Here is a 57671-nt window from a genome sequence, read left to right as displayed (position 1 = left end):
ACACGCTTTAACGCTTTGGGTGGTGTGCCTGATCAAAAGGGCACGATCACCTATCACTTTGATGTCAAGGGCTAGCTTGCTGAGCAACCTTGACAAGAGACTCTTAATTACCTACTAACTTCACAACAAATAGCATGAGTAATATGAACAATATACTAGTCTTCCTCGCAGAGGGCTTCGAAGAGGTCGAGGCACTCGCCATCATTGACGTACTCAGACGTGGTAATCAACCCGTCACCACAGTATCTATCACAGGCTCTCTCGCTGTAAGAGGCTCACATGATGTGACTATCCAAGCAGATATGCTCCTCGAGGAGCTACATAGTGGAGTACTCCCCAAGGCTATCGCACTACCTGGCGGTATGACCAAGCTCAACGAGTGTGAGCCACTCCTCGAGCTGATACGTCGTCAGCACGAGGCGGGCGGTACGATCGCTGCTATCTGTGCCTCTCCACGAGTACTGGGCGCTACTGGTATCGGCGATGGTAAGATGCGTGCGACCTGCTATCCAGGCATTGAGGAGCAGGTACCAGGCTTCGTCTTGACAGGTGCCGATGTAGAGGTGTGCGGACATATTGTCACAGGACGCGGTCCAGCACTGGCACTACCCTTTGCCTTCAGACTGCTAGAGGAGGTAGCGGGTCGTAAGACCGCCGAGCAAGTCGCCGAGGGCTTCCTCTATAGCCTTTAGAGATTAGAAATTAGAAGTTAGGACAATGACTAAGAGACTCTTCTCCATTCTAATCTCTAACCTCTAATTTCTAATCTCTAACCTCTAAGTCATCATGCGCGTCTTCTTCAAGTTCGTCCGCAAGGAGTTCATCCACATCTTCAGGGATCCGCTTACGCTGATGCTTCTGATAGGTATGCCCATCGTCTTGGTGCTAGCCTTCGGCTTTGCGCTCACCTCTGAGGTAAAGCAGATCGATGTGGTCGTGGCGACACCGACGCGTACGCCCTTTGTCGAGAGACTCTTCACACACCTTGACGAGAGCGATGCGGTAGGCTCCGTCAGCTTGATCACTCCATACAAAGATATGGACGAAGCGCTACGCACAGGAGCAGCGCACGTCATCATCGTCTTACCAAGCAACATAGACAAAGAGCTGCTCGCAGGCACTGAGCCTACCGTGCAGCTCCGTCTTGATGCGAGCGATCCCAATACCTCGGCACTCATCAGTGCGCAGGTACAGGGGATCATCTACACGACCGTGCAGCAGTATCTAGAGCAGTTTGGTGCGCTCATGGCAATGCGTATGGCGACCGTGAGACCCTACCAGATAGAGACCTTCACGACGCTACTCTATAACCCTGAGATGCGGGCACCCTACTACTTCGTGCCAGGCGTTATGGGGCTTGTGCTGATGATCATCTGCGCCTTGATGACCTCCGTCTCGATCGTTCGGGAGAAGGAGTTTGGCTCTATGGAGGTCCTACTCACCTCGCCCGTCAATCCGATCACCATACTGCTCTCTAAGACCGTCCCCTACTTCACTTTGAGCATCTTCAACGTGATCACCATCTTACTCTTGTCACGCTTCGTGCTGGGAGTGCCGCTGCTTGGGTCGGTGAGTGCTATCTTCTTCGTGTCGCTCCTCTTCATCCTCGTGTCGCTCCTCCTCGGTATGCTCATCAGCACCATAACGGACAATCAGACCGCTGCCATGCTCATCAGCGGCGCCGGACTCCTGCTCCCTGTAGCGATGCTCTCAGGCATGTTCTTCCCGATCGAGAGTATGCCGATACTGCTACAATACATCGCACGAGCCATCCCTGCCACATGGTACTCTATAGCACTCAAGAAACTGATGATACAGGGTCTCGGCTGGTCCTCGATCCTCTGGGAGTCGCTCATCATGACGGGCATGAGCATCGTACTGGTCATATTAGCGCTGCTCAACTTCAAGAAGAAGCTCGAGTGAAAACATCAAACCACGCCTACGAACTATGCTACTAGCTCTCATACGAAAAGAGATATACAACCTCTTCCGCAATAGGTTGCTGCTCGGCATGGTCGTCATGTACCCTATCGTCGTCTTGATGCTTCTCCCCTTTGCTACGACTACGGATATCAAGAATCTGCAGACCGTCGTCATCGACCACGACCATACGTCGCTATCACAGAGACTACAACAGCAGTTCTTTAGCTCGGGCTACTTTGTCAACGCTTGGCAGGGCAAGCTACCCCCCACCCTTCGGGAAGGTATGGAGCTCATAGAGGATGGTAAGGCCGATCTCATCATAACGATCCCGCCACGCTTTGAGGAGCAACTCATGCGTGATCAAAAGGCTCAGATAGAGGCGCGAATCAACGCCTTCAACGCTACAAAAGGTGCCGTCGCCGGAGGCTACACACAGCAGATCGTACAGCGGTTTGCCGCTCAGCTCAACGAGTCGACGGGACTGAAGGAGCTAGCTACCATACCGCTCCGCATCGTCGAGGTCAATCGCTACAACCCTCAGGCGAATTATAAGAACTATATCATCCCCGGCCTTGTCGCCATGCTCATTACGATGACCGCATTCATCCTCCCAGCACTTAACATGGTGCAGGAGAAGGAGGTTGGCACCATCGAGCAGATGAATGTCACGCCGATCCACCCGCTCATCTTCATGCTCTCCAAGGCGCTCCCCTATATCGTCATATCGATACTCATGGTTTTCTTGGCACACCCTATCGTCGGACTGATGTACGGCTTATGGCCCCAAGGCAATGTCGGGATGATGATCGTCGGCACCATGCTCTACGTCCTTGCCATGAGCGGACTAGGACTGCTCATTACCAACTTTGCGCATACGCAGCAGCAGGCGATGTTCTCCTTCTTCTTCGTCATGATGTTTTTCATACTCCTCGGGGGGCTCTTCACACCTATCGAGGGTATGCCGTCGTGGGCACGTGCCCTAGCCGTGTCACACCCCTTCACGCACTACAGCATCTTGATGCGCACCTACTACCTCAAGTCGGTAGCCTTCACCGAGCTATGGCGCGAGTTGACAGCGCTCTCTGTTTTTGCCGTGGTCAACGGTGCTGCTGCCATCCTAACCTATCGTAAGCGCGCTTAGCGACAAGAGTTGAGACTCGCCTCTCCCCTTTTTTTCGTACCTTTGAAGATGATCTGTCTGATCCATGGACTAGCGCTCATTCTGTAGATCAGCACTATTCACTATACACACACTTTATCTTATGAAAAGACAATACACCTTACTCCTACTCCTGGCTATGACTCTGCTAGGAGTAGCTACACAGACGAAGGCTCAGACACCGCTCATGGAGCCCAGCATCGATCTAACCTTCATCACCGATGACGAAAACGCCTCGCTCCTCATAGGTGTCGTCGCTCCCGTAGACGGCTGCTGGATAGACCTCAATGGTGACGGTCAGTGCCAGGACAATGAGAAGATCCAAAAGGGAACCGAAAAGAGACCTATCGACCTGCCCAAAGATCTGACCAAGACGACTATCTATGGTCCCATCACCTACCTCAATCTCAATAAGACAGCACTCACCGCTATCGATCTCTCCAAGATCAATACCCTTAAGGAGCTATGGTGCTACCAGACAGGGATCATGGAGCTCGACGTCACTGGGCAGACTGATCTTGAGAAGCTCTTTTGCCACTCAAATATGATTAAGAAGCTAGACCTCTCGCAGAATCCTAAGCTCAGAGAGCTCGGTGTGCAGAATTCTATGCTCACGGCGATAGACCTCTCTAAGCTGCCAGAGCTTGAGGTGGCTGTGCTCAGTGGTAACAAACTCGGCACACTCGATCTAACACACAATCCTAAGCTAAGGATACTCTACTGCGAAAAGACCGAGCTCACCTCACTAGACCTCTCTAAGTGTCCCGACCTCACCTTCGTACAGTGCAGTATGAATTATGATCTCAAGACCGTAGATCTCTCTATGCTACCCAAGCTAGAGGTCTTCAAGGCTGACCTAATAGGTATGAAGTCACTAGACGTCTCTCACAACCCCAAGCTCAAGCAGCTACACCTCGGGGGTAATAATCTGACCACGCTAGATCTATCAAACAATCCTCTACTAGAGGAGCTGAACCTCAATCTCAACAAGAAGCTCACCTCACTCGACTTCCTCTCTGGTCTTCCCGAGCTCAAGATGCTTGCGATCAAGAAAATCAACTTTACCTTCGATCCAGACTTCTCTAAGAACACCAAGCTCGAGTACATCAATATGGCTAATTGTGGATTTAAGAAGCTCGATCTCTCGCACAATCCTATGATAAATAAGCTCTTCTGCGAGAGGAATGAGCTTACCGAGCTAGATCTGACGAAGACACCTAAACTACTAGACTTCATCGCCTTTGAGAACAACCTCACCTCGCTAGACTTCTCAGCCTGTAAGCAGCTTCAGTACGCCGACATCTCCGTCAACGCCATCGATGAGCATGCCATGCAGGTCATTGTGGAGTCGATCCCTAAGTTCAAGCTACTAGATCCGACATTCCTCGCTGCAGGCCGATTTATCGCCATCGACATAGCAGAGGGAGAGGAGAAAAACGACATCACCGATAGACAAGTCAAGGTAGCTACCGGCAAGGGCTGGGAGCTCATGAATGGTAATGCTGGTGACCCACAGCCATATCCTGGTAGAAGTACCGTCTCCGTGACACAACTCGCTACGACAGAGACAGCTATCTACTACAACTCCGCAGACGAGCGCCTCTATGTACGTCTCGCTGAGACCATGCCTGCTACCCTACTGAAGGTCTATGCAGCCTCTGGCGAGGAGCTCCTGAGCGAAGTGTACGACCAAGACGATAGCTCTATCTACGTAGGCTATCTACCACAAGGAGCCTACATCGTACAGGTAGGAGACACCACCTACAAATTTGTCAAGAGGTAGCAAACCCTCACCGCCTATAGTCCAAAATCATGCGATAGGCGTCAGGAGAGCGTCACAAGAAGTGACAGCTTCCACAGATAGCCACGTGAGAAATCTCAAATTCTCACGTGGCTATTTTTTATTTTCCACGTGGGCGCGAAACGATTCCTCCGACATATCATTTGATTCCTCCGAAGTTTCATTTCTTCCCCACGTGGATATTTTTTCTTCCCCACGTGGGGATTTGGAAATATCCACGTGGAGGAGCTTAGATATTAGAAATTAGAGGTTAGAGGGGAGCTAGTTTTTCTAGAGGTACTAGTATTTCTAGTGGCACCAGTGCCTCTAGCTAACTACGAACCGCGTCCCTACAGATCGAGGTTACAGCGTTTGATGAATGGAATTGTCGTGCTGACGTAGCTTGTGTAGGGGCGGACCTACGTGTCCGCCCGCAGAATAGACTGCGCTCAGGTGAGGACGGGCGGACACACAGGTCCGCCCCTACGGTGGAAGCTTCCACCCCGCCGAGCGGTTCACCCGAAGAGAAGTCGACTGAGTTTCCGAAACGAGAAAAAACTTCGCATTTTACTTGCATATAAACTTAGAAAGCTGGTCGACAGCTTTCTTGGATCTAAAAAAACGCTTCATGAAGTTTTTTATATATTTGCAGGTGTGTTATACTTGGCTCTGGGATGTACTCAACGCTGAGGCGAGTAGCTCCGTAGTCTACACACTGTATTATCTTGTTGCAACGAGAGGAGATACCGTTTTTGTAGCAATGTGACAGGGCTAAAAGAACAACCACCATGCATACTAATCAATCTAAATACAACTAGTTATGGTAAGACATTTACTCATTCTGGCCACCACGCTACTCTTGTCTGTGACAAGTGCATGGGCACAGACCAGTGGCAAGACAGGATCCCTCTCGTGGGATTACAACGAAGAGACAGCTACTCTGACTCTTTCTGGAACTGGAGATATGCCCAACTATGGGCTAGGCGAAGCTCCATGGGGGGAGTTTCTAGAGCAAATCGAGACCATTACGATCTCGTCAGGGATTACAACGATCGGAGACAACGCATTCAGTAATTGCGTCCGACTGACCAATCTCAACCTTCCAGATGACCTTAGGCGCATTGGCAAGAGTTCGTTCCTCGAATGTATCAGTCTACAGAGTATTATACTCCCGCCTAGTCTCAAGGAGATTGGTGATGGGGCTTTTGAGAGTTGCGAAAAGCTTGAGACAGTCTCTCTCCCCGCACAAGGACTAGAGATCATTGAGCCATTTGCATTCACCGAGTGTGTTGCCCTATCAAGTCTAGAAATCCCCAAGACTGTCACAACTATCGGTCGCTGGGCTTTCAGCGGATGCATCGCTATCCCCAAGATTGTTATCCCGTCAAGTGTACGATCGATAGGCGACAACGCCTTTAGTAGCAATACGGCACTCCAAGAGCTAACGCTATCGGAGGGGCTGGAGACCATCGAGGAGGCTGCTTTTAGTGCTTGCGAAAACCTGCCAGAGGTACTCATCCCAGCATCTGTAAAAGAGATCGGTGGAGGCGTTTTTGCCGATTGCTTCAAGCTCAAGAAGATCGATATAAATCCTCAAAACAGAGCCTACACGACAATCGATGGCGTCCTGTATACGGCAGATAAGCAGACTATTGTGCAGTACCCTGCCGGCAAGGAGGGGAGCAGCTTCGCAATACCTACCTCCATTAACAAAGTAGGTACACTAGCCTTCGCAGGCACTGTAGCACTGACCAGCGTGACACTACATGATGGTCTCAAAGTCATCGAAGACTATGGCTTCGCACGATGTGATGAGCTAAAGGCAATAGCTATTCCTTCTGGGGTAGCGGAGATTGGTAACGCACCATTTCACGACTGTCATAGTCTGGCAGCGATAGAGGTCTCTCCAGAAAACATTAACTACACCTCTCACGATGGAGTCCTCTACGACAAGTCACAAGTGTCACTAATCCAATACCCTGCAGGCAAGCAGGATACCATTTATAGCCTCCCCAAGAGCGTACAGATCATCAAGGAGTTTGGACTCTTCGACAATCAGTTTATTAAGAGTGTAGAGCTACCCAGTGGCTTGAGTTACATCGGAGATTTAACTTTTGGCTTTGACAAGAGTCTCAGTGAGATCACTGTACAGATGACTGACCCCAGTAAGATAACGCTAGGACTTATGGTCTTCTTTAGAGGATTTGGTGCCGTCCCATGCAAGCTCCGCGTACCTAAAGGGACCAAAGAGCTATATCAGCAAAGTGAACAGTGGCAAGACTTTTCGGATATTGAAGAGTTTGAGCCTCAGGGCGTTGAGATTGTAACGCCAGATCAACCCCAGACGACGGTCATATATGACCTTAGCGGACAGCAACTGCCCACAGATCTTCAGCAGCTCCCAGATGGGATCTACATCGTCAATGGAGAGAAGGTAATCAAGCAGACGGATCATAACTTATAAGGGTCTTCAGTCCGCAGCTTTCAAACAGTATCTCAAGACCAACGGCGTCGACCAAGACTACACCTATGACAGCGAGACTGGTATGGTCACGGTCTACAACGCACAGGGTGATATGCGTCAAGTACTCCTGCGTGAGTTTGACGGGCTCACTCGTTGCCTCGTACAGATCGTAGGATCACGATACTAACTCGATCTAGCACTACACTTATCTAGTAATAGATAGGGCTTGCTGAGTCTACTGGCTCAGCAAGCCCATACTTCAAAAACAATAAATCCTATGTCTAAACACAGATTACTTTCTTGTATGCTTGCTATCTTGCTGGGCTCTCTAGGGCTTGCAGCACAAGAGGCTCTGCCCCTGCATCCAGGCGTAGGGTCGGAGTGGTATTACGACATTGCCTCCTTGAGAGTCCCCTACGGATATGAGTATGGGTACATCAAGGTGGCTATCGTCCAGGATACAGTCGTAGATGAGATCCCCTGTCTTAAGACTGTTACGGAGTTTTATAACGAGCGGGGACATTTGTTCGATCGCAAGACAGGGTTGGTGCTTTATGAAGGTGCTAAGGCGTACGATCTATGCGATGGTAAGAAGTATCTCAAGTATGACCTTGATGCTCAGGAGGGAGAGGAGGTCCCCATCGGGTTTAACTATCAGCAGATGGATCCCCAAAGACACGGCATCTTAGGCGCTAAGGCTATCGTAGAGAAGCGTGAGCTAGTCGATATAGATGGTCATCAGCTGATACGACAGCACTACAAGATAGATGTTCGCTATGAGACAGCAGAAGGGTCGGTCGTAGACACCTTGCGCAGGAGCTTCACGCAGCTTATAGGCTGTGAGGAGCGAGATAACCTGCAGGGGATCTTCCCTCTTTGGTATGATCCTACGGGAGATACGCAACTCTTCGATAGTACTAATGAGAAGTTTAGATGCTTCCATAGCCCATCATTTGAGTACAAGGCAAAGTATGGAAATGATTGCGACTATGTATCTTATCCAGTGGCTATAGAGCTAGTGCAAAGGGCTACGCCAAGGCTTTGGATCGAAGGCGACAAGCTCCTATGGAGCGAAGTGACACCTCAAGTGATCTCCGTCTACGATATGTCTGCCACACTCATTCGCAGAGTGACGGTAGCAGACGGAGTCTCGTCAGCTGGACTAGACTTCCTCACAAAGGGAGAGAGCTACCTCTTTGTCGTAGAGGACTCTCTGGACCAGAGATATGCGCAGACGCTGCTCTTTTGATAATACTTTCTATTTGCCTGTAGGTAGCCGCTTCACCTGTAGGTAGCCACAATAGACACTAGGCGTAAGACAAGTAGTGCTGTACTCTGTCACTTGCAGTGAAGCTTAGCAAGCAATAGCAATGTGCGGGAATGTGCGTCTCGCAAAAAACTAGGCTATAAAACTCCCCATGAAGTTTTTTTCCTACATTTGTAACTGTGTTGCACTTGACACTGGAATGTGCGTAATTATCAGATAGTTATGGTTAATTATCAGACCTCTAATTACCATACCATAATTACAATACTACTTTTTTAGCAATGCTTTAACAGTGCTTGGTCACAAATGTTACCAGGCTTTAGTTCTTATATCGGTACCTTTGCGTCAGAAGCCATCAGAAATTTAAACGAAATCATTATGACAGAAAATAAGATGTTTTGTTTCCAGTGTCAGGAAACTGCAAAGGGAACAGGTTGCACCATTAAGGGTGTATGCGGTAAAGAGGCTGAAACTTCAAAGTGGCAAGATTTGTTGCTCAGCGTTGTACGTGGTGTGGGAACTATCCAACATACGCTGGGGGAAAATGCATCAAAAGAAGTTGCTGACTTCCTCGTAGATGCATTGTTTTCAACGATTACTAATGCGAACTTTGATGACCAGAGTATATTAAATAAGGTGGACACGGGCATTGCTCTGAAAAAACAATTGCTCGAAACAGCTTTAAGCAAGAACATTACTCTCCCTAATTATCAAGAAGTTCACTGGGGTGGCGAGAAGTCTGACTACTCTGAGGAAGGCGAACGCGAAGGAGTGCTTCGCAACGAGAACGCTGACCTCCGTTCACTGAAGGAACTTACCGTTCTTGGTCTTAAAGGTATAGCCGCTTATTATGACCATGCGACTCGTTTAGGCGAAACGAATGAAGAGATTATTGCTTTCATGTGCAAGGCTCTTGCCACGATTACTGCTCCAGATGCAGATAAGGAAACACTTCTTGGCATCGTACTCGAAACAGGTAAATATGGTGTAGACGTAATGGCATTGCTCGATAAAGCCAACACAGAAGCATACGGTACCCCTGAACTCACAAAGGTTAATATCGGTGTTGGCAAGAAGCCTGGTATTCTCATTTCAGGACACGACCTTAAGGATATTGAAGACCTTCTTATTCAGACAGAAGGCACAGGCATCGACGTTTATACCCACGGCGAGATGTTGCCAGCGCATTACTATCCACAACTAAAGAAATACAAGCACCTTGTGGGCAACTACGGCAATGCGTGGTGGAAGCAGAAGGAAGAGTTTGCAAGCTTCAATGGTCCTATCGTATTTACTACAAACTGTATCGTACCGCCTGCAAAGAATGCAAACTATGCTGAGAGAGTATTCACAACCAACTCTACTGGTTTCCCAGGTTGGAAGCACATCGCAACAGGCGAAGATGGTAAGAAAGATTTCTCTGAAGTTATCGCATTGGCTAAGACCTGCAAGGCTCCACAGGAAATAGAAACTGGAGAAATTGTAGGCGGATTTGCACACGCTCAAGTATTTGCGCTTGCCGACCAAGTAGTAGAAGCTGTGAAGAGTGGTGCTATCCGCAAGTTTGTCGTGATGAGCGGTTGCGACGGCCGTATGAAGAGCCGCAACTATTACGAAGAGTTTGCCAAGGCTCTGCCAAAAGATGTTGTAATCCTCACCAGCGGCTGTGCAAAGTATAGATACAACAAGTTAAACCTCGGAGATATTAATGGTATTCCGCGTGTTCTTGATGCTGGACAGTGCAACGACTCTTATTCTTGGGCAGTGGTGGCATTCAAACTGAAAGAGATTTTTGGTGCAAACGACATCAACGACCTGCCAATCTTCTTCAACATCGCATGGTACGAGCAGAAGGCAGTCATCGTTCTGCTTGCCCTTCTGCACCTTGGCGTGAAGAATATACATATCGGTCCTACCCTTCCAGCTTTCGTTTCTGAAGGCGTACTACAAGTGTTGGTTGACAATTTCGGACTTGCAGGCAATTCTACAGTGGAAGAAGACATTCAGAAATATATTCTCTGACATACATGTCCCTCGATAAACAACTATCGAGGGATTTTCTTTTAACATACAACAAGAAAGAGTAAAGTGCATTATTCTTAAAAGCAAACAAATATGGAAGTATCAATGCACGAAATACTAACAAATAGTCCCTTTTTCAATGGATTAACTGCTAAGGAAATCAAAGAGCTATTACAAACGGTAACCTATAAAATAGTGGAATATCCTGCCAAGGAGATTTACACACTTGCTGGTATGCCTTGCAAGTATGCCGACTTTATCCTCAAAGGCGAACTGATTTCGCATATGACTGGTTTGTCAGGCAAGCAAGTGCAGATAAACCGTCTGAAAGCTTGTGTCTTGATAGCTCCAGCGTTTATTTTTGCCAAGAACAACGCTATGCCCGTAAGTGTAGAAGCCGCACAGCACACTACCATTATGCGCATGATGCCATCGGAACTTAAACATCTGATAGATACCAACGAGCGCATACGAATGAACTTCATTCAGCTTCTTTCGTCTATTGATGTCTTCCTCACCCAGAAACTTCGTATGCTATCCCTCTTCACTGTCCGCGAAAAGGTGGCTTACTTCTTGATGAAAGCAGCCAAAGAACAACAAAGCCGCACAATAAAACTCAGTAATAGCCGTCAGGAGATAGCCGACACATTCGGTATTCAGAAGTTCTCGCTATTGCGATGCCTTTCCGAATTTGAAGATAACGGTGCCATTAAAATAGATGGAAAACAGATAACTATTCTCGATTCAGATAAAATGAAATAGGAGAAACAAAAGTTATAATTGCAACGACTAAGTCCGTTTATAGTACTTGTGGCAATTACTGTCTATGATAGCTATGCTATATGCCAACGATAAATCAGTCGACTGTTTTTGAAAATTAGTCGACTGTTTTCTCGTATTTTCCACTCCAAAATGCAATTTGGAGTGGAGGCGAGGCAGGTCGCTTGTTTTTACTTAGGGAAATTAGTACCTTTGCCCCAAACGTACAGCTACCCATAGCTACAACGACATACTGGATGAGTTATAAACCTAGATCTATCAGACTGCTCCTAAGCACCTTCCTGCTCACATTGCTCCTGAGTCAATGTGCAGCCAAGAGTCCCAGCGGTATGACCTTCAAGCATCCCGTACTGAAGCGTCCCCCCATACATCGTGTAGGAGGAGATAAAAAAGCCCAGACGGCACACGACGAATTGGTCGCTGACTTGATCGATACGGGCAAGGAACTACTAGGCAAGCCTTACGGTTATAGAGGTAATCTGCCCTGGCGCATGGACTGCTCGGGCTTCGTATCATACGTTTACTCACGATATGGCATCACCGTGCCACGTGGATCCGCTACACAAGCAAACTATGTCAAGAGGATCAAAAGAGAGGAGGTGCTACCTGGGGATCTGCTCTTCTTCAAGGGTCGTAATCGCAATAGCGGTCGTGTGGGGCATGTGGCGATGGTCATTGATGTCGTCGACGGCGATCTTGTCATGATGCATAGTACCAATAGTCGTGGTATCATCATCGAGCGACTCAGTCGCAGCGCTTACTTCTCGAGTCGCTATCTAAGCGCTGGGCGTGTGCCTGAGATGAATAAGCTGATCGAGGAGGGGACGGTTATGGTTCCCGTACCAACGCTCTCGCCTATTGCACCTAATCACCAGATTAATCCGATAGATATAGATCGTGAGAACCTCCTACCAGAGATCCCTATTGCTGCGCCTAAGCAGTGGCGTAGATAGGCTCTCTGTGAGACTGAGCGATGCGGTCTCGCTACCATTGACATCTATCGCAATATGAATCAATACCTAATCGTCGGGCTCGGTAATCCTACAGAGGAGTATCGTGGCACGAGACACAACATCGGCTTCCGTATGGTGAGCCACCTTGCTGATAAGCAGGGATGGACTTGGTCTACGGCTCGCCATGGGGAGATCACTTCAGGACGCATTAAGAATGTTCAGCTGACGCTCCTCAAGCCTTCTACCTATATGAATCTGAGCGGTACGGCCGTGCGCTATTGGATGCAGGAGTTGAAGATCCCAGTAGACCATATATTAATTTGTCTCGATGATTTGGCACTTCCCTTCGGCACGCTCCGTATGAAGCCTGGCGGTAGTGCTGGCGGGCACAATGGACTCAAGCATATCACGGAGCTTCTCGGTACGGATCGCTATCCACGACTACGCTTTGGCATAGGACATGACTACCCGAGGGGTAAGCAGATAGAGTATGTGCTGGCGCAGTTTCCCGAGGGGGAGCTGGCCGACATGCCTCGTCTCCTGGAGCGTGTCGATGAGATGATCGAGAGCTTCTGCCTGATGGGCGTGGAGCGGACGATGAATAGCTTTAACTAGTCAAGCCATGAGCAGACCAGTACGGATCGATAGCTTCCTCTGGGCGGTGCGTATCTTCAAGACACGCTCCATAGCGCAGGATGCCTGTCGGAAGGGTAGGGTAGCGATCAATGATGTGACTGCTAAGCCAGCCAAGATGGTCATGGCGGGCGACATCATATCGGTGCGCAAGCCGCCTGTGACACTATCCTTTAAGGTACTGCAGACCACGACCAATCGTATGGGGGCTAAGCTGGTCCCTGAGTATATCCTCAATGTGACACCTCCTGAGCAGTATGAGCTGCTAGAGATGAAGCGTATGTCGGGCTATGTAGATCGTGCGCAAGGCCTTGGTAGACCGACCAAGCGTGAGCGACGGGACCTAGAGCAGTTCCTCCAGGCACCGGTCATTGATGAGCCACTTCTAGAGGAGTGGAACGAAGAGACGCTCGACGATGATGAGGAGCAAGACAATCCGTCGTCTGATCTCCTCGACTGGGACAACTGGTAAGTAGCTGCTAACGAGATGCAGTACACGCCTCGCATACTAATCATTCATAGAGCACTGGCTCCCTACCGGATAGACCTCTTCAACCATCTGACGAAGCGGTACGATGTGGAGCTATACTTAGAGTATGGTCAGCCTCTGGAGCAAGACTTTAACTTAGCACAGCAAGGGGAGCGCATACAGTTTGACTATAAGCTGTTAGCCCCTGGGGGTCGTTTCTTCCCTAATCTGCGTCCCGAGCTACTGCGTATCTTGCGCAAGCCGTATGACTTGATCCTCTGTAGTGAGTTTAACCTCCTGACAGGGATGCTCTACCTACTGCGTGGACGCTCGGCACGTCCCTTACCACGTCTTGTCTCTATGTGCGATGACAACTTGGTGACGGCCGAGGCAACTATCGCTGACTCTTCCTACTGGTCTAAGCGCTGGCTCCTAGATCGCCTCGATGGGGTGATACTCTGCAGCGATCAGGTGAGGGATCGCTATCGAGACTTATGCCATGGAGAGCTATCGAAGTGGCACTACTTGCCGATCGTCCAAGATGAGCAATACCTGCAGCGACAGGTCGCACTAGCAGAGGAGCAGACCGCAGCGCTACGATCCCGCTATGCTATCCCTGACGGGCGGGCGGTGATCCTCTACGTGGGGCGACTCGATAAGGTAAAGAACTTGCCTCGTCTCCTAGAGGCTTTCAGATTACTCCTCGACGAAGGGCTAGACCTACAGCTGCTGATGGTGGGCGATGGACCGATGGACGCGGAGCTGCGTCAGCAAGCTACGATGCTCAAGCTAGAGGAGCGTGTCACATTTGCCGGCAAGCAGCAGGGGAGTGATCTCTATGCGCATTACGGACTCGGAGATGCGCTGATACTGCCGAGTACAAACGAACTCTTTGGAGCTACGGTTGCCGAGGCGCTCGCACTGGGCATGCCTGTAACGGTGAGCGAGGTGGCGAGCTCCTGCACACTCATTCGCTCTGAGCAGGAGGGTTACCGACTGAACCCGCTAGATACGGAGGATATAGCACGAGCCTTGAGACATCTCTATGAGTTGATAGGAGAGCACCGAGATGAGGTCACGAGGCATTCGCTACTGCCCTACACTTTCGACCAATATATGTCGCAGCTAGACGGCTATCTAGATAGTTTGATCGCTAAGCGCTATAAGTCATGATACAACGATATAAAACTTCGCTCCCAGCTCCACTGGCACTCCTTGTCTCGATAGTCGTGTGTCAACTATGTACCGCTATACAGTGGTATCTAGGTGATTCTATAAGCTTCCAAGTAAACAAGACGATGGCTCTAGTCCCTCTAGTGGCAAACGATCTAGCACTCGTAGCTACCCTAGTACTATCAGACCGCATAGCCATACAGCTCCTACTCATCACACCCCGTCAGCGATCGCTCTTACTGCTCCTGCAGGCGTTACTCTTGGTACCGCTCACGGAGTTCTTTACGCTCAGCTGGTCTGTCTGGGCGCTCCCCGTGCTGCTCATATCGCTATACCTGCAGATGCTTTGCTACAATCGTCCTGATAGGCGCCAGACGCTTACCCTCGCCGGACTCATGATGGGCATTGCCGTGCTACTCTACCCCCCGTTGCTTCTGATCGTACCGCTGAGCTTGTCGCTGCTTGCCTTGATGAAGGTGCGTCAGCTACGCGCTTACCTAGCTTATCTCTGTGGCTTCATAGCGATCCTTTGGCTCGTACTGCCTACGCTCTACCTCTGGCAAGGTGCTACACCATTGATAAACCTCTATACGCAGCTGTGGTTCAGTGTAGATATGCTTCTAAGCCCCGCTACGCCCTTCGACTGGATAGGGTGGGGCGTTATAGCCCTGTTGCTCATCATGGCGCGTATCGGGCTAGAAAGCATTCGTGGAGGCTCTCACGTCGTCACCTGGTACCGACAGAGAGCGCTACTACTGATGAGTACCTTCGTCCTCTTGCTGGCACTCGTTCAGGCAGAGACGATGCGCTCTACGCTCCTTCTTGCTGTACCGCTGGTCATCATACCGATCACCCCCTGGGCGAGTCAGCTCTCACGCCATACGTGGCGCTACTTGCTCCCGCTGCTCGTCATCCTCGTCCTTACGATGCAGCTCCTTCTCGCAGGCCTCGTCGTCCTCTAGGATAATAAGCGCACACAAAAGGAGGCTGTCAACTAATATGACAGCCTCCTCTCGTTTTTGTTGTCTAACTTCTATCTAACCATCAAAGCGTTGCGCTCATTGCGCCTTGCTCGTGCGTAGCTCTTTCCAAAGATCTATGACGAGTAGGACGGCGACGACGCAGACGAATGGTAGTATAGCTGCCTGTGCCCAGGAGAAGTGGGGTAGGAGGTCTGTGCAGAGGTGACAGATATTGAGCAGTAAGGTGATACAAGCGAGTACAAAACTGACGATAGTACTCCAACGCTGCTTGCCGTAGCAGCTACAGAGCAGCCCGATGAGTGGTACTAGGTAGAGCATCCACCCCGTAAAGGTGGTCATGGCAGGGAGCATCTCTGTGGTCATCTCTTCCGTTGCTACGCTGAGACCAGCAAAGAGTGGCATCAGCTCACAGAGCGTGTGGAAGATGTATCCCATCGGTATGAAAGCCCATAGAAGGGCAGTGCGAGTTTGTCTATTCATGATTATTTAGAGTTTGATGATTGTATAGATACCTGCGGGCGTAGTTACTACTGGCTTACTGCTACCCTGTCCTGTAGCTGGGTCGTAGCTGTAGAAGCCCAGACCGTCTTTAGCGTGTATGCCGAAGTAGATCTTGCCGTTGTAGGCGATGGTGGCATTAGCACTCCAGCCACTAGATCCGGGCAGAGGGAGTATCTTGCCCTTGCCACTCTTGAGGTCTAGCTCATAGGGGACGAAGTCTTTGTTTTTGGTAAATGTCTTGTCGTTGGGATCGACAACGAGCGAAGGCTTCTCCAGGAAGAAGTAGACCTTGCCCTGATAGTAGGTCATCGTCATACCAAAAGAGGTGGGCTCTGCGCCATCAGCTTTGGTCACGGAGACGTAGTACTCCTTGTCAAAGTCGGTCTCGCCCTTTTTGATCCTCAAGATACCCTCAGGCTTGCCAAACATAGCACTGCGAGGTCCTGAATAGAAGTATATGTTACCTGCCTCGTCGAGGATGGCACTGGTGTGTCCGACCATACCAAGGCTCTGTACGCGAGAGTCCTTGATGACCTTCTCGACCTTGTCCGTGGCGACATCAATGACCGCCACAGAGGCTGGCTCATCGTATAGCTCCATCATGGACTTTGTCTGATTGAGACAGAGGAAGAGCTTGCCATCTCGCACGATACCAGTCCCAGCATCGGGATCTTTGTCAGGAGCCTCAGCCTTGGGATCTGTAGCAGCATAGGGAGAGAGGTCTATCTCGCCCATCTCCTGCATGGTGGAGGGGTTAAAGATGACGAGCTGACCACGGCTAGCGCAGGTCACGCCGTAAGCCTTCGTATCGCTGGCAAAGATGACCTCAAGGACGTTGGGAGAGCCTTTGAAGGAGAGTGTCGCAACCTCCTGTAACTTACCATCCTTCATCTGATACTTGCGTAGCGTCTGCTCGCCACCATAGCCATACATACTGCCCGACATGGCGTAGATGTAGTCGCCGTACTTCTCTAAGAAGAGGTGCCCCACGGGGAGGGTCTGTGAATTGTCAAATGAGGTCTGCACGCCCTCTGCGAGGTCGGCTAGGGGCGTGAGCTGGAAGGCATTCTCCACCTGTGAGGCGTAGATAAACTTGACTCCCTGCGTCTGCTGCGGAGTGTTTTCCTCCTTTTGACATGAGCTGAGTGTGACTAGCCCTAAGAGGGCGGTCATGATTAGTAAGCTAAGATGCTTCATCGTTCTATTATTTATTAGGGTTATAATCATCTTGAGTAGTTAGAATGTGACCTTGAGCTTGGCACGTAGCGAGCGTGTCGGGAGTGGGTACTGATACTCCGCCCACTGCTTGGTGTCAAAGAGATTGTTGACCTCTAGAGCTAGGTGGTAATGCTGAAAGAGCGTGTACTGAACTCCCACGTTGAAGTTCCATCGGCGAGGTACCTGTAGTCGGCTCACCTTGCTCGCCTCCCACCCATAGCTAAAAGGTGCTGTGTACTCGCACGCTATAAAGCCCTCGGCATGATCATCGGAGAGGAGTAGCTGGTCGCCCTGTAGACGGATCTCCGCATTGCCAAAGAGGTAAGGCATGTTGGGTACACGATAGTTGTAGTGGAAGTTCTGACCGCCCCCGATCGCTGTCCTCATCTTGTCACGTGCATCTTGATAGGTGATGTTGGAGCGAATGGTCAGCCAAGGGAAGAGGTTGGCACATAGCTCTGCCTCTACGCCTGCTATGCGCACCTGACCGAAGTTTGTGTACTTCATGATAAGGCTCTCCATGACTAGCTTGATCATATCCCTCACATTCATATAGTATCCGTTGAGGTCGATGCGACAGTTGGGGTAGTCGTCAGGGTTGCAGAGCCAGTTGATGCCTAGGTTGAAGTTAAGGCTCCGCTCAGGGGCTAGCTTAGGCGAGGGGTAGATGAGTACGCCGTCACCGATGATCTCCTCGGCACGAGGGGTGCGCATGGTGTATTGCGTAGAGCCTTTGAGCGTGAGATTGGGGAGAGCCTTGATGGAGATAGCTTCGCTACCGCCCCATACGGAGCGTGAGCTGGTGAGTGGAGCGTGATCCTGCTCGTAGATGGTGAAGCCTAGGGGAGATACTGAGGAGTGAAAGTATACATGCTTCACACCCAGTTCATTGGTAATGCGCTCGTCCCACAGCTTCCACTCGTGTGTCAAACCTGATATGAGAGAGTGTATATACCCAGGGTAGCCACTCACAGCGAGCTTGGTATACTTGCTGGCTAGCTCATCGTGGGGATCACGTCGGGCGAAGCGGTAGGAGATATTGCCTAGGAGACGATGAGCAGGCGACAGCTGGTAGCGCAGGTTTAGCTGCTCCTGTATGTTGATGAGCTGGTCATGTGAGTCATTGGGCATGCTACCTATCTCGCCTTGACCGGAGCCACTGGGGAAGGTGCGCCCAGCGAAGTCGTAGCAATAGTGCGAGGTGTCCACGTGGTTCAGCAACTGGTACGCGACGATACTTGTCGAGCTTAGATAGAGCTTGCCGTCTAGTATGCTCTTTGCGACTGATAGAGCACCCTGTAGGCTCGTCGTGTGGGTGTGGGCATGCTGGATGTTGTTTTGCAGATTGAGGACACCTCCTTGTATCTCCTGATAGATGCGATCAGCACTGAGTGAGAGCGACAGATGGTCTATCCACGGCTTGTGCAGGGACAGAGACAGAGAGCCTCCATAGCTCGCATAGGTGTCATGATCTCGCCGTACCACCAGTCCATGCTCAAAGGGGGAGTCAAAGGTATAGTCATTGTCTGTGTAAAGCCCTTGGAGAGCTAGGGAGAGGTTCAGTCCGAGAGCGGGCAAGTACTTATTGGCGCGCAAGCTCCCCTTGTGCGTATGGAAGGAGCCCACCTCATAGGATGCGGTCAGATGGTCTTGCTGCTCTTCGTGACGCAGTATGATATTGACTGCTCCACCTAGTCCCTCGCCACCGAGCCACGAGGGGATGATCCCTTTGTACACCTCCACATGATCTATTTGGTCTACAGCAAAGGCATCGAGACAAGTTTGATCCGAGCTACCCATCGGGATGCCATTGACAAAGAGCGCAATGCGCTTGCCGTCTAGCCCCTGTATGATCATACGGGAAGTACTCCCGATGCCACCAGTGCTGGTCACCTTGACACCCATAGAGCGGTTGAGGACCTCATTGAGTGAGGAGACCGTGCCGTGCAGCTCTCGTGTGTCGATGACGGTGATGGACGAGGGGATCTCACGCAGTCGCTGTGCCTGCCCCTTACCGTGAACGAAGACTGTGTTTAGCTCTGCTGTAGCGTTTAAGAGGAGGATACGCTGAGGAGCTTGGCTCGCCCGCTTGCTACTATAGCGGAAGGTGTAGTCTTTGTAACCTACATAGCTTACCTTGATATGATACTCCCCATTGGTTGGTAGAGACAAGGTGAAGGCACCATCAGCATCTGTAGCTACGCCTTGATGTAGCTCCTCAACCCACAGTGAGGCACCGATGAGTGGCTCCTGCGACATAGCGTCTAGCACCACACCGCTGTAGGTGCGTCGCCCAGGATTGCTCTGAGCGACGAGCGTGCAGAAGATTGATGATAGTGCGACTAGGATATATATAGTGCGACCTAGCCAAACGCGATGATGCGAATAGGTACTCATGCGTGTCGCAAAAAAAACTTTATGTACACACAAAGGTACTAGCTATTCTCCTCGTTCCCAATACCTAAAGGTGGGTAACTGCTGCGGTCTGTCCGTTCTTACAAAGGGTCGCTCGTGAGATTTGCGGAGTCTAGGATCCGCTGAAATGTTTGCAGGCTACAGACCAATGTTAGTCTGTAGCCTGCGATAGTATCTTTGCCTGGTCTATGAACGAGACCTTTTTTCGACAATGATTGGGTAGTGGGTTGCGAGCGGAGATGCCTCAGAACTCACTGGTGAAGTGGAAGCGGATGTGCGGGAAGTCTTGCTGCGCCATCTGCAGGATGTAGCTGCTCTCTGCTAGGTAGACGTCTCGGCCTGCGTTGTCTAGAGCCATATACTGAGCTTTGCGACGCTTGAAGTTGGCTAGCTCCTCGGCATCGTCGCTCTCGATCCAGCACGCTTTATAAAGGTGCAGAGGCTCCCAGCGACACTCGGCGCCATACTCGTGGAGTAGTCGATACTGGATCACTTCGAACTGAAGTTGACCGACAGTACCGATGATGCGTCTGCCGTTGAACTGATTGACAAAGAGCTGTGCCACACCTTCGCCCATGAGTTGGTCGGTACCCTTGATGAGCTGCTTCTGCTTCATTGGATCCGCATTCTCGATATACTTAAAGAACTCAGGACTAAAGCTGGGCAGCCCCTTGAAGTGGAGCATTTCGCCTGACGTGAGGGTGTCTCCGATACGAAATAGGCCGGTGTCGGGGAGTCCTACGATGTCGCCGGCGTAGGCGTCATCGATGACCTCTTTCTTATTGGCCATGAAGGCGGTAGGCGAGGAGAAGCGCACCTGCTTGTCGAGCCGTGTGTGGTGGTAGTAAGCATTGCGCTCGAAGCGCCCTGAGCAGACCTTGACAAAGGCGATACAGCTACGGTGGTTGGGATCCATATTGGCGTGGATCTTGAAGACGAAGCCGGTGAAGCTCTCTTCGTAAGGACTTACCTCTCTCTCTTCGGCCTTTACGGGCTGGGGCGATGGTGCGATACGCACGAAGGTGTCTAGTAGCTCACGCACACCAAAGGTATTGAGCGCTGAGCCGAAGAAGACGGGTGCCTGCTCGCCTGCTAGATAAGCGTCGTGGTCGAATGTGGGGTAGACTCCCTCGACCATCTCGACCTCCTCGGCGAGTCGCTCGGCAGCGGCGGCTCCGATATGCTTGACGAGGTCGGGTGAGTCTAGGCTCTCGATGTGGTGGAGGTCCTCGACGACATGCTGCTTATTGGGCGTGAAGAGGTTGAGCTCGTGGTCGAAGATGTTGTACACGCCCTTGAAGCGATCTCCCATGCCTATGGGCCAAACCATCGGTGTGGTCACAACGCCTAGCTCTCGCTCTACCTCATCGAGCAGGTCGAAGGGGTCTAGTCCCTCGCGGTCTAGCTTGTTGATGAAGACGATGACGGGCGTGTGGCGCATACGGCATACCTCCATGAGACGACGCGTCTGCTGCTCGACACCCTTGGCGTGGTCTATGACGATGATGACGCTATCCACAGCGGTGAGCGTGCGGTAGGTGTCTTCGGCGAAGTCTTGGTGACCTGGGGTATCGAGGATGTTGACTTTATAGTCCTTATAGTTGAAGCCCATGACACTGGTTGCCACGGAGATACCACGCTGACGCTCTATCTCCATGAAGTCACTGGTGGCGCTCTTCTTGATCTTGTTGCTCTTGACGGCTCCAGCTACGTGGATGGCGCCTCCGTAGAGGAGGAGCTTCTCGGTGAGGGTCGTTTTACCCGCATCAGGGTGCGCTATGACGGCAAAGGTGCGACGACTACTTATTTCTTTTTCTAAAGGGGTGGACATCGTAAGATGATTAGCTATTGTACTTGTAAACGAGCTGACGAATGACCTCGACAACTTCTAAGGTGCGGGCACCTGTCAGCGTGCTATCGTTGGGCAGGTAGAGCAGATCGGGCGCCATACTTTGTGCTACGCCACTAACCACACTGCTGTAGGCGTGAAGTGCAGGGAGCTCGCTGAGACTCTCTAGGGGCGGTAGGAGCGGGACAAATTGCTCCTCCTGCAGTGTCCGTCCGAGCTCATGACGAGAGAAGTGCAGCATCGTGGGCTCGATATGTATCGGCTGACTACTATAATTAGGTCGATAGCTATGCGGTGTGTCTTCCGGCCAGCTTAGATAGCGGAGACCGAAGGCTTGCGTGAGGTATTTGCGGTAGAGCTTAGCCATGAGACGCTTTTTATCGACAGCCTCTTTGAGTTGCGCTAGCTGAGGAAGTAAGATAGCTGCCTGCAGAGGGGCTAGCGGATAGGGACGCAGCCAAGCTTCGATGGCAAGCTTCTCCTGAGCACTCCAGCTGTGATAAGGTGCATCGATCGAGAGACTACGATTTTCGGCCCAACTAAGCGCACCGGCTGTGCCAGCCTGTATGATCTCGCCTGTGGAGAAGGAAAAGAAGGAGAGCTGCCCCCATGTGCCACATGCTCGCTCATCGATATAACTCCCGAGTGCCTGCGAGCAGTCCTCGATGATGGTCATATTATACCGTTGCGCCACGGAGCAGAGCAGCTCCATATTGGCGGGGATACCGTGAGCGTGCGCCACAATGATAGCGCGGGGTAGGGGAGTGCCGGCATCGGTCATGCGCTCGAGGTGCTTGCCGAGAAGGAGCGGGTCCATAGCCATATTGAAGGAGGTGACCTCAACAAAGATCGGACGCAACCGCATCGCGAGCAGACTATGGATATACTCCTTACGCCAGTAAGCTGGTACGAAGACAGACTCGCCCTCTCGTAGCTGCAACATGCGTAGTGCGGCGGTAAGTGCTACTTGTGGCGAAGAGGTCAGATGGATCGTACGCTCTACCCCCAACAAACGGCGCAATGCTTGCTCAAATCCCGTACAAAGTCCCGAGTCGGTCAAAAAATCGTCAGGAATTTGCGCTTTAATGGCCTCTTGTGAGGGGTAAACGCCTTGATAGTTAAGCTGTTCGGTCGATATTGGAGGCATCTTCTGTAGTTTCTCGTTTTGGCTAGTTTCGGGCTGTTTGGCTCTTTTGGCGCTCTCTTTAGCTTTGCAGTGAGCAGATTTGGCAAAAAGCTATGCCCCTCTCCACTTTCATCGGTGTGGCGGGGCATAGCTTTTTAATTTGTCTCTTATCCCTCGATCGCCTTGAGGAGATTCTTGCCAAGACTGCTAGCACCTAGACGGAAGAGCTCAGGGGTGAGCCACTCCTCGCCAAGGATCTCCTTGACGATGCAGTAGTACTTGACCACGTCCTCTGGCGTGCGGACACCACCGCTCGCCTTGAAGCCTCGACGCTCACCGTGTAGCTCGTAATACTTGCGTAGCGTCTGACACATAACGTAAGCGGCCTCCAGTGAAGCGCCTGGATACTCCTTGCCTGTGGAGGTCTTGATGAAGTCAGCGCCTGAGTAGAGCGACAGAATCGATGCGATCTGTATCTGACGTGGGTCAGCGAGCAGACCGGACTCGATGATCACCTTGAGGTGCGCTCCACGAGCTGCGTCCTTGAGTTCCTCGATCTCGGTGCAGACGCCATCGTAGTCCTCTGATAGAAAGCGATTTAGGTTGAGGACAACGTCTACTTCGTTGGCTCCCTCGGCGACAGCCATAGAGACCTCAGCGACCTTGATCTCTGGGAAGGTCTGACTAGCGGGAAAGCCTGCAGCTACCGAAGCAATGCGTACATCGGGACAGGTGAGCGTAGCCTTGACCGTAGGCACCAGAGCGGGATAAACGCAGATGGCGGCTACGTTGGGTATGTCGGGGTGATTGGTCTCGAAGTCATTGACGCCAGCGACCATCTTGGTGACGCTCTCGTCGGTATCACCTCCCATCAGCGTGGTTAGGTCTATACAGCTGTAGAGTAGCTTGAGGACCTCTGGTGTGTAGCACTCTTTATAGTGTTTGTCGATGATCGCTTGGACCTTGGCGCTAACATCTCCTTCGATAGGTTCGTAGAGTGAGATCGCTTTATGGTATTTGTCTATCTGATGCATTGGTTTCTATTGTTTGAAGGTTTGTTATTCTGTTGTATCTAAGGGGCGAGCGGTTAGCTTGCTATTGTTTAAGTGTCTGGTTGCGTCGCGTTTCGTCTTCTTCTGGAGGTTCTTCTCAAGTGACTCCTGTAGGTTGACTCCGCACTGGTTGGCAATGCAGGTGAGCACCCAGAGCAAGTCTGCTAGCTCGTCCGCAAGATCGAGATGATCGGACGCCTTGGCACTCTGCTCTCCATAGAGTCGTGCCATAACACGTGCTACCTCGCCCGTCTCCTCCGTTAGGATCGCCATATTGGTCAGCGGATCGAAGTAGCGCACGCCGTAGGTGTGTATCCACTCATCGACTAGCTGCTGAAGCTCGTCTAGCGTTGTCTCTTTTGCTTTGTCTGTAGCGTCCATTAGAGCGTGTCGGTGTCTAAGATAATGGTCACAGGACCGTCATTATGTATCTCTACCTGCATATCGGCTCCAAATTTACCGGTTTTAATTGAATCTGAGCCCATGATGAGACGCATCTTAGCGACAAACTGCTCGTAGAGCGGCTCCGAAACTTCCCCTTTAGCGGCCTCGATATAGCTTGGACGGTTGCCTTTGCGACAGTTTGCCATGAGTGTAAACTGACTGACGACAAGAGCTTCGCCACCAATGTCTAGCAGCGAACGATTCATCACGCCTTCCTCATCGTCAAAGATGCGTAGCTTGCACACCTTCTGGCAGAGCTTCTCGATCTGTTCGGGACCATCTTCGTAGCCGATGCCGAGGAGTAGGACGATGCCTTGTCGAATGCTTCCGACGCAGTTGCCGTCGATCGACACAGAGGCGTGGATGACTCGCTGTAAAAGTGCTTTCATACTGTTTCTTCTCTAGGTTGTTTCTGTAGTTTCGTCGGAATGTAGCGTAGCTTCATCAGGATGTAGGTGGTTGTACAGCTTGTTTCCCTTGCTCGTGCCGAGGGTTGCGATCAGTTCGGCACGACTAGCCTTGACGACTCGCTGGGGTGTTTTGAAGGCTTGCAGCAAAGTCTCCTTGCTGCGTGCTCCAATGCCAGGGATCTCGTCGAGGATGCTCTTTGTCTGCTGCTTCGAGCGACTATCTCTGTGGAAAGTGATGCCAAAGCGGTGCGCCTCGTCACGTATATGACAGACCACCTTGAGCGTTTCTGACCGGCGATCCAAGACCAAAGGCTCCGACTCGCCTGGACGGTATAGCTCTTCGAAGCGCTCCGCAAGACCGAAGACGCACACTTTGTCGTAGATGCCCAGCTCTTTGAGTGTCTCGCAGGCGACATGCAGTTGCCCCTTACCACCATCTATGATGATCAGGTCGGGGAGTGGCTGCCCCTCGTCCAGCACACGGCGATAGCGTCGGTAGATGATCTCACGCATCGTCCGATAGTCGTCAGCCCCGACGACTGTTTTCACATGAAACTTTCGGTACTCGCTCTTCGCCGGCTTACCATTCTTAAAGACCACGCACGCCGCCACGGGATTGGTGCCTTGTATGTTTGAATTGTCAAAGCACTCCATATGGCGGGGTAGGCGATCGATGCCGAGATCCTTCTTCATCGTTGTGAGGAGACGTGTGGCACGCTGCTCGGGGTTGAGTTTCTCCTGACGCTTGTAGCAGTCCCAGCGGTAGCGTGAGACGTTGAGCTGAGCCAGTTCGAGGAGTTGCTTCTTCTCGCCACGCTGTGGCACCGTGATCCGATAGCTGTCGCTCGCCCATTCGCCAGGATCCGCCAGGATCACCTCACGAGCTGTGCTGCCGAAGCGCTGTCTTAGCTCCTCTATCAAGTAAGAGAGCAGGTCGCTCCGTGAGGAGTCGACCGTCTTCTTAAAGGTTAAGTTGTGCGCTAAGACGACCGCGCCGTGGCGAACCTGCATCATACAGACGAAACCATTGACGTCGTCTTCGTCATAGGCAAAAACATCAGCCTCGTGAATGTTTGGCGCAACAACATGCTTGCCCGAGTAGCGACGTAGCGTCTCAATATTCTGACGATGCTGCTCGGCTCGTTCGAACTCCAGACGCTCGCTCATACGATTCATCTCCTCCACCTCCTCCTCGATAAGAATGTTTATCTCTCCTTTGAGGATACGTCGGGCTAGTTGCACTGCGTGGGCGTACTCCTCGGCCGAGACCAAACCTTGACAGGGACCTCCGCACTTCTTAATGTGGTATTGCAGGCAAAGGTCCACCCGCCGCTCCCGCACCACTTCGGGGGTCAAAGCGTAGCGACACGAACGCAACTGAAGGACCCGATGAATTAAGTCGATCACCGTATGAGCCATCGCCACGTTGGGGTAGGGCCCGTAGTAATCTCCCTTGCCCTCCTCCTTTCTTGTGGCGAAGATGCGTGGAAACGGTTCGCTCGTGATGACAATGCGAGGGTAGGACTTATCATCCTTGAGTAGTATGTTGTATTTCGGCAGGTGGGTCTTGATCAGGTTGTTCTCTAAGACCAAAGCCTCAGCCTCGCTGTTGACTACAAAGTACTCTAGTTGGCGGATCTCGCTGACTAGCCTCGTCGTCTTCGGATCTTTCGGTGAATTGTTGAAGTAAGAGGAGACGCGATTGCGCAGATTTTTCGCTTTACCCACATAGATGATCGTCCCGTTCTTATTACGGTACTGATAGCATCCTGGGTCTTGTGGGATGGTTGGGAGGATAGCTTTGATTTCGTCTCGGTTCATTTCGATTGTTTCACGTGAAACGGTAAACTATCGTCCCAGTAGAACTAGGAGTATGTTGATGTCGCTCGGAGAGATGCCTGGGATGCGGGCGGCCTGAGCGATAGTGGCGGGGCGGATACGAGAGAGCTTCTCGCGAGCCTCTATGGGGAGTGCAGAGATCTGCTGATAGTCGAGCTTGTCGCCTAGCATTAGCGACTCCAAGCGGTGAAGCTTCTGCGCCGCTTGCTCCTCGCGCTCGATGTAGCCCCGATACTTGATGGCGGTCTCGGTGCGTGTGAGGATCTCCTCGTCATCACCTATCAAACCTGCCACCTGTGTGGCGAAACCGTCTAGCTGGGCGATCAAACCGCTGAGCGAAACGTGCGGACGAAGGAGTAGGGTCGTGAGCTTAGTGCCAAAGTCTAGAGGCTTCTCACCTAGACTGGCCAGGTAGCCGTTGACCTCCTCTGGCTTGACCGAGTAGTTAGCGCATAGATTGTCTAGTGTTGCTATGCCCTCTTTGATCTGCTCGAGGCGGCTCAGTCGCTCTGCGGTGGCTAGTCCTAGCTGCTCCGCATAGGGCGTCAGTCGCAGGTCGGCATTGTCTTGACGTAGGAGTATACGGTACTCAGCTCGTGAGGTAAACATACGGTATGGCTCGTCGACCCCCTTGGTTACGAGATCGTCAATGAGGACGCCTATGTAGGCTTCGTCTCGTCTTAGGACGAGCGGAGCCTTTTTTTGTAGGGCTAGGGCAGCATTGATACCTGCGAGGAGACCTTGTCCGGCTGCCTCCTCGTAGCCGGTGGTGCCGTTGACCTGACCCGCTAGGTAAAGGCCAGGTACTAGCTTACTCTCCAGCGTATGGTGCAGATCTCGCGGGTCAAAGAAGTCGTACTCGATCGCATAGCCTGGGCGGTAGAGCTGTACGTCTCGCAATGCGGGGATCGTCTGTAAAGCTCTGATCTGTATGTCGATAGGGAGCGACGAACTAAAGCCGTTGAGGTAGTATTCGTTCGTCTCCTCACCCTCAGGCTCGAGGAAGAGCTGATGGCGTGTGCGGTCGGCGAAGTTGACAATCTTCGTCTCTATGCTGGGACAGTAGCGCGGTCCGATGCTCTGTATCTGCCCATTGTAGAGTGGTGAGTCGCTGAGCGAAGCTCTAAGAATGTCGTGGCAAGCTTCGTTGGTATAGAGGATGTAGCAGGAGCGCTGTCGTAGCTGGCTTCGTTGCATTGGGAGGAAGCTAAAGCGACCCGCCTCCTCGTCACCTGGCTGCTCCTCTACAAGCGACCAATCTACGGAGCGTCCGTCGATGCGGGCTGGGGTGCCCGTCTTCATACGGTCTGCATGATGTCCCGCTGCTACGAGACACTCTGTGATGCCGTGGCTAGCTGGCTCTGAGATGCGTCCGCCTGGGATCATCGTCTTACCAAAGTGCATCAGTCCCCCGAGGAAAGTTCCAGCCGTGAGGACCACCTTTGCAGCCGTAAAGGTCATGCCTAATTGCGTCACTACCAGATGCTTGTTGTCCTCTGCGCCAAACTTTATATCTACGACGAAGTCTTGCCAAAGATCCAACCCGTCCGTCCTATCTAGCTGACCTCTCCATAGCTCCATAAAGCGCATGCGGTCTAGCTGTGCTCGCGGGCTCCACATAGCAGGGCCCTTGCTTCGGTTGAGCATACGCCACTGTATCGTAGCAGCGTCAGACATTTGTCCCGTGTAGCCGCTGAGTGCATCTATCTCTCTCACTATCTGTCCCTTGGCGATGCCACCCATGGCGGGGTTGCAGCTTAGCTGCGCCACCTTGTTCATGTCTCCCGTGATGAGGAGCGTCGAGGCACCCATGCGTGCAGTAGCGCACGCCGCCTCGCAGCCAGCGTGCCCTGCACCAATTACGATAATGTCAAAGTGAGTCTTCATTGTAGATACGTAGCCTCGGCTGACCTGTATCAGCCTCATGCAAAGGTACGAATTTAGACCTTAGAGATTAGAGATGCTAGCTTGGGGTGAGGGTGTGTCACGAATCATTTTCGTAAGTTTGCGCTATCAATCGATATAGGCAACGAATAATAACTATGAGACGACGCTTACTATGGATAGTTATGCTGCTGGTAGGGTGCGGAGCCCTCTTTGCACAGCGTAGCTACACACCGTCGCCATGCAATCTGCAGGCGCGAGAGGCATTTGAGGAGAGCCGACTAGGGATCTTCATTCACTGGGGACTGTATAGTATGTATGCTCAGGGGGAGTGGTATCTCAACTCTGGCAAGCTCAATAAAGATGAGTATGCTAAGGCTGCTTCATGCTTCTATCCGATACGCTTTGATGCTACGGCGTGGGCTCAGGCCATCAAGCGTTCAGGCGCACGCTATGTGACCTTTACGACGCGGCATCATGATGGTTTCTCGATGTATGACACGCAGACGAGTGACTACAACATTGTCGATGCTACCCCCTTCGGGCGAGATGTGCTAAGTGAGCTTGCCGAGGCGTGTAGAGCCGAGGGTCTCAAGCTACACCTCTACTATTCGATCCTCGACTGGATCCGCCCAGACTATCCTCTAGGTAGGACCGGACTGCACACGGGGCGCGTTATGGCACCTGACTATGATTCCTACTTTGCCTTTATGAAGGCGCAGCTCCACGAACTGTTGACCCGATACGGCGAGGTAGGGGCTATCTGGCTAGATGGTTATTGGGATCACGACAGTGACTCGGTCCCGTTTGACTGGAGGATGGAGGAGCTATACGCATACATTCATGAGCTTCAACCCTGCTGTCTGATAGGCAATAATCATCATATCTCGCCGCTTGAGGGCGAAGACTTTCAGATGTTCGAGCGCGACCTGCCAGGCGAAAACAAAGCGGGTCTCTCGGGACAGCAGATCAGCCACTTACCTCTGGAAATGTGCCAAACGATGAATGGCATGTGGGGCTATAAGGTCGCTGATACAAACTACAAGAGTACTGCCGAACTGGTCGAGCTGCTAGTTCGCGCCGCTGCCAAGGGAAGCAATCTGCTACTCAATGTAGGACCACAGCCCAATGGCGAGCTACCCGAGCAGGCCATTGAGCGGCTCAACGGGATCGGGGACTGGATGGAGCGCTATGGAGAGACGATCTACGGCAGCCAGGCGGGGCTCATTGCGGAGCAGCCTTGGGGTGTCTCCACGACAAAGGGAGCCAAGCTCTACCTCCATATCTTTGAAGATGTGGAGCAGATCGAGATCTCTCTGCCACAGGCTCCAAGGGCAGTAGTAGACTATATCACACGTGCACCGATAGCCTATACGCGTACTGATAGTGGCGCATTGCAGCTGACCATTCGTCGCCCCGCAGGTCTCATCGACTACGTGGTCGAGATCGAGCTGTGATCAAGTCCATGTGCGCTGTGAGCGAGTCTGTAGGCTCTGTGACCGCTAGACGATCAGACAGCTAGCGTAGCGACATATGACGCAGTAGTGACCCCTGTAGGAATGCTTTAGTATGCACTCCTACAGGGGTCGCTTTATGTAGAGACTGTTGCATAAAGGCGAATCGCTGTGTTGCTTTCGGGATTCGGCTTCGGTCACATACATAGGTATGCTCCCTTCAGACCTCACCCTCAGCGCCTTGCGCTTCATCCTTTCTGCAAAGTCTGAACAATCTTGCTAGCAAGATTGTGAGACTGTTGACTTTTGCAACAGTCTCATGTATGGTGACTGCGTATGCTAGTCCGCAGTCTGGTAGACAGCGAAGCTCATCGGACGATCACAGGCGTTAGTACCGTCTTGCCGTCACGCTCGGTGATCCGTGCTACGTAACGTCCTGCTGGGAGCTCTGCTACGGAGAGTGTCGTCTCTGGCATAGTGGTCTGCGTAGTGGCTACCAGCGTGCCATCGCTAGCAAAGAGCTCGATAGAGCTACCGATAGCCGTGCGGACGGTAATGTAATCTGTTGCGGGGTTAGGATAGAGCGCGATAGAAGCGTCTGTTGGGACTTGTAGAGCAGTCTCTTTTTCGAAGCGGACCTCTACATTCGTCTCCTGGAGCACTTCGAACTCCATACCCTCTAGAGGCTTCCCATTGACAAGTATCGACTGAATCTTATAGCCAGCTTCAGGTGTCACAGATAGCTGTAGCCGAACTCCCATGGGGACCTCACTGGCGGGTTGATAGTTCACAATAGAGGCAGCGCCATGCTCCCCTACGGTGAGGTGTACGGGATAGATCGTATAGCCCTCAAACTCAAGATACTGTGGCTCGGTCTTGGTGCTTTGGAATACTTTCCAAGACTTTTGCATGACCATCTCCACTTGATCTCTAGAGATGGCATTGCCGTAGAGACTGTCCTGAGCTACTACATAAAACTCGCCTATACCATACTCTAGGTTAGGCAGCTGGTCGATGAGCGCTTGCATCTTGTCACCTCTGATCTGATTGCCCTCTATATCTAGAGCTACAAGCTCCTCACACTCAGTAGGCAGGGTTAGCTCGGTCAGCTTATTGTAGGGGAGATATAGCATAGAGAGGTAAGATAGCGAGGAGACATCTACGCTGCTCAGTCCGCATGCAGATAGATTGAGCCAGAAGATGCTACTGCAGGGGCTTAGGTCTAGGTTGGTCAGAGGGTTCTCTGCAAGGTTGAGCTGCGCTAGGTCAGGACAGCCTCTGAGGTTGATAGTGGATATATTATTACCAGCTAGGAGTAGCTTGGTCAACCACTCGAGACCTGCTAGATCGATGGAGGAGAGATGATTTCCGTTTAGATTTAATTCTATAAGCTCCGGTAGGGTAGTGGGGTCGAAATCCTTAAACTGGTTGTTTGCTAGATATAGGAAGCTCAAGTTCTCGACATACCTACCATCGAACTCGGAGAGTTGGTTGTCATTGCAGTTGAGCAAGGCTAGGTGAGGTGTATTGGATAGGTCTAAAGTCGTTAGCTTGTTATTAGACAGATCGATACGATTCGTTGCTGACTCAGGCGCGAAGGTTATCTCTGTGAGCTTATTGCTCGAAGCGTTGAGATTATCAAGTGCAGGCTGGTGTGATAGATCGATCGTTGTGAACTGATTGTTTTGCATCCACAGCTCCTCGAGGAGTGGATTGTGAGAGAGGTCTATCTGAGTCAAGCTATTGTCACTAATGTTCAGGCGCTTCAAGCTCTGAAGAGCGGATACGTCGATATCTGTCAGGGCGTTTTCGTAGCAGAAGAGACCCTCTAGATCGCCATATATCGTGATGGTGTTAGCCTCTACGGCATGCTTACCCTCGGGGAGGCCTCGCTCATTGTCTTGACAGATGCCATCGTTGTTCCAGTCGATCCACGCCTTGTCTTGTTGCGCCTCATCGGCTAGCTGTGCGGAGATCGTCCACTGAGATACACCACTCGTCGTCAGGGTCGCACGGGGCATAGGTACTGGTATCTCCTCATATCCCTTGTAGATGCGCCAGTTCTTGAGTTGAGCCTCTCGGAGGGCTTGTGCAGAAACTTGATTTCCTTCGGGGCTGTCACTGCTTGTTTTGACCGCCTTGAGGGTGCCAGACTCTTGTCCAGACAGATCAGGTAGGCTCTTGATAAAGCTGTTAAAAGCCTCCTCTGAGAGCTGGTTGTCATAGAGTTCGACCTTCTTAATAGGAGCCGATGGATTGACTAGGAGCTTGGTTAGGCTGTTTTCGCTACAGTCCAGAGCAGTGAGTGCAGCTGCTGAGGAGAGATCGAGCTCAGCTATTTGATTCTGCCAGCAAGAGACCTCCTCTAGCTTAGTCAGTCCAGATACGTTGAGTGTCGTGAGTTGGTTCTTGTGAGCAGACACCTTGACAAGATCTGGACAAGAGGTAAGATCCAGCTGTGATAGCTTATTCTTGTAGCACTCCAAGAGTCTGAGGTGCGTCATGTCGCTCAGATCTAGCTGTGTCAACTTATTGCCATCACATACGAGCGTATCGATGAGGGTCAGACCGCTCATCTGAAGGGTCGTCAACCCTGCCTCCGTAGCATCTAGTATGCGCAGCTTAGGGCTCCCTGTCAGGTCTAGAGAGGGTATGCTGTTTGTGTGACAGATGAGTATCTCTAGCTCTGGCGCGTGCAGCGTGAGAGACGTAAGCTTGTTCCAGAAGCATCGCAGAGTCGTCAGGTCACGACCGTATACTTTGACCGACTTGCCTTCGGTCGTGTAGCTGTTGATCTTCGTCGGCATGCTGGGGTCTGTAGAGACCTGTAGCTCAGTGGGTGAGCCACTGCCGTAGTCGACTCGTATAGAGCCAGAGCGAGATGATACCCATAGGTTAAACTCTGTCCCCGTCGCATAGGTACCATTCATCTCTGCGACAAGGTCTTCTTGAGCTGTCAGAAGCATGCTTTGCGATAGTGACAGGCAAATGATTAGGACGCATCCTAGTAGTGATCTAATCCTTTTCATGTTTGTTGGTATTATGGATTTATGTTTTCTCAAGGTGAGTCGTCGTACTAAGCCCGTAGCATCTACTGAGTTACGTCAGCTCAAGGCAAAGATATTAAAAAAGATATTAGAGGTTAGAGGTTAGAGATTAGAGAGGCTCTAGTGACTCTAGCCAACAGCTAATAGCCAGTGGTCGACCTTCGGTCGCTTTCCTCGGTAGGGATTTTCGATTTTCCAGGGGGCTATTTTTTATTTTCCACGTGGAGGCGAAACGATTCCTCCGAAGTTTCATTTGATTCCTCCGAAGTTTTATTTCGTCTCCACGTGGAGAATTTTTCTTTTCCACGTGGAGATTTGAAAATACCTACGTGGAGATTTGAAAATACCTACGTGGAGATTCATTTCTTCTGTGTCTGATCAGGTTCTTGTGGTTGGATTAGAATATATTATGTACCTTTGCGGTGCATAGGTGTACGAGGAACAACCAAATCTTGTCACCCCGTCTGAATAGGGAACTTGGTGCGAAGCCAAGACTGTACTCTCAGCTGTAACTCCTGAAGTGCGCCCCTGCATTAAGATGTCACTGTAGCACGACCCCTACAAGCCTTCGCGTGAAGGTGCTGTAGGTAGCTATGGGAAGACCCAGGGTATCGCCCGTTTTGTACGACTCGATGTGAGCTATACGAACTAGGGAGAAGTCAGAAGACCTGCCTGTGCCATAGGACTTTTGTTTTCAGAGCTAGGAAATAAAAAGAATGACAGCGGGACATAGATGGCTTAACATAGTGCGTATGATAGAGTCCATAGCAGCGAGACTGACTATGAGGCTCTCTCTCGTCGTGTCTACACTCATCACTCTCTCCCTACTGCCAGCTTGGAGGGCTTTACAGGCGCTGACCTGTAGGATAGGGCCATATCCCGTGACTTCTGCTCTGTATTTCGATCGTCCTACTCTGACGCACGAAGATTCTATTCACTTTATACAGAAAAGAAGTTATGAAAACACGCGAAGAGTACATCGAGAGCCTTAGAGCTCTCCACCTTAACGTCTACTTCATGGGCCAGAAGATCGACAACCCCGTCGACCACCCCATGATCCGTCCATCGCTCAATTCGCTAGCGATGACCTATGAGCTGGCACAGCAGGAGGAGTACAAGGATCTGATGACCGCTACCTCCAACATTACGGGCAAGACGATCAATCGCTTCTGCCACATTCACCAGAGCGCTGAGGACCTCGTCAAGAAGGTCAAGATGCAGCGTCTCCTCGGTCAGAAGACCGCTAGCTGCTTCCAGCGCTGTGTCGGTATGGATGCCTTCAATGCTATCTGGTCTACCACCTATGAGATGGACGAGGCGTGCGGTACCAACTACCACCAGCGCTTCAGAGACTATGTACAGTACTGCCAGGACAACGACCTCGTCGTAGACGGTGCTATGACCGATCCTAAGGGCGACCGTAGCCTCTCACCCTCACAGCAGGAGGATCCAGATCTCTACGTACACATCAACGAGATACGTCCTGATGGTATCGTCGTCACGGGTGCCAAGGCTCACCAGACTGGCTCGGTCAATTCGCATGAGCACCTGATCATGCCTACCTGCTCGATGCGTGAGGAGGATGCTGACTACGCTGTCTCTTTTGCCATCCCCAGTGATGCCGAGGGCGTTACGATCATCTACGGCCGTCAGTCTTGCGACACACGCAAGATGGAGAAGGGCGCAGACATTGACCTGGGTAACTCAACCTTCGGAGGTCATGAGACGCTCTTCATCATGGATCACGTCTTCGTACCTATGGAGCGTGTCTTCATGTGCCGTGAGTACCAGTTCTCCAACATGCTTGTCGAGCGCTTCGCTGGCTATCACCGTCAGTCTTATGGTGGCTGTAAGGTAGGTGTGGGCGACGTACTCATCGGTGCTGCTGCTCTGGCTGCTGACTACAACGGTGTGCCTCGGGCTTCGCACATCAAGGACAAGCTGATCGAGATGGTTCACCTCAATGAGACGCTCTACGCTTGCGGTATCGCTTGCTCGGCTGAGGGCAAGAAGACGAAGTCGGGCAACTACCTGATCGATATGCTCCTGGCCAACGTATGTAAGCAGAATGTAACCCGCTATCCCTACGAGATCACACGTCTCGCTGAGGACATAGCTGGCGGTCTGATGGTTACGATGCCTAGCCAAGCTGACCTGCAGCACGAGGAGGTCGGGCCACTCGTACGTAAGTACCTCGCTGGTGCTAAGGGCACGGACACGGTAAATCGTATGCGCATCTTGCGTCTGATCGAGAATCTCACGCTCGGTACCGCAGCCGTAGGCTACCGCACGGAGAGCCTGCACGGTGCTGGCTCGCCACAGGCTCAGCGCATCATGATCTCGCGTCAGTGTAATATGGAGGCAAAGAAGGAGCTGGCTCGTAAGATAGCTCATCTCGACACCTCTCTAGATAAGCCTCAGGGCAAGTAGTCCCTATCTCTTATGACAGATCTATCCTCTAGGGTAGACGAGATCACGACCATCATCAGTAGCTATGTACGTCCTCAGCTCCAAGCACACGGGGGCGACATAGCGCTGCTGAGGGTCGCTGGCGAACAAGTTTTCGTCAAGGTCTCGGGGAGTTGTCAAGCATGCCCCTCGCTGAGTAGCACGATCCGGGAGGTGGTGCAGGAGACGCTACGAGGCGAGCTGGGCCTCCCCACCCTAATGGTAACCGTAGACGACAGCGTCAGCGACGAACTCATCGCCGAGGCGCTCCGTATCATACGAAAGTAACTTTTGCTGGCTCTTAGCTAAAGTCACTAGTACCACTAGCATCACTAGTACCACTAGTCCTCCTAGCATCACTAGAGCCACTCTAATCTCTAACCTCTATCTTCTAATCTCTAACCTCTCCATATGTCTATCCCATTTAGCAGTATCTCTCCCGACGAAGCGGTCTCCCACATACAGGACGGTGACTTCGTCGTACTATCTCATGCAGCCGCTGTACCGCAAGCGTGCGTCGCTGCCTTGGCGCGAAACTATGAGCGCTTCCACGATGTCCGCATCTTCCACATGGTCACCCTGGGCGAGAGCCCCTACACAGCACCCGAGATGGAGGGACACTTCAGACTCGTGACCAACTTCGTCGGTGCCAACACGCGTCCTGCCGTCGATGAGCAGCGCGCGGACTTCGTCCCCTCCTACTTCTACGAGGTGCCCTCGATGATGCAGCCAGGGGGAGTCTTTCACCCCGATGTAGCTATCGTGCAGCTCTCCTATCCCAACGAGGAGGGCTACTGCAGCTTCGGCACCTCCTGTGACTATAGCAAGCCAGCTGCTGAGCAGGCTCGAGTCGTCATCGGAGAGCTCAATAAGCAGATGCCATTCGTTGGCGGAGACAACCTCATACATATCTCTCAGCTCACACATATCGTAGAGGCCGACTACCCACTCTACGCACTTGACCTGCCACGCATCGGAGAGGTTGAGGAGGCTATCGGACGCAACTGCGCAGAGCTCATACAGGATGGAGACACGCTCCAGCTCGGCATCGGAGCAATCCCCGATGCTGTCTTGCTCTTTCTCAAGGATAAGAAGGATCTCGGTATCCACTCCGAGATGGTCTCTGACGGCGTGGTCAAGCTCATCAAGGCTCATACCATCACGGGTCGGTGCAAGACGCTCCTCCCCAACAAGGTGGTCGCTACATTCCTCATGGGTACGCAAGAACTCTACGACTTTGCGCACAACAACCCAGCCATCGAGATGCGTCCCGTCAACTATGTCAACGACCCGCGCATCATCGCCCAAAACGACCACCTCGTGAGCATCAATAGCTGTATCGAGGTAGACCTTATGGGGCAGGTGGTCTCTGAGGCGATGGGCTTGCGACAGTTCAGCGGTCCAGGCGGACAGGTTGACTTCGTGCGTGGTGCCGCTTGGTCTAAGGGCGGACGCAGCATCATCGCTATCCCCTCCACGGCACGCCGAGGCACCGCCTCCCGCATCGTACCGCTACTCACAGAGGGTGCCGCCATCACCACCTCTCGCAACGACGTAGACTACATCGTCACCGAGTATGGCGTAGCGCACCTCAAGGGCAAGTCGCTCCGTGAGCGAGCCTTAGCACTGACAGCTATCGCTCATCCCAATTTCCGCCCCGAGCTAGAGGCGGAGTGCAAGAGAAGATTCAAACTATAACAATACATTCTTACTATGCAACTATTCAAGCTCAAGACGGTCATCGACCAGTTCGAGACCTTTGCAGACTTTGCCAAAGCCTTTGCACTTGGGGAGCGTGACCTAGTCATCACCAATGACTTCCTCTACGAGCCCTTTATGAAAGCCTCCCAGCTACCCTGCCACTTCGTCATGCAGGAGCACTACGGCACAGGTGAGCCCTCGGAGGAGATGATGAATCAGATCCTCCACGACCTCCAGGGCACGGACTACGATCGTGTCATAGCCGTAGGCGGTGGCACGGTCATCGACATCTCCAAGCTCTTTGTGCTGCGTGGCTTGACAGACGTGATGGACGCTTTTGACAAGAAGATCCCTCTCGTCAAGGAGAAGCAGCTCATCATCATCCCCACGACCTGTGGTACGGGTAGCGAGGTGACCAATATCTCTATCGCTGAGATCAAGAGCCGCCAGACGAAGATGGGACTCGCTGACGATGCTATCGTAGCTGACAATGCGGTCATCATCCCTGAGCTGCTGAGGGGGCTGCCCTTCAAGTTTTACGCTTGCAGCGCCATCGATGCGCTGATACATGCTGTGGAGTCCTTCCTCTCGCCCAAGTGCAATCCCTACACCGCAATCTTTAGCGAAGCCGCTTGGCAGATCATCATCCCGGTCTTCCAGAAGATACGAGACAAGGGTCCCGACTACCGCTTCGACTGTATGGGCGAGATGATTATGGCGAGCAACTTCGCGGGCATCGCCTTTGGCAATGCAGGTGTTGGCGCCGTCCATGCGCTCTCTTATCCGCTCGGTGGCTCCTATCACGTACCGCACGGAGAGGCAAACTATCAGTTCTTCACCGAGGTCTTTAAGGCTTACGAGCGCAAGGCTCCAGCGGGTCAGATGCAGCTCCTCAAGGAGAAGCTCGCCAAGCTGATGGGTTGTACGCCCGCCACGCTCTTTGACGAAATCGACGCACTGCTCTCAGCTTTGATCGCCAAGAATTCGCTTCGCACATACGGTATGAAGGAGGCTGAGATCGAAGGCTTTGCCGATGCGGTCATCGCTACGCAGCAGCGCCTCCTTGCGAACAACTATACCCCCCTCACACGGGACGAGATCAGAGACATCTACAAGGCTCTCTACTAATAAAGCTATCATACATTCAATCTATAAACAACCATATCATGGATATCAAAGAAATGGTCTCTCTAGCACGAGAGGCACAGAAGGATTACCAAGCACGCTTCGATCAGGACGCTGTAGACCAGGTGGTCAAGGCTCTCTGTCGTGTCGTCTATGACAATGCTGAGATGCTCGCTCGTGAAGCTGTCGACGAGACCGAGATGGGCGTCTATGAGGACAAAGTAGCTAAGTGCCGCAACAAGTCAAAAGGCGTATGGAGCAACCTCCAGGGCAAGAAGAGTATGGGCGTACTGGACATCGACGAGAAGACCGGCCTCATCAAGATCGCTAAGCCCGTAGGTGTCGTCGCTGCGATCACTCCGACGACTAATCCGATCGTCACTCCGATGGCAAACATCGCCTTCGCTCTCAAGACACGCAACGCGATCATCGTCTCGCCACACCCACGCTCTAAGAACTGCTCCGCACATACCATCCAGCTCATACTGGAGCGTCTTAAGGAGTTCAACGTACCTGAGCACCTCATTCAGTGCGTCACCGAGCCCTCTATCCAAGCCACGCAAGACCTTATGGCGGCTGTCGACGTCGTAGTTGCTACGGGTGGTATGGGCATGGTACACTCTGCTTACTCTTCGGGCAAGCCCTCCTTTGGCGTAGGCGCTGGCAACGTGCAGGTCATCCTCGATGAGCATATCGACTACAAAGAAGCTGCCGAGACCATCATCCGTGGACGTATCTTTGACAACGGCATCATCTGCTCTGGCGAGCAGTGCTTCATCTACCCTGAGCAGCACCGGGAGGAGATCTTCCAGGCCTTCAAGGATCACGGAGCTTACTTCGTACCAGCTGAGGAGCACGACAAGCTGGTCAATACGCTCTTCGTCAACGGCACCATCAGCCGTGACGTCGTCGGCAAGAGCGTGCAGCACATTGCTCAGCTCGCTGGTATCTCCGTACCCGAGGGGACCCGTATGCTCATCGTCCCTGCCAAGGGCGTCGGCACGGCCGATCCTATCTGCAAGGAGAAGATGTGTCCCGTGATGACCTGCCTGCCTTACAAGCACTTTGACGAGGCTATTGAGATTGCCAATACCAACCTCAAGATGGAGGGTAGTGGCCACACGGCAGGTATCCACTCAAACAATCAGGGTAACATCATCAAGGCTGGCGATGAGATCACTATCTCGCGTCTGATCGTCAATGCGCCTTGCTCGATCACGGCTGGTGGATCGATCCAAAACGGTCTCTCCGTGACTACAACCCTAGGCTGCGGTAGCTGGGGCAATAACTCTATCTCGGAGAACCTTACCTACAAGCACCTACTCAACATCTCTCGCATCGCTCGCATGTCGCCACACGTCCACGTGCCGACCGACGAGGAGATCTGGGCGATGAACTAAGTCCGCTAGCGCAGACGCTCTGCGTTTGTGTCACGCTCTGCGCTCACTACGACTGAGAGCGCACCTAATACAACGCTCCCGATGAGGCCTTGCCCCGTCGGGAGCGTTTTTTTGGTGTTGTCTCGCATAGCGCAAATCTCATGCTACACTTCCCCGCCTCCCATACCTCTAAATAAAAAGCAAGCCACCCGCTCTGACGAACGGGTGGCTTGCTTTGTTGTCGCTGATCAGCGCCTCTAGAAGTGGAAGGAGAGGTCAGCACCGAAGGTGCGTGGCTGCGCCTGCTGGAGGAACGAATTGCCAAACGACTGGAAGTAGAAGGTCGCATAGCGCGTGTCCGTCAGGTTACGTCCCCAGATGGCTACGGTGACGTAGGGAAGACGTACGCCGAGGCGCGCTCCGAGCGTCATGTAGGGATCTTGGCGATGCTGATTCTCTGAGTCCCAGTAGATAGGACCATTACCACGCAGCTCTACTGAGGCGAGTACGCCCTTGAGCCAGGAAGTCTGGATAGGCTCATTCAGCTGGAGCATCGTTGCGTAGGTATGTGCTGGGACGTAGGGGATATAGTTACCCTCATAGTTTACCTCTATCGGTGCACCGCCCTTAGGATTAGCACGGCTCGTGAGGTAGTCTTGGAAGGTCGCATGCGTATAGCCATACTGAGCAGAGATCGTGAGCGAACGCCAGATACGCGCCTTGACACTCGCCTCAGCACCGAGCGAGAGTGCCTTGCCCGCATTGACCGTCGTACGTCCCGTACCCGTAGTCACGAAGCGTGCCACCTGTAGGTCTCGTATCCATGAGCCAAAGAGCGTAGCCGACACGAAGAGGCGATCTTGTAGCGTCAGGAGCCGTCCGCCTAGCTCTAGGTTATAGGCATGCTCAGGCTTGAAGGCAGCTAGGTTAGCATCGCCCGTCTGTACCTGTGGCTGCTGCTTGCCCTGCGACATAACGAGCGCCATCATCTCCCGCTGTGCCTGCTGCATCAGCACCTCGGTCATCATCTGCTCATTATATCCGCCCGTCTTGTAGCTCTTAGAGGCTGCTACAAAGAGGTAGCTGCCAGCCGTGGGGCGATAGCTCAGAGAGAGCTTAGGTAGGACTTGGAAGAAGTCTTGATAGTCACCCTCACCCACCAAGCGACTGGTCACGTCAAAGTGTCTCTTTGCCTCAGGCTTAGCTTTTGGAGCTACCTCCAGCCCTAGGCTAAAGTCGCTGTCGAAGTCCATCGCCTGACGCTCCGCATCGATACGTAGACCTAAGTTAAGGTCGAAGCCTGTCCAGCCAAACGGCTCATGCAGATTACTCTCGTGATAAAGAGCTACACCATAGCTGCTCTTGTCAAAGAGGTTGTGATTGACTCGCTCCTTAGAGGCATCGACCATCATCTGTACAGGCACCTTGTCGTTTTTGTTTGCCCTATCTAGTCCAGGCTGTATCATAGCCATCAGTCCCTCGGGGCGTATCGCTACGGGGACCTCTAGATGATTCATCTGGTAGATACCATTGAGACCCAGTGTCCAGTTGTAGGTCATCTGCTCCTTATTGCGTAGGATGAGGTCAGCCGTGACAGCATCTTGATGCTGCTTTTGGTTGATCGTAAAGATATCTCGAGGCGTGTAGTCCTGATCCATCAGCATATTGTCTCGCAGTGCCTGGTAGCTGGTGGTGAAGTCTAGCCGTACCTCGTCCCAGCTCTTGTCATAAGCTAGGCGCGCCTCGCCGACGGTACGATCGTAGGAGCCAGGGGCGTTGTAGTTGATCGGCATCGTCTCGCCACTCTTAGGATGGATCATCGCATAGGGGAAAGCACCCTGCCGTACACCATCCCATACACCTGCTAGGCGCAACCTCTGCGAAGCATCAGGACGCCACTCGAAGTGCATGTTGGCACCATACGCCTCCTCAGCATCAGCTGGCGTGCCATCGAAAGCATTCGTATAGAAGCCGTTATTTCTATTGTAATACCCCCCAAGGGCGAGCCCCACCTTGGAGCTAAATGCGTGAGCCAGTCGCGCAGCTCCCTCGACAATCCCATGATTACCAGCTCTAGCACGTACATCCAGTGCGGGGTCGTCAATAGGCGAGCGAGAGGTCAGGAGGATCGTTCCCGCCATAGCGTTGCGCCCGTAGATGTTGCTCAGTGCTCCGCTCATCACCTCTATGGACTCGATGCCGAGGAGGTAACGATTGATCGAACTATTGAGCACGGGTACGCCATCGATAAAGAAAGCGGTGGACTGCCCGCCACTACGCGTACCGATACCACGCATATAGATCGGCGAGGTGAGACGCGAGCCGTAGTCGGGCATGTAGAGATTAGGGACTACCGCCGTCAAGTCTGACAGATGCTTTATGTCATACTCACGAAGCATCGTCGGGGTCACGAGACTCATCGCTCCAGGAGTACTCATCAAGAGACCCGCTTGGCGCAGTAGAGGACGATGGGTTAGGACCCTCACCTCGTCTAGTTCGTAGGTCATCGCCGAGTCTGCGACAGTAGGCATTTCGTCGATAGCCCCCTGTAGTGGCAAGAAGAGTAGACTTGCCAAGGAAATAAAAAGTAGTTGTCGTAGGTTCATCATATACTTACATTTTGCGTTATCGCGTGCAAATGTAAGCAACCGTCATCGAATAAAGGGTTAATTAGTGCGAAGTTGTACCATAGATCGCAACTAAGTCAAAATTGTCCGCCGCTTAGTTGAGAAACGTATCTTTTGGCACAAGATTTCGACACATTTGCGAGAGATTTCCCCCTTGAACCCCTCTGATTAAAAAGAGATCAGGTCGCAGAGTAGTAGACTCCACGACCTGATCTCAATTATATAGGGGCTTCTAGATATTGTACCCTCCAGAAAAAGCTGCCAGTGATGTGCTAAAAAAGATAGCCCAAACAGTGTAAGCTATGCCCACAGCAAAGCCAACACAGGCGGAGACGATGATCCATATACGAGCCTGACGGCTAGCATATTCAGCGCCCTGGTAGTCACCTGCGATATAGCGAGAGGAGACTTGCGAAGAGTAAACGATCGCCACGATACCGCCGATGAGGCAGCAGAGGATCGTCACAGCGATGCTCCATGCGAGATAAGTCGGTGGCATAGGAGGCTGCTCGGCTGGCGTGTTGTACTGCGGGGGACGACTGTACTGCGGCTCTCTGTGATACTGCGGCGCTGCTGGGGCTCCATAGCTAGGCGCATTGTAGCTAGGCGGTGTCTGTGCGCTCCTTGTAAAGAGCGAGTTCAGCTCGCTCACCTCACGGGCAGGAGCCCAGTCGGTCATACCCTCCGTCCAGACAACCGTGTCAGGCGTGATCTCCATCGCGGCCAGCTCCTCTAGGGTGTAGGGACCAGCTTGCTGGTCATTGCGAATGATATAGTATTGCTTCATCGAAGATTGATTTGTTTGTTGCACTACAAAGGTAGCACTTTCGGAGTTGCTAGCAAACAGATGAAAGAGGTGACTGCGTCACCATGCGTCCCGCCCCATTGATTCATCTGTTAATGATCCATCCAAGTAGACCTCCAATGAGAAATGCCAGGAGCATCACTAGAAAGATGTAGGCTGGAACTCTAACCCACAGGCGAGCTTGACGACTAGCATAGGCGGCACCCTCATAGTTACCAGCGTAGTAGCGAGAGGAGACCTGTATAGAGTAGACAATCGCAATGATACCTATGATGCGAGAAAGAAAGATGGTCACGAGGATACTCCAGACGAGATAGGTCGGTGGCATAGGAGGACGGACTGATGGTCGAGCCTCCGGACCCGTAGTGTCGTAGCGAGGAGCTTCAGTCGCCTGACGATATGGCACTTGATAAGGAGGAGGCGTCTGTGCAGTGGTGGAAGCAAAGAGCGAGTTAAGCTCGTTCACCTGATAAGCGGGTATCCAGTCAGCTATATCCTCAGCCCAGACTATCGTGTCGGGTTTGATCCCCATCGCAGCAAGCTCCTCTATCGTATAGGGTCCAGCTGGCTGATTATTGCGAATGATGTAGTATTGCTTCATGAGATTAGTCTACTATACAACCAAAGGTACTGAATGTTTGTAAACGAAGAGTCTACTCAAGCACCGCAACGCTTACGAGTAACGAAGCTGCGATTGTCAGAAGGAGCTGAACTCTATGAGGAGACTTGGGAGTCCCCACCTGGAGAGCAGCAATTCTTCGATACGACAAGGGAACGTTGGCTCTAGAAGCGATGTCTCGGATCGGCTCTTTGATACGGCTCCGTTTAATCTTTCGACAGTTTAGCTCCTCTAAGACGGAGACACACACATACGACACACTATGCGACAGATACCTTTACGGAGTCTCTGCCTACTCCTGATACTGCACGTCTTATACTTTACATTACCTGCCCAAGTGGTCACGACCGTACGAGGTGCCGTACGGGACGGCGCCGAGGCTCCTCTGGTGGGTGCCAACGTGGCATTCTATCGGCTCACACCCTCAGGCGATAAGCAGCTCGTGGCGGGCGGTACGAGCGATAGCAAGGGGCGCTTTGCGATAGCTCAAGTGCCTCAGGAGCAGCTCTCCCTAGAGGTCTCCTACATAGGCTATCAGAACTACCAGGACAACCTGACGATCACGGCTGGGCTAAACTTAGGAGTCATACAGCTCAAGGAGGATGAGCATCTGCTCGAGGTGGTGGTCGTAGAGGGTAAAGCAACCGACATGACGGTACGAGGCGATACGATCGCCTTCAACGCTGATGCCTACAAGGTGCCGCAAGGTGCTATGCTCGAGGAGCTGGTCAAGCGTCTTCCAGGAGCGGAGATTGATGAGAATGGTCAGATCACCATCGGTGGGCAGCAGGTGGCGAAGATTATGCTCGACGGCAAGGAGTTCTTTAGCGGGGATACGAAGGTCGCTATGCGTAATCTGCCAGCCTCCGTGGTCAATCAGCTGGAGGTGCTAAACCAGCAGAGCGACGAGGCGCGCGTCACGGGCTTTGACGACGATGAGGAGCAGACCGTACTCAACATACGCACGAAGCCTGATATGCGTCAAGGTACTTTCGGACACGCTCTGGCGGGTTATGGCTTGGACCACCGCTATGAGCTTAGCGGGATGCTCAACTACTTCTCCAAGCGGCACCAGACGACGCTCATCGCTGGCAGTAACAATACAAACGGGCAGGGACTCTCTGACCTGGACCTAGGCGGTGGCTCTGGTGGATGGGGGCGTGGCGGCGGTAGACGTGGTGGTGGCTTCGGAAATCAAGGTATAACCACCTCTGCACAGATCGCTGCTAATGAGACTTACACACCTAATGATCGGCTGGAGATCAATGCGAATGCACGCTATGGATATACCCAAAACGATCTCTCGACACGCACCGAGACGGAGAACCTCTTGCCTGACAGCCCCAGTACATTTACCAATGAGACATCCGAGGCTCTCAGACGTGGACACAATCTAGGGGGCGATGCTTTTATCAAGTGGCAAGCGACGGACCGCACGGAGCTGATCTACCGCCCTGCGGTACATTACAGTTGGGGCATAGATCAGGAGGAGCGTAACTATCGCACTACGGATAGCGAGGATAACGAGCTGCATCGAGGCAGTCAGGAGAACCTTCGGGAGCATAGTGGGCTACGCCTCTTCAACATGCTCCTCCTAGGGCACAAGCTCAATGACGAGGGACGTACTCTCAGCCTACAACTCAACGGAGGCTTCCTCGGTGGCAACGCTAGCACCGAGAGCCACTCGACGCTTCACTCGGTCGAGGGGGATCAGTCACAGCAGACGCTCCTGGAGGATCGCGATCAGACCTTCAACTACCGCATACGCACGGGCTACGTGGAGCCACTCACAGAGCTGCTCTCACTACAAGCGCAACTAGAGTGGAGCGACCGCATACGGAGTAGTGAGCGTGACTACAAGCTGCCTGACGCTACGGGTGTCTGGACACAGCTAGATGCCACGATGGATACGAAGATGAAGACCCGCCTCAGCTCGCTAAGTGGAGGTGTAGACCTCAAGGTGGCCAACAAACTGCTCGACCTGACCGTAGGACTACGTATCCGCCCTACCTGGATGACTACGGAGCAGTTGCAACTAGCTAGCCAAGAGCCTCTCGTGCGCCGAGAGACGATATGGGCGCCTTCACTCAACTTTCGCTACACGCCTAGCAAGCAAACGATGCTTCGCCTAGGCTATTGGGGACGCTCAGAGATGCCTTCTGCAGGACAGATGTATAGTCTCCCCGATGCGACCAATCTGCGGGAGTCGATCGTAGGTAATCCAGATCTACGTCCCAGCTACCAGCATCAGCTGTTTGGTATGTTTCGCACCTTCATCCCCAGTACGAGCCAAGCGATCAATCTACGCTTCTTCGGTGCTTATACCCACCACGCTGTGATCAGCGATCAGACGGTCGATGCCAAGACGCAGCGCCGACAGATCACCTACATCAATGCCGATGGGGGAGAGTATATGGTGCATGCTAACGGCTCCTTTACCACGCCCCTCTTTACGAAGTCGCTGTCGCTGGCGGTCTCGCTCGGCTCGGCGTACAACTACCGCCTAGGACGCATCAATGGTGTGACCAATGGGGCGCACTCATGGACGCTGTCTCCGAACCTCTCTTTAGCCTATTCAAACAGTTGGCTCTACCTACGCGCTAAGGGAGGACTCAGATACCACTACGGCAGCCAAAGTCTACAGATCGCCACTTCGCCACACACTTACGACTGGAGTGCTGGAGGCGATGCGTCGGTGACGCTCCCACTAGGCTTCAAGGTGGAGAGCGAGGCGATCTACACACAAGGGATCGGATACCAAGAGCCTTACAACGTCGCCTCCGTACTGTGGAGCGCTGGGCTTTCTTACTCTTTCCTGAAGGATCAAGCAGCGACCCTACGCATCAAGGTGTATGACCTACTCAACGAGCAGCAGAGCATCTGGCGTCAGGTCACCGCTACGGAGATTAGCGACACCTGGTCCAACAGTCTCGGCCGCTACGCCATGCTGCACTTGATCTACCGCTTCCGACTCTAGATGAACCCGCAGGCTGACAGATAGCTCTTGAAGGGTTGCTCAGAGAAGCGTACCTGCCGTCGTCATGCAAGCGCTCCGGCAGAAGTATCCCAATGGACGCATTGACGATATCGACTTCATCGAGATGCCTCAGGGCTCTTACTACCGCTTCGAGATAGAGCAGAGAGGTGCCCGTGAGGAGTACGTCTACATCACTCCTGAGGGTGTGATCACCGAGGTCAATGTCTATCACAGATGATCTGCTAGCCACTAAATAGCAATAACTGACAAGGCGGGCTAGACCATAGCGTCTAGCCCGCCTTGCTGTATATCTGCTCAATGCGTGTCTCTACGGAAGCAATATTTTGTAACTCGATATGTCCCCGAAAACGGCAAAACGGGTACACGTCACACTCGATATGTACCCGAAAACGACAAGACGGGTACACGTCACACTCGATATGTACCCGAAAAGGGCAAAACGGGTACATGTCACACTCGATATGTACCCGAAAACGGCAAAACGGGTACACGTCGCACTTTTGCAAAAACTTGCTGCTAAAGCACTCGTTGAGATCTTTTACCTATATTTGTAGGTGTGTTGCACTTGACAATGGAGTGTGTACCACGGGAAGCTATAACAACAGCTTTATTACCTTAGCACAGTCGTTCATGGCAAGCTCACAGCATATGCCTTCTATCAAGAAAAGGTAGAAGCCAAACAATTGGTATCCTCTCCCATACGATGCTCTTCTCTTCGTATGAATAGATGCGCAAGTATTGAAGACCTCATCAAGAAATACTGCTCAATAAACATACTAAAGGCATGAAAGATCATTACATCAAAAAGACTTTGTGGAGCCTCTGTCTCATCTCTTCGATAGGGTTGAGTGCACAAACTTTCAATCTAGATGGCATCGCTTATGAGGTGAACTCAGCGACTGAGCATACCGTCTCTGTGGTGAAAAACTCTGAAGGTTATACTGGATCGGTTGTCATCCCGGCTACGGTATCACACGAGGGGGACGCATACACGGTGACGGCTATCGACTATGAAGCTTTTTATGGCTGCTCTAAGCTCAAAGCGGTCACGCTCCCTGTGGGGCTTAAGCAGATAGGGGTCGATGCTTTTAGAGATTGTGTCGGACTCTCTGAGATAGATATCCCAGAGAGCGTGGAGATGATCGGGGGGCACGCATTCTCTTGCTGTGAAAATCTACAGACTGTCACTCTTACTGAGGGGGTGGGGCGTATAGGCGAGTATGCCTTCTATGATTGTGCCGCACTGAAGAGTGTCTCGGTGCCAGGGAGCGTGGAGACGATCGGAGAGGCTGCCTTTGCCAAGTGCTTCAGCCTCCAGTCTGTCGCCATAGCCGAAGGGGTCGACAGTATATGCGAAGGAGCATTTAGCAAGTGTATCTATCTGACAGATATTTCTATACCTGGGAGCGTGTCTTATCTCGGGGGCAATCTGTGTGCTACCTGTGGTAGCCTGACCTCAGTGACCCTAGGCGAGGGGCTTACGGAGATAGGCGACTATATGTTCGCTGGGTGTACTGCCCTCACTGCTCTGGCCTTACCCTCGTCTGTGACGAAGATAGGTGATTATGCCTTGTATGGCTGTGCAGCACTCGAAGAGCTGGCCTTGCCTCAAGGATTGAGTCATGTCGGGATCTACTCCTTTAAGGATTGTACATCTCTTGCCAAAATCCTCATACCAGGGACGCTCACAGAGGTCTCACAAGGAGCATTCTCTGGATGTGCAGCACTAACGGAAGTAACGGCCTCTGAGGGTGTGCAGCGCATCGGTGAGAGTGCTTTTCTAGACTGTACGGCACTCAAAACGGTCAATCTACCTAGTAGCTTAGAGCAACTGTACGACTATGCTTTCTCAGGGTGTACGGCACTACAAAGCATTCATGCAGAGGGTGGACTACGCAATCTAGGTAAGTATGCCTTCCTCAGCTGTACATCTCTCACAGAGGTTCCTCTGGCAGAGGAGATGGGCCATCTTGACGATGGAGCATTCTATGGTTGCTCTCAGCTACAAAAACTTGTCCTGCCAGAGGGACTTACCAGTGTGAGCGACTACCTCTGTGCTGGGTGTACGGCGCTCTCCTCGCTCTCTCTGCCAGCGAGCTTGCAGCGTGTCGGTCAGTACGCTTTTCAAGAGTGCTCCTCTCTGACCTCTATCGTCATACCTGAGGGGGTTACCTCCATAGGTACTTCTGCATTCTTTATGTGTGCAGCGATGACCTCGCTCTCCATACCCAGTACTACGTCTGAGATAGGCTCATTTGCTTTCTCTGGATGCACGGCGCTGACCTCTATCGAGTCTCATATCACTGATCCGAGCGACACGGAAGCCTTCGAGACTGAAGAGGATGCGCCTATCTATACAGCAGCAACGCTCTACGTGCCCAGCGGCACTAAGGATCGCTACAGAGAGCATAGTCAGTGGCGACTCTTCAAAAACATCTGCGAGAAGGGGGACGATGCCAATACGATCGTTTCGCTCGGCACAGAGACTGAGCCTGTGGAGATACGACGATTTGATATCTCAGGAAAGCAACTATCCGAACCTTGCGAAGGTATCAATATCATCGAGATGAGCAATGGCGAAACTCGCAAAGTCTTCGTCAAGGAATAGTCGATGACCTTTTTTCCCTATGAACCAAATGGGGTAAGAAATAATCCAATGTGTAACGATGATGTAGGAATGCACCGATGTGTTGCGTCCCTACATCATCGTTGTTTGCGGAATTAAGTTTACTCGGTGAGGAGGGTCAGGAGGCGGGAGCCGTCGGGCTGCGCCTCGATGTGGATGACGGCGGTGTCCTCGGGGAGTAGGGGAGCGATGACGTCGGGCCACTCGATATAGCAGCGAGCACCTGAGCGGATATACTCGGCTAGTCCTATCTGGTCGGCATCGGCTAGGTTCTCCAGACGATAGCAGTCTATATGATAGATGGTGTCGTCGGACTGAGTCGTATAGACGTTGACAATGGCAAAGGTGGGGCTATTGACCACCTCCTCTTCGCTGGCACCATCGAGACGGCACAGCTGGTGAACGAGTGTCGTCTTGCCCGCTCCTAGATCCCCCTGAAGGGCGATGACGGGGTAGTCGGCTAGTCGTGTGTGTACCTCCTGGGCTATGCGTGGGAGGTCGGCAAGGGATTGTAGTGTGAGACGCATATAGTTAATGGTATTAACGAGGCGTGAGCGTGATACAAGGCACGAGCATCTCCTCCATAGAGATACCCCCGTGCTGGAGCGTGTCACGGTAGTAATTGACGTAGTAGTTATAGTTGTTGGGATAGGCGAAGAAGTTCTGCTCGTAGCAGAAGACGTATCCGTCTGTCAGATGGCTGACTGGAAGACCTATATCTTTAGGTTTGCGAGGTGCATAAGCCTCCTTGGCATCGAAGGTGAGACTTTGCCCTAGCTTATAGCGTAGATTGGTCGAAGTGTTGCGATTGCCGACGATCTTGACCGGCTTGCGAACGCGAACGGTGCCATGGTCGGTCGTTAATATGATCTTGGCGCCCATCTGAGCGATCTGCTCGAAGAGCCGATAGGTGGTCGAGTGGCGGAACCAGCTTTGCGTCAGGGAGCGGTAAGCGGCCTCGCTGCTGGCTAGCTCGCGGATCATCTTGCTCTCGGTACGAGCGTGCGATAGCATATCGACGAAGTTGAGGACGATGACATTGAGCTGATTGTCCTCTAGCTCGTTGAGCTGAGCGAGGAGTCGCTCGCCAAAGGAAGTCTCGTAGACCTTGCGGTAGGCGAAGCTGTAAGGCTTGCGGTAACGCTTGAGAAGGCTTGCGATCATAGGCTCTTCGTTGAGATTTTTGCCCTCTTCGCTCTCCTCATCGACCCATAGCTCGGGAAAGGTTTTCGCAATCTCTAGGGGCATAAGTCCTGAGAAGATCGCATTGCGTGCATACTGTGTGGCTGTGGGTAGGATGGCGGTGTACATACCGTCGTCGAAGGTGAAGAGTCCGCTCAGCATCTCCTGCACGGCGAGCCACTGGTCCCAGCGGAAGTTGTCGATGAGGATTAGGAAGATATGCTCGCCACGATCTAGCATCGGGAAGACCTTGTCACGCATCAGCGTGTGGCTCATCGTGGGGGCGCTCTTAGGATTTTGTATCCACCCCTCGTACTCCTTGATGATATACTTGGCGAAAAGTCTATTTGCCTCATCGCGCTGCGACTGCAGCGTCTCCGCCATATCGGGGAGGTAGTTGTCTACCTGCATGACCCACTTAGAGATCTCCTTATAGATAGCCATCCACTCGTCGATGGTGCTAGCACTATTGATTCGTAGGGATAATTCACGGAAGGCTTGTATGTAGTTTTGCTGGGTAGCCTCGGTGACGATCTGCTCTCGATGCAGTACTTTCTTGAGCGAGAGGAGGAGTTGGTGGGGATTGACCGGCTTGATGAGGTAGTCGGCTATCTGACGGCTGATCGCTTCATTCATCAGGTGCTCCTCCTCGCTCTTGGTGACCATGACGACGGGGAGGTAGGGGTAGAGTGGTGCGATGCGTGCGAGCGTCTCTAGTCCCGATAAGCCTGGCATCTGCTCATCGAGGAAAACTAAGTCGTACGCCTGCTCTTGCAGCAAGTCGAGGGCATCGGCGCCACTCACGCAGGGGGTAACCTGATAGCCGTGCTGCTCGAGGAATATGATGTGCGGTCTCAGAAGATCTATCTCGTCATCGACCCAAAGTATCTGTATTGCGGACATAGATGCGTAGCTTATTGTGTGGAAAAGTTAGTGCTGGCAGTACCAGTCGTAGAGCTGGGGGATGCCGACGGCAAGGGGCGTGGTGGCGGTGTAGCCGAGGGAGGTGAGACGTGTCAGGTCGAGGAGCTTACGCGGTGTGCCGTCGGGCTTCGTGCCGTCCCACTCAATGCGCCCCTCGTAGTGCGTCGCCTCAGCGACGAGCGTGGCGAGCGTACGGATGGAGACCTCTTCGCCAGAGCCGATGTTGATGTGCGTGTTACGGATCTCTTGCTCACCAGCGGGGTATAACTCAGCGAACGACACCCGCTCGGCAATGGTTATGCAAGCCTCCGCTAGGTCGTCGCTCCACATAAACTCACGCAGTGCCGACCCGGTGCCCCATAACTGCAAACTGGTGGGCGTGATGCCGTAGCGTGCTAGCTCTGCCGTGAACTCTGCCAGACTACTCTGCTCTGTTAAACCCTCCAGCGGACGCTGCGCCACGTCCCGTCGTAGTGCTGCCAGGTCGCTACGAAGCAACGCTCCCGCTAGGTGTAGCTTACGGATCATAGCGGGCAGGACATGACTATTAACTAGGTCAAAGTTGTCTCCATAACCATATAGATTGGTCGGCATGACCGAGAGATAGTTCGTGCCGTACTGAAGATTCATACTCTCGCACATCTTCATCCCTGCGATCTTGGCGATAGCGTACGGCTCGTTGGTGTACTCCAGTGGGGAGGTGAGCAGCGCATCCTCACGCATCGGCTGAGGCGCAAGCCGAGGATAAATGCAGCTACTACCGAGGAAGAGCAGTCCCTCGACACCATTGTGCAGCGCAGAGGTGAGGACGTTTTGCTGTATCCCCAGATTGTTCATGATAAAGTCGGCACGATAGGTCTGATTGGCCATAATCCCGCCCACATGCGCTGCTGCGAGAAATATGTAGTCAGGTCGCTCCTCACGCATGAAGCGCTCTACCGCCACTGCGTCCAGTAAGTCTAGCTCTTGATGGGTGCGGGTGATCAGCTGTTGGTAGCCCCGTGCCTGCAGTTGGCGAAGGATTGCCGATCCTACTAAGCCTCGATGTCCAGCCACATAGATGCGGCTCTCAGGTTTCAATTGTCTCATAGCTTCTTACGCTCTTCTTGTGCAAATAGCTCTAGATCGCTCTCGACCATACGTTTGACTAGTTCCTCGAAAGGTGTCATCCGTGGGTTCCACCCTAGGTGTTGACGTGCCTTCGTTGGATCGCCTAGGAGCGTCTCTACCTCAGCGGGACGGAAGAAGCTCTCGTCCACAGCGACCAGTACGCGCCCCGTGGCACGATCCACACCCTCCTCGTGAAGCCCTTCACCTCGCCACTCTAAGTCAATGCCTACATAGTGGAAAGCAAGCGTGGCAAACTCCCGCACCGAGTGCTGTTCGCCTGTGGCGATGACAAAGTCCTCGGGCTTCTCGTTTTGCAGCATCAGCCACATACAGTAGACATAGTCAGGCGCATAGCCCCAGTCACGGAGTGCATTGAGATTGCCCAGGTAAAGCTTGTCCTGCAGTCCCAGCTTAATGCGTGCTGCTGCCATTGTGATCTTGCGGGTGACGAAGTTCTCGCCCCGTCGCTCACTCTCATGGTTAAAGAGGATCCCGTTGACCGCAAACATACCGTAGCTCTCCCGGTAGTTGCGAATGATCCAGTAGGCGTAGAGCTTAGCGCAGGCGTAGGGCGAGCAGGGGCGGAAGGGCGTCAGCTCATTTTGCGGAGTCTCCGCCACGTGACCATATAGCTCACTCGTGGAGGCTTGGTAGATGCGTACCGCCTGGCTCATGCCTAGGATGCGTACCGCCTCGAGTAGTCTGAGGGTGCCGATGGCGGTCACATCGCCTGTGTACTCTGGCACGTCAAAGGAGACCTTGACATGGCTCTGAGCCGCTAGATTGTAAATCTCCGTGGGGCGCACCTCTTGAATGATGCGTATGAGCGACGAACTGTCCGTCATGTCGGCCCAGTGAAGCTCTATCTTGCGTCTCTGCCCTTGATCACGCACCCAGTCGTCAAGGTATAGATGCTCGATGCGAGCGGTGTTGAAGTAAGAGGCGCGGCGCAGTGTGCCATGCACCTCGTATCCCTTGGATAGAAGCAGCTCAGCGAGGTAAGAGCCGTCTTGCCCCGTGATGCCTGTGATGAGAGCTATAGGTCTAGACATAGATGTCACGATATCGATTTAATCCCAAAGGTACGAAATTAGAGATTAGAAGTTAGAAATGAGAGGTTAGAGAGGCACTAGTCACTCTAGTGGTGCTAGTAGCTCTAGTGACTCTAGTCAATAGCTAACAGCCCATAGCCGACCTTCAGTCGCTTTCCTCGGTAGGGATTTTCGATTTTCCAGGTGGATATTTTTTATTTTCCACGTGGAGGCGAAACGATTCCTCCGAAGTTTCATTTGATTCCTCCGAAGTTTCATTTCGTCCCCACGTGGAAAATTTTCTGTTTCCACGTGGAGATTTTCGATTTTCCACGTGGAGATTTTCGATTTTCCACGTGGAGAGTGACTAGACGAGTCCAGGGCGACCAGAGGTGATCGTTAATACATCCTTTTTTGTATCTTCGCCTGCGGTAGGTATGCGTGCGTACCTCGATGCTTTAAGAGATTCTCCACACTAACACAAACCAATATGATCCAAACAATTACGCAATTACGCAAGGTCTGTATAGCTAGCTGTGCTATCGCACTCTGCTCGCTAGGCCTGCAAGCTCAGAATGCTGAGCTGGTCAAGCTGTCGCTCCATCAGCCAGAGCTACAAGCGCTCAGAGCTGATGATGCCTCCATAACGGGTGAGTCTAGCATTCCCGCCGATGAGAAGCAAGCACTCATCGACATCTACAACAGTCTCGATGGGGCTAACTGGAAGCCTTCTTACAAGCGCTGGGATCTAACTGCCGATCCTGAGACCTGGAGTGGCGTCACGATCCAAAACGGTCACGTCGTGGGGCTCAAGATAGATCGTCTCTGGGCTAAGGGCGAGGTGCCAGCCTCTATCGCTGATCTGACTGAGCTAGAAACCTTCATGTGCTACTCGAATCAGATCACCAAGTTCCCCGATGAGCTCTTTACTATGAAGAAGCTAAAGACCTTCGTCGCTGACTTGCAGAATGTCGGAGAGACTCGCACACTGACGCAAGAGTTCCCCAAGAAAGTAGATCTGCCAGCCATGGAGTCCTTCTCTATGGCAAACAATGCCCTGACAGGATCTCTGCCGAGTGATATGAACATGCCTAAGTTGAACTTCTTAGGACTCCAGGACAACAAGCTCACGGGCAGTGTCCCCGAGACCTTGACAAAGTGTCCAAACCTAGAGTATCTCTACCTCCACATGAATGACCTCTCAGGTGATATACCTCAAGACTGGACAGCCTGCACGAAGCTCAAGCACTTTGTCTTCGAGCAGAACCCTCAGCTCGGAGGCAACTTCCCCGCTTCGCTGACTCAGCTGACCACTCTAGAGGCTATCTCCCTCCAGATGACCTCCATCAAGGGTGAGATCCCCTCAAATATTGGTGACCTAACCAATATGAGCCAGTTTTTTCTCACCGGCTCTAAGATGAGCGGGGTCATCCCTGAGAGCATTGGTAAGCTAACCAAGATGACGATTCTAGCCTTTGGCGACTGTCAGTTCACGGGTCCGCTGCCAGCTAGCCTAGCCAACCTAACGAATCTAACGCTCATCAACCTTACGAACAATCCTATAGGTGGTGAAATACCAGAGTGGCTCTCAAAGCTCTCCATGCTCAAGGACCTCAGAATGGCTAAGTGTCAGCTCACAGGCGAGATACCAGCCAGCCTATTCCCCTCTACTAAGGGAGGAACCGATGGACTGCCCGAGCTGCAAAATCTAGACTTCTCGCACAATGAGCTAACAGGCGAGCTCTCTAGCCAGATCACCAACAGCTCTAACCTAGTACGTATCTGGATCTCGCACAATAAGATGTCTGGCAATCCGACCGGATACTTCACGTACGATAACTTTAACCACCTCGTGCAGATCGAGCTCAACGACAACCAGTTCTCGGGAGGCATCGGTACACTATTTACCAACCCCGAGCGTATGCTAGTCCGTGTAGACATCTCAAACAACAACTTCTCAGGGCCGATCCTCCCAGAGCCTAGCAAGTCTGACTACGGTGTGCTACTAGGCTTTACAGGCGAGAGTGCCATCATCCATGGTAACAAGTTCGTCTTTGCGGACTTTAGCAACTTCCAGGGTGCTCTAGAGATTGGCTCAGATGCAGACAAGACGCTCGTCTATGCCCCACAGAAACCGACCACAGAGGATAAAACCATGGAGCTAGGCAATGGCAAAAGCGTAACACTAGACGCAACGCTCGAAGACCCTGATAACTGGAAGCAAGGAGCAGCATCCTTCATCCCCAATAAATACCAGTGGTACAAGGATGGCAAGGCAATCGCAGGTGCAAACGAAGCAACCTACACCATCGCCAGCTATAGTGACAGCGACAATGGTGTATACCACTGCCAGATCACAAACATCATCGCGCCTAAGCTCAAGCTCACCACAGGCAAGACGACAATCGAGCATGACACATCTGTAGCAGAGGTTACCAAGCCGGCTCTCCAGATCACAAGAGGTGCTGCCACACTCCACATCAATGGTGCTCAGGAGGCTGCTCTCTACACCATGGAGGGTGCCTGCATCGCTCGCACAGAGGGCGCCACGCTATCTATCGAGGGTGTAGCCCCTGGCTGCTATCTCATCATCGTGACTGTCGACAACGTACGCCACACGGTGAAGTACATCCTATAAAGGAGGTTACACATAACGCCTAAACACAACAAAGGAGGCTGTCACACACGTGGCAGTCTCCTTTGCTCTTACTCATAAGAAGCTAAACTAGCTGTTAGCTAGTGCTGATAGAAAAACTTCTAGTCTCTAACTTCTAATCTCTAATTTCGTACCTTAGCGATATGAATCACACTCGAAGGAATGAGATACGTTGTGATCCGACTCGTATGAGAAGGCTCCTACGCTCCATAACTCTGTCGCTATGGGGGGCTGTCCTCGTGGGCGTCGTCTACTACTTTGTCGTGATTCATCAAAGGCCTCAGACTCAGACGGCTCGTACACAGATAGCACCTCGGACGGAGTGGCACGATGTGCCGATTGCGGATGTGGGGGCTGGAGAGGTGTATGAAGAGCTGGAGCAGTACGGCACGCTCTATGCGCTGGAGTATCTACTGGACTATGACTCGATATGGCCCCGCGATGAACTACAGCGGCTGATTCTCTTCGGACTCTATGACGAAGAGGATGATGACGATGAAGAGGTGCTGGTGTGTGTGACGCCGATGAAGTCTACCACGTCCAAGGGATCGTCAGAGCAGTCGCAAGTACAGTCTACAAGGCGTCAGGGCGCTATCTCTGATTGGGATTATCTCTTTCAGCAGTATGGTGAGCGATATGGTTGGGATTGGTATGTCTTAGCTTCGATAGCTTATCAGGAGTCGCACTTTCGTGCAGAGGTCGTCGGTATGGGCGGTGCTACGGGACTGATGGGTATCATGCCGGCTACGGGACGACGCTATGGCTACAGTCGCGCTAAGCTCAAGCATGCCGAGAGCTCTATCCGTGTAGCCTGTATGGCACTACGAGACTTCGGTCGCGCTTTCGCCCATATCACCGACGCCGAGCAGCGAATGAAGTTTACTCTGGCCTCGTACAATGCGGGCAATGCTCATGTGCTAGATGCTCGTAGACTAGCGGAGAACGCGGGCTTAGATCCTGATCGCTGGGACGACTCTGTGGAGATCTATATGGCTCGTCTGGACGAACCGAAGTACTACCAGGACCCACTTGTGCAGCATGGACGTGCTAATGGCGATCATACGGTGCGCTACGTGGCGGAGGTCTTCCATCGAGCGCAATCCTATAAAAAGAAAGTTCAATATGCTACAGCTGAATAATGTCTCACTAAGTTTCGGCAATAGAGTCCTCTTTACAGACATTTCGCTCTCGCTCCTAGAGGGTGACAAGGTCGGACTCGTTGGGGTAAACGGAACGGGCAAGTCCTCGCTACTGCGGATCATCATGGGCGAGCTAGAGCCAGATAGCGGGACGATCTCTCGGCGCAACGGCCTGCGCATCGGATACCTGTCTCAGCAGCATCGCTTTGCCGAGGGGATACGGGTGATAGATGCGGTTTTTTCGCCACATGACCCTACGGCGCATCTCGTGGGTGCCTGGCAGAGTGCTGTGGAGCGAGGCGACGCTGAGGCACAGGAGCGACTCCTACCTGATATGGATCGTCTCTCCGCGTGGCAATATGAGCAGGAGGCGACAGCGATACTGCACGCCCTACGTATCACCGATGTGGAGCGTCCTATGGAGCTACTCTCAGGCGGTGAGGTCAAACGAGTAGC

At 52.3% G+C, this 57671-nt stretch carries 45 protein-coding genes and 1 riboswitch (2 of these 46 cut by a window edge); of the genes, 26 read left to right on the top strand and 19 right to left on the bottom strand.

Going from position 1 to position 57671, the window contains the following annotated elements:
• The 14 genes from PORAS_RS02320 to PORAS_RS02255 all read left to right on the top strand — a co-directional run.
• A protein-coding gene (locus PORAS_RS02320; protein WP_013760037.1) for an energy transducer TonB family protein crosses the window boundary here: on the top strand, positions 1 to 75 show its end. The gene continues 714 nt to the left of window position 1, outside the view; the window shows 75 of its 789 coding nt (coding positions 715-789); the start codon falls outside the window, past its left edge; the stop codon is at positions 73 to 75.
• 68 nt (positions 76 to 143) lie between these two features.
• Positions 144 to 692 (top strand): DJ-1 family glyoxalase III, encoded by a 549-nt coding sequence (locus PORAS_RS02315; protein WP_013760036.1) that lies wholly within the window; start codon positions 144 to 146, stop codon positions 690 to 692.
• A gap of 94 nt (positions 693 to 786) precedes the next feature.
• Positions 787 to 1923: an ABC transporter permease gene (locus PORAS_RS02310; protein WP_004330690.1), complete on the top strand. Its 1137-nt coding sequence runs from the start codon at positions 787 to 789 to the stop codon at positions 1921 to 1923.
• 25 nt (positions 1924 to 1948) lie between these two features.
• Positions 1949 to 3064, top strand: a complete 1116-nt coding sequence (locus PORAS_RS02305) for an ABC transporter permease (RefSeq protein WP_013760035.1) — start codon at positions 1949 to 1951, stop codon at positions 3062 to 3064.
• Positions 3065 to 3185: 121 nt separating this feature from the next.
• On the top strand, positions 3186 to 4865 hold the full coding sequence (locus PORAS_RS02300; protein ID WP_013760034.1) for a T9SS type A sorting domain-containing protein: 1680 nt from the start codon (positions 3186 to 3188) through the stop codon (positions 4863 to 4865).
• A gap of 817 nt (positions 4866 to 5682) precedes the next feature.
• Entirely contained in the window at positions 5683 to 7326 is a 1644-nt protein-coding gene (locus PORAS_RS02295; RefSeq protein WP_013760033.1) for a leucine-rich repeat domain-containing protein, read from the top strand.
• A 277-nt stretch (positions 7327 to 7603) separates the two neighbouring features.
• Positions 7604 to 8575, top strand: coding sequence for a hypothetical protein (locus PORAS_RS02290; RefSeq protein WP_155811459.1), 972 nt, complete (start codon positions 7604 to 7606; stop codon positions 8573 to 8575).
• Positions 8576 to 8971: 396 nt separating this feature from the next.
• Entirely contained in the window at positions 8972 to 10615 is a 1644-nt protein-coding gene (hcp, locus tag PORAS_RS02285; RefSeq protein ID WP_044211498.1) for a hydroxylamine reductase, read from the top strand.
• Between the two features lie 93 nt (positions 10616 to 10708).
• On the top strand, positions 10709 to 11377 hold the full coding sequence (locus tag PORAS_RS02280) for a Crp/Fnr family transcriptional regulator (RefSeq protein ID WP_044211199.1): 669 nt from the start codon (positions 10709 to 10711) through the stop codon (positions 11375 to 11377).
• A 254-nt stretch (positions 11378 to 11631) separates the two neighbouring features.
• Positions 11632 to 12348, top strand: a complete 717-nt coding sequence (locus tag PORAS_RS02275; RefSeq protein ID WP_013760028.1) for a C40 family peptidase — start codon at positions 11632 to 11634, stop codon at positions 12346 to 12348.
• A 54-nt stretch (positions 12349 to 12402) separates the two neighbouring features.
• Complete coding sequence (gene pth / locus PORAS_RS02270; protein WP_013760027.1) at positions 12403 to 12963, top strand: aminoacyl-tRNA hydrolase; 561 nt, start codon at positions 12403 to 12405, stop codon at positions 12961 to 12963.
• A 7-nt stretch (positions 12964 to 12970) separates the two neighbouring features.
• The gene (locus tag PORAS_RS02265) at positions 12971 to 13453 is read left to right on the top strand and encodes an RNA-binding S4 domain-containing protein (protein WP_013760026.1); all 483 of its coding nucleotides are present in this window, start codon (positions 12971 to 12973) and stop codon (positions 13451 to 13453) included.
• Between the two features lie 15 nt (positions 13454 to 13468).
• A complete protein-coding gene (locus PORAS_RS02260) occupies positions 13469 to 14623 on the top strand; it encodes a glycosyltransferase family 4 protein (protein ID WP_013760025.1) in 1155 nt (384 codons plus the stop codon).
• Positions 14620 to 15585 carry a hypothetical protein gene (locus PORAS_RS02255; RefSeq protein ID WP_013760024.1) on the top strand — a complete coding sequence of 322 codons (966 nt, stop codon included), beginning with the start codon at positions 14620 to 14622 and terminating at the stop codon, positions 15583 to 15585. Before PORAS_RS02260 ends, PORAS_RS02255 begins: the two co-directional genes overlap by 4 nt.
• 96 nt (positions 15586 to 15681) lie before the next feature.
• Here the strand turns inward: PORAS_RS02255 and PORAS_RS02250 are convergent, their stop codons facing one another.
• From PORAS_RS02250 to mnmG, 10 genes are all read right to left on the bottom strand, one after another.
• Positions 15682 to 16086: a hypothetical protein gene (locus PORAS_RS02250; protein ID WP_013760023.1), complete on the bottom strand. Its 405-nt coding sequence runs from the start codon at positions 16084 to 16086 to the stop codon at positions 15682 to 15684.
• A gap of 6 nt (positions 16087 to 16092) precedes the next feature.
• The gene (locus PORAS_RS02245) at positions 16093 to 17304 is read right to left on the bottom strand and encodes a DUF4374 domain-containing protein (RefSeq protein ID WP_013760022.1); all 1212 of its coding nucleotides are present in this window, start codon (positions 17302 to 17304) and stop codon (positions 16093 to 16095) included.
• A 39-nt stretch (positions 17305 to 17343) separates the two neighbouring features.
• Positions 17344 to 19722, bottom strand: coding sequence for a TonB-dependent receptor (locus PORAS_RS02240; protein ID WP_013760021.1), 2379 nt, complete (start codon positions 19720 to 19722; stop codon positions 17344 to 17346).
• A 262-nt stretch (positions 19723 to 19984) separates the two neighbouring features.
• Complete coding sequence (locus PORAS_RS02235) at positions 19985 to 21571, bottom strand: peptide chain release factor 3 (protein WP_013760020.1); 1587 nt, start codon at positions 21569 to 21571, stop codon at positions 19985 to 19987.
• A gap of 10 nt (positions 21572 to 21581) precedes the next feature.
• On the bottom strand, positions 21582 to 22736 hold the full coding sequence (locus tag PORAS_RS02230; protein ID WP_004331888.1) for a DegT/DnrJ/EryC1/StrS family aminotransferase: 1155 nt from the start codon (positions 22734 to 22736) through the stop codon (positions 21582 to 21584).
• A 146-nt stretch (positions 22737 to 22882) separates the two neighbouring features.
• Positions 22883 to 23749 (bottom strand): deoxyribose-phosphate aldolase, encoded by an 867-nt coding sequence (gene deoC, locus PORAS_RS02225; RefSeq protein WP_013760019.1) that lies wholly within the window; start codon positions 23747 to 23749, stop codon positions 22883 to 22885.
• 24 nt (positions 23750 to 23773) lie between these two features.
• Positions 23774 to 24148, bottom strand: a complete 375-nt coding sequence (locus PORAS_RS02220) for a nucleotide pyrophosphohydrolase (protein WP_013760018.1) — start codon at positions 24146 to 24148, stop codon at positions 23774 to 23776.
• Complete coding sequence (dtd, locus tag PORAS_RS02215; protein ID WP_013760017.1) at positions 24148 to 24600, bottom strand: D-aminoacyl-tRNA deacylase; 453 nt, start codon at positions 24598 to 24600, stop codon at positions 24148 to 24150. The genes PORAS_RS02220 and dtd overlap by 1 nt, the downstream gene beginning before the upstream one ends.
• 12 nt (positions 24601 to 24612) lie before the next feature.
• Positions 24613 to 26442, bottom strand: coding sequence for an excinuclease ABC subunit UvrC (gene uvrC / locus PORAS_RS02210; RefSeq protein ID WP_013760016.1), 1830 nt, complete (start codon positions 26440 to 26442; stop codon positions 24613 to 24615).
• A 27-nt stretch (positions 26443 to 26469) separates the two neighbouring features.
• Positions 26470 to 28347 (bottom strand): tRNA uridine-5-carboxymethylaminomethyl(34) synthesis enzyme MnmG, encoded by a 1878-nt coding sequence (mnmG, locus tag PORAS_RS02205; protein WP_245528043.1) that lies wholly within the window; start codon positions 28345 to 28347, stop codon positions 26470 to 26472.
• A gap of 155 nt (positions 28348 to 28502) precedes the next feature.
• On the opposite strand from mnmG, the gene PORAS_RS02200 reads away from it, so the two are divergent.
• On the top strand, positions 28503 to 29801 hold the full coding sequence (locus PORAS_RS02200; protein WP_013760014.1) for an alpha-L-fucosidase: 1299 nt from the start codon (positions 28503 to 28505) through the stop codon (positions 29799 to 29801).
• Between the two features lie 365 nt (positions 29802 to 30166).
• Here the strand turns inward: PORAS_RS02200 and PORAS_RS02195 are convergent, their stop codons facing one another.
• Positions 30167 to 32764 carry a leucine-rich repeat domain-containing protein gene (locus tag PORAS_RS02195; RefSeq protein ID WP_245528042.1) on the bottom strand — a complete coding sequence of 866 codons (2598 nt, stop codon included), beginning with the start codon at positions 32762 to 32764 and terminating at the stop codon, positions 30167 to 30169.
• 492 nt (positions 32765 to 33256) lie between these two features.
• Positions 33257 to 33535: riboswitch (cobalamin riboswitch) on the top strand.
• 267 nt (positions 33536 to 33802) lie between these two features.
• On the opposite strand from PORAS_RS02195, the gene PORAS_RS02190 reads away from it, so the two are divergent.
• From PORAS_RS02190 to PORAS_RS02170, 5 genes are all read left to right on the top strand, one after another.
• Positions 33803 to 35275 (top strand): 4-hydroxyphenylacetate 3-hydroxylase family protein, encoded by a 1473-nt coding sequence (locus PORAS_RS02190; protein WP_004331893.1) that lies wholly within the window; start codon positions 33803 to 33805, stop codon positions 35273 to 35275.
• Positions 35276 to 35287: 12 nt separating this feature from the next.
• Positions 35288 to 35581: a NifU family protein gene (locus tag PORAS_RS02185; RefSeq protein WP_013760012.1), complete on the top strand. Its 294-nt coding sequence runs from the start codon at positions 35288 to 35290 to the stop codon at positions 35579 to 35581.
• Between the two features lie 123 nt (positions 35582 to 35704).
• The gene (locus tag PORAS_RS02180; protein ID WP_013760010.1) at positions 35705 to 36991 is read left to right on the top strand and encodes an acetyl-CoA hydrolase/transferase family protein; all 1287 of its coding nucleotides are present in this window, start codon (positions 35705 to 35707) and stop codon (positions 36989 to 36991) included.
• A gap of 15 nt (positions 36992 to 37006) precedes the next feature.
• Positions 37007 to 38122 (top strand): 4-hydroxybutyrate dehydrogenase, encoded by a 1116-nt coding sequence (locus tag PORAS_RS02175; RefSeq protein WP_013760009.1) that lies wholly within the window; start codon positions 37007 to 37009, stop codon positions 38120 to 38122.
• Positions 38123 to 38160: 38 nt separating this feature from the next.
• Entirely contained in the window at positions 38161 to 39519 is a 1359-nt protein-coding gene (locus PORAS_RS02170) for an aldehyde dehydrogenase family protein (RefSeq protein ID WP_004331890.1), read from the top strand.
• 5 nt (positions 39520 to 39524) lie between these two features.
• Here PORAS_RS02170 and PORAS_RS09120 read toward each other — a convergent pair whose 3' ends face one another.
• From PORAS_RS09120 to PORAS_RS02155, 4 genes are all read right to left on the bottom strand, one after another.
• The gene (locus PORAS_RS09120; protein WP_281032295.1) at positions 39525 to 39647 is read right to left on the bottom strand and encodes a hypothetical protein; all 123 of its coding nucleotides are present in this window, start codon (positions 39645 to 39647) and stop codon (positions 39525 to 39527) included.
• A 108-nt stretch (positions 39648 to 39755) separates the two neighbouring features.
• The gene (locus PORAS_RS02165) at positions 39756 to 42107 is read right to left on the bottom strand and encodes a TonB-dependent receptor (RefSeq protein ID WP_013760008.1); all 2352 of its coding nucleotides are present in this window, start codon (positions 42105 to 42107) and stop codon (positions 39756 to 39758) included.
• Positions 42108 to 42357: 250 nt separating this feature from the next.
• Positions 42358 to 42912, bottom strand: a complete 555-nt coding sequence (locus tag PORAS_RS02160) for a CD225/dispanin family protein (RefSeq protein ID WP_004331927.1) — start codon at positions 42910 to 42912, stop codon at positions 42358 to 42360.
• Positions 42913 to 43015: 103 nt separating this feature from the next.
• Positions 43016 to 43531 (bottom strand): CD225/dispanin family protein, encoded by a 516-nt coding sequence (locus tag PORAS_RS02155; RefSeq protein ID WP_013760007.1) that lies wholly within the window; start codon positions 43529 to 43531, stop codon positions 43016 to 43018.
• Positions 43532 to 43811: 280 nt separating this feature from the next.
• Here PORAS_RS02155 and PORAS_RS02150 point away from each other — a divergent pair, with 280 nt between their 5' ends.
• From PORAS_RS02150 to PORAS_RS02135, 3 genes are all read left to right on the top strand, one after another.
• Entirely contained in the window at positions 43812 to 46526 is a 2715-nt protein-coding gene (locus PORAS_RS02150; RefSeq protein WP_013760006.1) for a TonB-dependent receptor, read from the top strand.
• 64 nt (positions 46527 to 46590) lie between these two features.
• Positions 46591 to 46764, top strand: a complete 174-nt coding sequence (locus PORAS_RS02145) for a hypothetical protein (RefSeq protein ID WP_013760005.1) — start codon at positions 46591 to 46593, stop codon at positions 46762 to 46764.
• A gap of 567 nt (positions 46765 to 47331) precedes the next feature.
• Positions 47332 to 49155 carry a leucine-rich repeat domain-containing protein gene (locus PORAS_RS02135; RefSeq protein WP_013760003.1) on the top strand — a complete coding sequence of 608 codons (1824 nt, stop codon included), beginning with the start codon at positions 47332 to 47334 and terminating at the stop codon, positions 49153 to 49155.
• Between the two features lie 119 nt (positions 49156 to 49274).
• On the opposite strand, the gene tsaE is transcribed toward PORAS_RS02135, so the two are convergent.
• The 4 genes from tsaE to gmd are packed head-to-tail and all read right to left on the bottom strand — an operon-like array spanning position 49275 to position 53441.
• A complete protein-coding gene (tsaE, locus tag PORAS_RS02130) occupies positions 49275 to 49700 on the bottom strand; it encodes a tRNA (adenosine(37)-N6)-threonylcarbamoyltransferase complex ATPase subunit type 1 TsaE (protein ID WP_013760002.1) in 426 nt (141 codons plus the stop codon).
• A gap of 13 nt (positions 49701 to 49713) precedes the next feature.
• Complete coding sequence (gene porX, locus PORAS_RS02125; protein ID WP_013760001.1) at positions 49714 to 51258, bottom strand: T9SS response regulator signal transducer PorX; 1545 nt, start codon at positions 51256 to 51258, stop codon at positions 49714 to 49716.
• Between the two features lie 27 nt (positions 51259 to 51285).
• Positions 51286 to 52368, bottom strand: coding sequence for a GDP-L-fucose synthase family protein (locus tag PORAS_RS02120; protein ID WP_013760000.1), 1083 nt, complete (start codon positions 52366 to 52368; stop codon positions 51286 to 51288).
• The gene (gmd, locus tag PORAS_RS02115; RefSeq protein ID WP_013759999.1) at positions 52365 to 53441 is read right to left on the bottom strand and encodes a GDP-mannose 4,6-dehydratase; all 1077 of its coding nucleotides are present in this window, start codon (positions 53439 to 53441) and stop codon (positions 52365 to 52367) included. The genes PORAS_RS02120 and gmd overlap by 4 nt, the downstream gene beginning before the upstream one ends.
• A 469-nt stretch (positions 53442 to 53910) precedes the next feature.
• On the opposite strand from gmd, the gene PORAS_RS02110 reads away from it, so the two are divergent.
• The 3 genes from PORAS_RS02110 to abc-f form a co-directional block, all read left to right on the top strand.
• Positions 53911 to 56058, top strand: a complete 2148-nt coding sequence (locus PORAS_RS02110; protein WP_013759998.1) for a leucine-rich repeat domain-containing protein — start codon at positions 53911 to 53913, stop codon at positions 56056 to 56058.
• Positions 56059 to 56264: 206 nt separating this feature from the next.
• On the top strand, positions 56265 to 57215 hold the full coding sequence (locus PORAS_RS02105; RefSeq protein WP_155811458.1) for a transglycosylase SLT domain-containing protein: 951 nt from the start codon (positions 56265 to 56267) through the stop codon (positions 57213 to 57215).
• A protein-coding gene (abc-f, locus tag PORAS_RS02100; RefSeq protein ID WP_004331873.1) for a ribosomal protection-like ABC-F family protein crosses the window boundary here: on the top strand, positions 57199 to 57671 show its start. Its footprint extends 1429 nt past the window's final position; 473 of the gene's 1902 nt are visible here — the first part of the coding sequence; its start codon is at positions 57199 to 57201; its stop codon lies beyond the right edge, outside the window. The genes PORAS_RS02105 and abc-f overlap by 17 nt, the downstream gene beginning before the upstream one ends.

It is taken from the genome of Porphyromonas asaccharolytica DSM 20707 (assembly GCF_000212375.1).
Classification (GTDB): Bacteria; Bacteroidota; Bacteroidia; order Bacteroidales; family Porphyromonadaceae; genus Porphyromonas; species Porphyromonas asaccharolytica.
This window is presented reverse-complemented; position numbering and strand designations above follow the sequence as displayed.

Excerpts from the sequence above, each read along its gene's own strand:
- PORAS_RS02120 (WP_013760000.1), bottom strand. The coding sequence starts at position 52,368 with ATGAGACAATTGAAACCTGAGAGCCGCATCTATGTGGCTGGACATCGA.
- PORAS_RS02300 (WP_013760034.1), top strand. The coding sequence starts at position 3,186 with ATGAAAAGACAATACACCTTACTCCTACTCCTGGCTATGACTCTGCTA.
- dtd (WP_013760017.1), bottom strand. The coding sequence starts at position 24,600 with ATGAAAGCACTTTTACAGCGAGTCATCCACGCCTCTGTGTCGATCGAC.
- PORAS_RS02255 (WP_013760024.1), top strand. The coding sequence starts at position 14,620 with ATGATACAACGATATAAAACTTCGCTCCCAGCTCCACTGGCACTCCTT.
- PORAS_RS02170 (WP_004331890.1), top strand. The coding sequence starts at position 38,161 with ATGGATATCAAAGAAATGGTCTCTCTAGCACGAGAGGCACAGAAGGAT.
- PORAS_RS02180 (WP_013760010.1), top strand. The coding sequence starts at position 35,705 with ATGTCTATCCCATTTAGCAGTATCTCTCCCGACGAAGCGGTCTCCCAC.
- PORAS_RS02315 (WP_013760036.1), top strand. The coding sequence starts at position 144 with ATGAACAATATACTAGTCTTCCTCGCAGAGGGCTTCGAAGAGGTCGAG.
- PORAS_RS02240 (WP_013760021.1), bottom strand. The coding sequence starts at position 19,722 with ATGAGTACCTATTCGCATCATCGCGTTTGGCTAGGTCGCACTATATAT.
- PORAS_RS02250 (WP_013760023.1), bottom strand. The coding sequence starts at position 16,086 with ATGAATAGACAAACTCGCACTGCCCTTCTATGGGCTTTCATACCGATG.
- PORAS_RS02185 (WP_013760012.1), top strand. The coding sequence starts at position 35,288 with ATGACAGATCTATCCTCTAGGGTAGACGAGATCACGACCATCATCAGT.
- PORAS_RS02290 (WP_155811459.1), top strand. The coding sequence starts at position 7,604 with ATGTCTAAACACAGATTACTTTCTTGTATGCTTGCTATCTTGCTGGGC.
- PORAS_RS02150 (WP_013760006.1), top strand. The coding sequence starts at position 43,812 with ATGCGACAGATACCTTTACGGAGTCTCTGCCTACTCCTGATACTGCAC.
- PORAS_RS02195 (WP_245528042.1), bottom strand. The coding sequence starts at position 32,764 with ATGCTTCTGACAGCTCAAGAAGACCTTGTCGCAGAGATGAATGGTACC.
- PORAS_RS02280 (WP_044211199.1), top strand. The coding sequence starts at position 10,709 with ATGGAAGTATCAATGCACGAAATACTAACAAATAGTCCCTTTTTCAAT.
- uvrC (WP_013760016.1), bottom strand. The coding sequence starts at position 26,442 with ATGAACCGAGACGAAATCAAAGCTATCCTCCCAACCATCCCACAAGAC.
- PORAS_RS02220 (WP_013760018.1), bottom strand. The coding sequence starts at position 24,148 with ATGGACGCTACAGACAAAGCAAAAGAGACAACGCTAGACGAGCTTCAG.
- PORAS_RS02230 (WP_004331888.1), bottom strand. The coding sequence starts at position 22,736 with ATGCCTCCAATATCGACCGAACAGCTTAACTATCAAGGCGTTTACCCC.
- PORAS_RS09120 (WP_281032295.1), bottom strand. The coding sequence starts at position 39,647 with ATGCGAGACAACACCAAAAAAACGCTCCCGACGGGGCAAGGCCTCATC.
- porX (WP_013760001.1), bottom strand. The coding sequence starts at position 51,258 with ATGTCCGCAATACAGATACTTTGGGTCGATGACGAGATAGATCTTCTG.
- PORAS_RS02295 (WP_013760033.1), top strand. The coding sequence starts at position 5,683 with ATGGTAAGACATTTACTCATTCTGGCCACCACGCTACTCTTGTCTGTG.
- PORAS_RS02160 (WP_004331927.1), bottom strand. The coding sequence starts at position 42,912 with ATGAAGCAATACTATATCATTCGCAATGACCAGCAAGCTGGTCCCTAC.
- PORAS_RS02135 (WP_013760003.1), top strand. The coding sequence starts at position 47,332 with ATGAAAGATCATTACATCAAAAAGACTTTGTGGAGCCTCTGTCTCATC.
- PORAS_RS02155 (WP_013760007.1), bottom strand. The coding sequence starts at position 43,531 with ATGAAGCAATACTACATCATTCGCAATAATCAGCCAGCTGGACCCTAT.
- PORAS_RS02200 (WP_013760014.1), top strand. The coding sequence starts at position 28,503 with ATGAGACGACGCTTACTATGGATAGTTATGCTGCTGGTAGGGTGCGGA.
- pth (WP_013760027.1), top strand. The coding sequence starts at position 12,403 with ATGAATCAATACCTAATCGTCGGGCTCGGTAATCCTACAGAGGAGTAT.
- PORAS_RS02310 (WP_004330690.1), top strand. The coding sequence starts at position 787 with ATGCGCGTCTTCTTCAAGTTCGTCCGCAAGGAGTTCATCCACATCTTC.
- PORAS_RS02145 (WP_013760005.1), top strand. The coding sequence starts at position 46,591 with ATGCAAGCGCTCCGGCAGAAGTATCCCAATGGACGCATTGACGATATC.
- tsaE (WP_013760002.1), bottom strand. The coding sequence starts at position 49,700 with ATGCGTCTCACACTACAATCCCTTGCCGACCTCCCACGCATAGCCCAG.
- PORAS_RS02175 (WP_013760009.1), top strand. The coding sequence starts at position 37,007 with ATGCAACTATTCAAGCTCAAGACGGTCATCGACCAGTTCGAGACCTTT.
- PORAS_RS02110 (WP_013759998.1), top strand. The coding sequence starts at position 53,911 with ATGATCCAAACAATTACGCAATTACGCAAGGTCTGTATAGCTAGCTGT.
- PORAS_RS02245 (WP_013760022.1), bottom strand. The coding sequence starts at position 17,304 with ATGAAGCATCTTAGCTTACTAATCATGACCGCCCTCTTAGGGCTAGTC.
- PORAS_RS02105 (WP_155811458.1), top strand. The coding sequence starts at position 56,265 with ATGAGAAGGCTCCTACGCTCCATAACTCTGTCGCTATGGGGGGCTGTC.
- PORAS_RS02165 (WP_013760008.1), bottom strand. The coding sequence starts at position 42,107 with ATGATGAACCTACGACAACTACTTTTTATTTCCTTGGCAAGTCTACTC.
- PORAS_RS02260 (WP_013760025.1), top strand. The coding sequence starts at position 13,469 with ATGCAGTACACGCCTCGCATACTAATCATTCATAGAGCACTGGCTCCC.
- PORAS_RS02190 (WP_004331893.1), top strand. The coding sequence starts at position 33,803 with ATGAAAACACGCGAAGAGTACATCGAGAGCCTTAGAGCTCTCCACCTT.
- gmd (WP_013759999.1), bottom strand. The coding sequence starts at position 53,441 with ATGTCTAGACCTATAGCTCTCATCACAGGCATCACGGGGCAAGACGGC.
- PORAS_RS02235 (WP_013760020.1), bottom strand. The coding sequence starts at position 21,571 with ATGTCCACCCCTTTAGAAAAAGAAATAAGTAGTCGTCGCACCTTTGCC.
- hcp (WP_044211498.1), top strand. The coding sequence starts at position 8,972 with ATGACAGAAAATAAGATGTTTTGTTTCCAGTGTCAGGAAACTGCAAAG.
- PORAS_RS02275 (WP_013760028.1), top strand. The coding sequence starts at position 11,632 with ATGAGTTATAAACCTAGATCTATCAGACTGCTCCTAAGCACCTTCCTG.
- PORAS_RS02265 (WP_013760026.1), top strand. The coding sequence starts at position 12,971 with ATGAGCAGACCAGTACGGATCGATAGCTTCCTCTGGGCGGTGCGTATC.
- mnmG (WP_245528043.1), bottom strand. The coding sequence starts at position 28,347 with ATGAAGACTCACTTTGACATTATCGTAATTGGTGCAGGGCACGCTGGC.
- PORAS_RS02305 (WP_013760035.1), top strand. The coding sequence starts at position 1,949 with ATGCTACTAGCTCTCATACGAAAAGAGATATACAACCTCTTCCGCAAT.
- deoC (WP_013760019.1), bottom strand. The coding sequence starts at position 23,749 with ATGCATCAGATAGACAAATACCATAAAGCGATCTCACTCTACGAACCT.